General features: G+C 71.3%; 43 protein-coding genes, 1 other RNA gene and 1 pseudogene (1 of these 45 only partly in view). 21 read left to right on the forward strand and 24 right to left on the reverse strand.

The features are described 5' to 3' along the window. Nucleotides 1-219: 219 nt before the first annotated feature. The 6 genes from ABZ725_RS27805 to ftsE all read right to left on the reverse strand — a co-directional run bounded on the left by ABZ725_RS27805 (nucleotide 220) and on the right by ftsE (nucleotide 4,663). Entirely contained in the window at nucleotides 220-579 is a 360-nt protein-coding gene (locus ABZ725_RS27805; RefSeq protein ID WP_358805266.1) for a hypothetical protein, read from the reverse strand. Between the two features lie 69 nt (nucleotides 580-648). Continuing rightward, nucleotides 649-1,036, reverse strand: a transfer-messenger RNA (tmRNA) gene (gene ssrA, locus ABZ725_RS27810). Between the two features lie 122 nt (nucleotides 1,037-1,158). Next, nucleotides 1,159-1,707, reverse strand: a complete 549-nt coding sequence (smpB, locus tag ABZ725_RS27815; RefSeq protein ID WP_351917124.1) for an SsrA-binding protein SmpB — start codon at nucleotides 1,705-1,707, stop codon at nucleotides 1,159-1,161. 63 nt (nucleotides 1,708-1,770) lie between these two features. After that, nucleotides 1,771-2,958, reverse strand: coding sequence for a S41 family peptidase (locus ABZ725_RS27820; protein WP_358805267.1), 1,188 nt, complete (start codon nucleotides 2,956-2,958; stop codon nucleotides 1,771-1,773). A gap of 67 nt (nucleotides 2,959-3,025) precedes the next feature. Continuing rightward, nucleotides 3,026-3,943 (reverse strand): permease-like cell division protein FtsX, encoded by a 918-nt coding sequence (gene ftsX, locus ABZ725_RS27825; protein ID WP_351917128.1) that lies wholly within the window; start codon nucleotides 3,941-3,943, stop codon nucleotides 3,026-3,028. 30 nt (nucleotides 3,944-3,973) lie between these two features. Beyond that, nucleotides 3,974-4,663, reverse strand: coding sequence for a cell division ATP-binding protein FtsE (ftsE, locus tag ABZ725_RS27830; RefSeq protein ID WP_351917130.1), 690 nt, complete (start codon nucleotides 4,661-4,663; stop codon nucleotides 3,974-3,976). 280 nt (nucleotides 4,664-4,943) lie between these two features. Here ftsE and ABZ725_RS27835 point away from each other — a divergent pair, with 280 nt between their 5' ends. Continuing rightward, entirely contained in the window at nucleotides 4,944-5,135 is a 192-nt protein-coding gene (locus ABZ725_RS27835; protein ID WP_351917132.1) for a hypothetical protein, read from the forward strand. Nucleotides 5,136-5,222: 87 nt separating this feature from the next. Here ABZ725_RS27835 and ABZ725_RS27840 read toward each other — a convergent pair whose 3' ends face one another. Beyond that, complete coding sequence (locus ABZ725_RS27840; protein WP_358805268.1) at nucleotides 5,223-5,417, reverse strand: LPXTG cell wall anchor domain-containing protein; 195 nt, start codon at nucleotides 5,415-5,417, stop codon at nucleotides 5,223-5,225. 73 nt (nucleotides 5,418-5,490) lie between these two features. Between ABZ725_RS27840 and ABZ725_RS27845 the strand changes: the two genes are divergently transcribed. Then, on the forward strand, nucleotides 5,491-6,237 hold the full coding sequence (locus tag ABZ725_RS27845) for a hypothetical protein (RefSeq protein WP_358805269.1): 747 nt from the start codon (nucleotides 5,491-5,493) through the stop codon (nucleotides 6,235-6,237). A 193-nt stretch (nucleotides 6,238-6,430) separates the two neighbouring features. Here the strand turns inward: ABZ725_RS27845 and prfB are convergent, their stop codons facing one another. The 3 genes from prfB to ABZ725_RS27860 all read right to left on the reverse strand — a co-directional run bounded on the left by prfB (nucleotide 6,431) and on the right by ABZ725_RS27860 (nucleotide 10,716). Then, nucleotides 6,431-7,537: a peptide chain release factor 2 gene (prfB, locus tag ABZ725_RS27850; protein ID WP_351917135.1), complete on the reverse strand. Its 1,107-nt coding sequence runs from the start codon at nucleotides 7,535-7,537 to the stop codon at nucleotides 6,431-6,433. Nucleotides 7,538-7,615: 78 nt separating this feature from the next. Continuing rightward, the gene (locus ABZ725_RS27855; protein WP_358805270.1) at nucleotides 7,616-8,857 is read right to left on the reverse strand and encodes a serine/threonine-protein kinase; all 1,242 of its coding nucleotides are present in this window, start codon (nucleotides 8,855-8,857) and stop codon (nucleotides 7,616-7,618) included. Between the two features lie 155 nt (nucleotides 8,858-9,012). Continuing rightward, the gene (locus ABZ725_RS27860) at nucleotides 9,013-10,716 is read right to left on the reverse strand and encodes a serine/threonine-protein kinase (RefSeq protein WP_358805271.1); all 1,704 of its coding nucleotides are present in this window, start codon (nucleotides 10,714-10,716) and stop codon (nucleotides 9,013-9,015) included. A 338-nt stretch (nucleotides 10,717-11,054) separates the two neighbouring features. Between ABZ725_RS27860 and ABZ725_RS27865 the strand changes: the two genes are divergently transcribed. From ABZ725_RS27865 to ABZ725_RS27900, 8 genes are all read left to right on the forward strand, one after another. Next, nucleotides 11,055-14,528 (forward strand): FHA domain-containing protein, encoded by a 3,474-nt coding sequence (locus ABZ725_RS27865; protein WP_358805319.1) that lies wholly within the window; start codon nucleotides 11,055-11,057, stop codon nucleotides 14,526-14,528. A gap of 246 nt (nucleotides 14,529-14,774) precedes the next feature. After that, on the forward strand, nucleotides 14,775-16,157 hold the full coding sequence (locus ABZ725_RS27870) for an ABC transporter substrate-binding protein (RefSeq protein WP_358805272.1): 1,383 nt from the start codon (nucleotides 14,775-14,777) through the stop codon (nucleotides 16,155-16,157). A 70-nt stretch (nucleotides 16,158-16,227) separates the two neighbouring features. After that, a complete protein-coding gene (locus ABZ725_RS27875; RefSeq protein ID WP_358805273.1) occupies nucleotides 16,228-17,517 on the forward strand; it encodes a sugar ABC transporter permease in 1,290 nt (429 codons plus the stop codon). Beyond that, the gene (locus tag ABZ725_RS27880; protein ID WP_358805274.1) at nucleotides 17,514-18,365 is read left to right on the forward strand and encodes a carbohydrate ABC transporter permease; all 852 of its coding nucleotides are present in this window, start codon (nucleotides 17,514-17,516) and stop codon (nucleotides 18,363-18,365) included. The genes ABZ725_RS27875 and ABZ725_RS27880 overlap by 4 nt, the downstream gene beginning before the upstream one ends. 173 nt (nucleotides 18,366-18,538) lie before the next feature. Beyond that, a complete protein-coding gene (locus tag ABZ725_RS27885) occupies nucleotides 18,539-20,821 on the forward strand; it encodes a bifunctional glycosyltransferase family 2 protein/CDP-glycerol:glycerophosphate glycerophosphotransferase (RefSeq protein ID WP_358805275.1) in 2,283 nt (760 codons plus the stop codon). Nucleotides 20,822-20,898: 77 nt separating this feature from the next. Next, nucleotides 20,899-23,082, forward strand: coding sequence for a CDP-glycerol glycerophosphotransferase family protein (locus ABZ725_RS27890; RefSeq protein WP_358805276.1), 2,184 nt, complete (start codon nucleotides 20,899-20,901; stop codon nucleotides 23,080-23,082). 5 nt (nucleotides 23,083-23,087) lie between these two features. Further along, nucleotides 23,088-25,343, forward strand: a complete 2,256-nt coding sequence (locus ABZ725_RS27895; RefSeq protein ID WP_358805277.1) for a bifunctional glycosyltransferase family 2 protein/CDP-glycerol:glycerophosphate glycerophosphotransferase — start codon at nucleotides 23,088-23,090, stop codon at nucleotides 25,341-25,343. Between the two features lie 54 nt (nucleotides 25,344-25,397). Next, on the forward strand, nucleotides 25,398-26,090 hold the full coding sequence (locus ABZ725_RS27900; protein WP_358805278.1) for a hypothetical protein: 693 nt from the start codon (nucleotides 25,398-25,400) through the stop codon (nucleotides 26,088-26,090). 114 nt (nucleotides 26,091-26,204) lie between these two features. On the opposite strand, the gene ABZ725_RS27905 is transcribed toward ABZ725_RS27900, so the two are convergent. After that, nucleotides 26,205-26,618 carry an organic hydroperoxide resistance protein gene (locus ABZ725_RS27905; RefSeq protein WP_351917154.1) on the reverse strand — a complete coding sequence of 138 codons (414 nt, stop codon included), beginning with the start codon at nucleotides 26,616-26,618 and terminating at the stop codon, nucleotides 26,205-26,207. A gap of 118 nt (nucleotides 26,619-26,736) precedes the next feature. Between ABZ725_RS27905 and ABZ725_RS27910 the strand changes: the two genes are divergently transcribed. The 3 genes and pseudogenes from ABZ725_RS27910 to ABZ725_RS27920 form a co-directional block, all read left to right on the forward strand. Continuing rightward, nucleotides 26,737-27,234 carry a MarR family transcriptional regulator gene (locus ABZ725_RS27910; RefSeq protein WP_351917156.1) on the forward strand — a complete coding sequence of 166 codons (498 nt, stop codon included), beginning with the start codon at nucleotides 26,737-26,739 and terminating at the stop codon, nucleotides 27,232-27,234. 115 nt (nucleotides 27,235-27,349) lie between these two features. Next, nucleotides 27,350-28,330 (forward strand): UDP-glucose 4-epimerase GalE, encoded by a 981-nt coding sequence (gene galE, locus ABZ725_RS27915; RefSeq protein WP_358805279.1) that lies wholly within the window; start codon nucleotides 27,350-27,352, stop codon nucleotides 28,328-28,330. Nucleotides 28,331-28,369: 39 nt separating this feature from the next. Next, nucleotides 28,370-28,567, forward strand: a pseudogene (locus tag ABZ725_RS27920) (hypothetical protein); the annotation flags it as partial. On the opposite strand, the gene ABZ725_RS27925 reads toward ABZ725_RS27920, so the two are convergent. Together ABZ725_RS27925 and ABZ725_RS27930 are read right to left on the reverse strand one after the other, a co-directional pair. Next, the gene (locus ABZ725_RS27925) at nucleotides 28,549-29,193 is read right to left on the reverse strand and encodes a response regulator transcription factor (protein WP_351917171.1); all 645 of its coding nucleotides are present in this window, start codon (nucleotides 29,191-29,193) and stop codon (nucleotides 28,549-28,551) included. The pseudogene ABZ725_RS27920 and the gene ABZ725_RS27925 overlap by 19 nt on opposite strands. Before the next feature lie 17 nt (nucleotides 29,194-29,210). Beyond that, nucleotides 29,211-29,858, reverse strand: coding sequence for a TetR/AcrR family transcriptional regulator (locus tag ABZ725_RS27930; RefSeq protein ID WP_358805280.1), 648 nt, complete (start codon nucleotides 29,856-29,858; stop codon nucleotides 29,211-29,213). A gap of 173 nt (nucleotides 29,859-30,031) precedes the next feature. On the opposite strand from ABZ725_RS27930, the gene ABZ725_RS27935 reads away from it, so the two are divergent. Together ABZ725_RS27935 and ABZ725_RS27940 are read left to right on the forward strand one after the other, a co-directional pair. Next, nucleotides 30,032-30,952: an ABC transporter permease gene (locus ABZ725_RS27935; protein WP_351917175.1), complete on the forward strand. Its 921-nt coding sequence runs from the start codon at nucleotides 30,032-30,034 to the stop codon at nucleotides 30,950-30,952. A gap of 28 nt (nucleotides 30,953-30,980) precedes the next feature. After that, the gene (locus tag ABZ725_RS27940) at nucleotides 30,981-31,799 is read left to right on the forward strand and encodes an ABC transporter ATP-binding protein (RefSeq protein ID WP_358805320.1); all 819 of its coding nucleotides are present in this window, start codon (nucleotides 30,981-30,983) and stop codon (nucleotides 31,797-31,799) included. A 172-nt stretch (nucleotides 31,800-31,971) separates the two neighbouring features. Here the strand turns inward: ABZ725_RS27940 and ABZ725_RS27945 are convergent, their stop codons facing one another. Next, the gene (locus tag ABZ725_RS27945; protein WP_358805281.1) at nucleotides 31,972-36,948 is read right to left on the reverse strand and encodes an NAD-glutamate dehydrogenase; all 4,977 of its coding nucleotides are present in this window, start codon (nucleotides 36,946-36,948) and stop codon (nucleotides 31,972-31,974) included. Nucleotides 36,949-38,026: 1,078 nt separating this feature from the next. On the opposite strand from ABZ725_RS27945, the gene ABZ725_RS27950 reads away from it, so the two are divergent. After that, the gene (locus ABZ725_RS27950; RefSeq protein WP_351919158.1) at nucleotides 38,027-38,593 is read left to right on the forward strand and encodes a DJ-1/PfpI family protein; all 567 of its coding nucleotides are present in this window, start codon (nucleotides 38,027-38,029) and stop codon (nucleotides 38,591-38,593) included. A 147-nt stretch (nucleotides 38,594-38,740) separates the two neighbouring features. Here ABZ725_RS27950 and ABZ725_RS27955 read toward each other — a convergent pair whose 3' ends face one another. Then, nucleotides 38,741-39,409 (reverse strand): HAD family hydrolase, encoded by a 669-nt coding sequence (locus tag ABZ725_RS27955; RefSeq protein WP_358805282.1) that lies wholly within the window; start codon nucleotides 39,407-39,409, stop codon nucleotides 38,741-38,743. A gap of 89 nt (nucleotides 39,410-39,498) precedes the next feature. After that, on the reverse strand, nucleotides 39,499-40,020 hold the full coding sequence (locus tag ABZ725_RS27960) for a hypothetical protein (protein WP_351919161.1): 522 nt from the start codon (nucleotides 40,018-40,020) through the stop codon (nucleotides 39,499-39,501). A gap of 341 nt (nucleotides 40,021-40,361) precedes the next feature. Here ABZ725_RS27960 and ABZ725_RS27965 point away from each other — a divergent pair, with 341 nt between their 5' ends. Continuing rightward, complete coding sequence (locus ABZ725_RS27965; RefSeq protein ID WP_358805283.1) at nucleotides 40,362-40,967, forward strand: Rv3235 family protein; 606 nt, start codon at nucleotides 40,362-40,364, stop codon at nucleotides 40,965-40,967. A gap of 150 nt (nucleotides 40,968-41,117) precedes the next feature. Here ABZ725_RS27965 and secA read toward each other — a convergent pair whose 3' ends face one another. Then, the gene (gene secA, locus ABZ725_RS27970; protein ID WP_351919165.1) at nucleotides 41,118-43,934 is read right to left on the reverse strand and encodes a preprotein translocase subunit SecA; all 2,817 of its coding nucleotides are present in this window, start codon (nucleotides 43,932-43,934) and stop codon (nucleotides 41,118-41,120) included. Between the two features lie 281 nt (nucleotides 43,935-44,215). On the opposite strand from secA, the gene ABZ725_RS27975 reads away from it, so the two are divergent. Next, nucleotides 44,216-44,797 (forward strand): GNAT family N-acetyltransferase, encoded by a 582-nt coding sequence (locus ABZ725_RS27975; RefSeq protein ID WP_351919167.1) that lies wholly within the window; start codon nucleotides 44,216-44,218, stop codon nucleotides 44,795-44,797. A 79-nt stretch (nucleotides 44,798-44,876) separates the two neighbouring features. Continuing rightward, nucleotides 44,877-46,049 (forward strand): crosslink repair DNA glycosylase YcaQ family protein, encoded by a 1,173-nt coding sequence (locus ABZ725_RS27980; protein ID WP_358805284.1) that lies wholly within the window; start codon nucleotides 44,877-44,879, stop codon nucleotides 46,047-46,049. Nucleotides 46,050-46,067: 18 nt separating this feature from the next. Here the strand turns inward: ABZ725_RS27980 and ABZ725_RS27985 are convergent, their stop codons facing one another. From ABZ725_RS27985 to mtrA, 6 genes are all read right to left on the reverse strand, one after another. Continuing rightward, on the reverse strand, nucleotides 46,068-46,814 hold the full coding sequence (locus tag ABZ725_RS27985) for a response regulator transcription factor (RefSeq protein WP_358805285.1): 747 nt from the start codon (nucleotides 46,812-46,814) through the stop codon (nucleotides 46,068-46,070). Nucleotides 46,815-47,042: 228 nt separating this feature from the next. Further along, complete coding sequence (gene raiA, locus ABZ725_RS27990) at nucleotides 47,043-47,735, reverse strand: ribosome-associated translation inhibitor RaiA (RefSeq protein WP_351919172.1); 693 nt, start codon at nucleotides 47,733-47,735, stop codon at nucleotides 47,043-47,045. A gap of 314 nt (nucleotides 47,736-48,049) precedes the next feature. Further along, complete coding sequence (locus ABZ725_RS27995; protein ID WP_358805321.1) at nucleotides 48,050-49,018, reverse strand: ComF family protein; 969 nt, start codon at nucleotides 49,016-49,018, stop codon at nucleotides 48,050-48,052. A 205-nt stretch (nucleotides 49,019-49,223) separates the two neighbouring features. Then, nucleotides 49,224-51,065 carry an LpqB family beta-propeller domain-containing protein gene (locus tag ABZ725_RS28000; RefSeq protein ID WP_358805286.1) on the reverse strand — a complete coding sequence of 614 codons (1,842 nt, stop codon included), beginning with the start codon at nucleotides 51,063-51,065 and terminating at the stop codon, nucleotides 49,224-49,226. Then, nucleotides 51,055-53,247, reverse strand: a complete 2,193-nt coding sequence (mtrB, locus tag ABZ725_RS28005) for an MtrAB system histidine kinase MtrB (protein ID WP_358805287.1) — start codon at nucleotides 53,245-53,247, stop codon at nucleotides 51,055-51,057. Before mtrB ends, ABZ725_RS28000 begins: the two co-directional genes overlap by 11 nt. Before the next feature lies 1 nt (nucleotide 53,248). Beyond that, a complete protein-coding gene (gene mtrA / locus ABZ725_RS28010; RefSeq protein WP_187283109.1) occupies nucleotides 53,249-53,938 on the reverse strand; it encodes a two-component system response regulator MtrA in 690 nt (229 codons plus the stop codon). A 182-nt stretch (nucleotides 53,939-54,120) separates the two neighbouring features. On the opposite strand from mtrA, the gene ABZ725_RS28015 reads away from it, so the two are divergent. Continuing rightward, nucleotides 54,121-54,981 carry a GNAT family N-acetyltransferase gene (locus tag ABZ725_RS28015; RefSeq protein WP_358805288.1) on the forward strand — a complete coding sequence of 287 codons (861 nt, stop codon included), beginning with the start codon at nucleotides 54,121-54,123 and terminating at the stop codon, nucleotides 54,979-54,981. A 37-nt stretch (nucleotides 54,982-55,018) separates the two neighbouring features. On the opposite strand, the gene mtnA is transcribed toward ABZ725_RS28015, so the two are convergent. Further along, nucleotides 55,019-56,164, reverse strand: a complete 1,146-nt coding sequence (mtnA, locus tag ABZ725_RS28020) for an S-methyl-5-thioribose-1-phosphate isomerase (protein WP_358805289.1) — start codon at nucleotides 56,162-56,164, stop codon at nucleotides 55,019-55,021. A gap of 140 nt (nucleotides 56,165-56,304) precedes the next feature. Between mtnA and ABZ725_RS28025 the strand changes: the two genes are divergently transcribed. Further along, on the forward strand, nucleotides 56,305-57,671 hold the 5' portion of the coding sequence (locus ABZ725_RS28025) for a glycerophosphoryl diester phosphodiesterase membrane domain-containing protein (protein ID WP_358805290.1). 1 nt of this gene lie beyond the right edge of the window; the window shows 1,367 of its 1,368 coding nt (coding positions 1-1,367); the start codon lies at nucleotides 56,305-56,307; its stop codon straddles the right edge of the window (only 2 of its three bases are visible, at nucleotides 57,670-57,671).

Consider the following 57,671-nt stretch of genomic DNA (forward strand, 5'->3'; position numbering starts at 1 on the left):
CGGGCGGCGGGGCAGAGGGGCACGAGGGCGGCGGGGCAGAGGGGCACGAGGGCGGCGGGTCAGAGGGGCACGAGGGCGGCGGGTCAGAGGGGCACGAGGGCGGCGGGGCAGAGGGGCACGAGGGCGGCGGGGCAGAGGGGCACGAGGGCGGCGGGTCAGAGGGGCACGAGGGCGGCGGGTCAGAGGGGCACGGGGTCACGGGGTCACGGGGTCACGGGGTCACGGGGTCACCGGATTGGTGAGCCGGGTCCCGAAGACCGCGCAGGACACGCCCTGGACGCCCTCGTAGGTCACGGTCCGACCGGGGGCGAGTTCGCCGGCGAGGCGTTCGGCCAGCGTCTCGCCCGCCTCGTGGAGACGCCGGAACGCGATGTCCTGGCGGACGTCGTCACGGTCGCGCAGCCAGGCGTCCATCGCCGCGTCGATGTCCCTCGCCCAGGCGGAGAGGTCGGCGACCAGGACGTCGGACAGCCCGAGGGCGGCCGCGGGGTCGTCCGGGGCGAAGTCGTCATGGGCGCCCTGGCGGAGCGGGTGGGCGCGGTACTCGCCGAGGAGGGTGATGTGCAGCGGGTGGTTCATGAAAACCCTCCGAAACGGCAGAGAACCCCACCCCTCGAAAGGGGCGGGGTTCTCTGTCACATGGGATATGAGTGGAGATGGCGGGAATCGAACCCGCGTCCAACGGTGCAGAATCAGGGCTTCTCCGTGTGCAGTTCGCTGTGATTTTCTCGGCCCCGGTGATCACGCGAACAAGTCGCCGACGGGCCCAGTCACTGTTTGTTTTCCCTCTTCACCCCGTGACCGGGATCAAGGTTTAGTTCCCTAGATTATGCCAGGATCCGGATCGGGAACACTCCCGGGCTGACACCCAATAAGGGTCCTACACTCACTGCTTATTAGGCAGCGAGGGCGTAGGACTGGGAATCGCTCTTGGTATTGGCGATTATTTTTTGCGACATATGGTTTACGAGATCATTGCCGCTTCCTCGACACGCTTCCCCTGCTTCGACAGCCGCTGTCGAAACCGATCATCCCCATGTTGATTTTTCAATGCGCACACCGGTCGCCCGGTGCTGATGCCATCGTACGTGACCAACGCCCGACGATGCCACCGTATTCCCCGCGGCCACACGCGCGTGGGCAGTTACGGGTGGGCGGCTACGCGTGCCGCTGCTTCCGCTTGGCCGCCGCGATCGCCCGGTCCGTCTCCCGGCGGTCCTGCTGCTCGCGCAGGGTCTGCCGCTTGTCGTACTCCTTCTTGCCGCGCGCCAGCGCGATCTCGGCCTTCGCCCGGCCGTCCTTGAAGTACAGGGCGAGGGGCACGATGGTGTGACCCGTCTCCTCCGACTTCACCGCCAGCTTGTCGATCTCCTCCCGGTGCAGCAGCAGCTTGCGCTTGCGGCGCGCCGAGTGGTTGGTCCAGCTGCCCTGGCTGTACTCGGGGATGTGCGCGGCGTGCAGCCACGCCTCGTTCCCCTCGATCTGGACGAAGCCGTCGGTCAGCGAGGCGCGGCCCTGGCGCAGCGACTTCACCTCGGTGCCGGTGAGCACGAGGCCCGCCTCGTAGACGTCGATGATCGCGTAGTCGTGCCGGGCCTTCTTGTTCTGCGCGACGATCTTTCGCTTGCCGTCCTTGGCCTTGGCCGTGGCGGCCGCCCCGCCCTGCTTCGGCTGGGACTCCTTCGGTACGTACATTCCCTTGCTCATAGTCCCGCCATTTTCGCACCTTGAGGGTCCCGGAGGGAAAGCCGATTACCGAGCGGACCGTTCCTACTCGGCCGACGCGTCCCCGAGTCCGCTCAGTACGGTCTCGGCCCGCTCCAGCGCTCCCTCGTCGGCCTCCAGGTCGGGGGTGATGCCCCGGCCGTCGACGCTGTGGCCGGAGGGGGTGCGGTAGTGGCCGACGGTCAGTTCGGCGACGGAGCCGTCGGGCAGCCGACTCGGCATCTGGACCGATCCCTTGCCGAAGGTGCGCGAGCCCACGACGACCGCGCGACCGCGGTCCTGGAGGGCGCCGGTGAGCAGCTCGGCCGCGCTCATCGTGCCGCCGTCGACGAGCGCGACCAGGGGTCTGGCGGTGTCGCCGCCGGCCTCGGCGTGCAGGGCGTGCTGCGCGCCCTCGACGTCGTAGGTGGCGACGAGACCGCCGTCGAGGAAGGCGGAGGCGGCCGCGACGGCCTCGGTGACCAGTCCGCCGGAGTTGCCGCGCAGGTCCAGGACGATCCCCGCGCCGACCGGCGCCTGCCGGACGGCGGTCCGCACGCTGTCGCCGACGCCCTTGGTGAACGCGGCGACGGCGATGACGGTGATGCCGTCGGGGAGGCTGCGGGCGGTGACGGAGTCCGTGGAGAGGAGGGCCCGGTGCATGGTCTCGGTCCACGCGCGCGTGCCGCGCTCCAGGCCGAGCCGGACGGTGGTGCCGGCGGACGCGTCCTCGCCCTCGCCGTCACCGCGCAGTAAGGAGACGACCTCGGTGACCGGGAGCCCGTCGACGCTACGGCCGTCGACCGTGCGCAGCAGGTCGCCGGAGCGAATCCCCGCGGCGGCCGCGGGCGATCCCGACTGCACCTTGGTCACCTCGATCCGGCCGTCCCGCTCGCTGCGGGCCTCCAGGCCGACGCCGGTGTAGCGGCCGTCCAGGGAGTCCGCGAACTCCTGGTACTCGCCCTCGGAGTAGACGGCCGCCCAGCGGTCCCCGCTGCGGCTGACGGCGCGCTCGGCGGCCTCCATCGGGGACTTGCCGCTCGCTGCGGCCTCCTCGGCGGCCCGGGTGACGTCCTCGGAGTGACCGGCGGGGGCGGCGGGAGCGGCGCCCGAGGCGCTGCCACGCCCCTCGCCCGGCTCACGCGGCAGCGCTCCGGTCGCCGCACCGGCGACGAGCACGCTCGCGAACACCAATGTCAGGGCGGCCCCGCGGCCGAAACGGCGGGGCTGACAGAACAGGTCACGGCCTGACATGGCGGTGAGTCTAGGGGAACGCGAAGGGCCGCACGGTCGGTTGACCGTACGGCCCTCGGGGCGTGCGTCACACCTTGAGGTACTTGCGCAGCGCGAAGAAAGCGGCCAGCGCGGGCATCAGCAGACTGGTGGCGAGGATGAGCGGAAGCTTCGTCAACACGGCGTCCCAGCCGATGAAGTTGATCAGATTCAGCTTCTCGGACAGGGCCAGTCCGTGGTCGATGATGAAGTAGCGGGCGATCACCAGGAATCCGCAGGCGACCGTGCCGCCGATGAGCCCGGCGACCGCGGCCTCGGCGATGAACGGCGCCTGGATGTAGAAGCCGGAGGCGCCGACGAGCCGCATGATCCCGGTCTCCCGCCGACGGCTGAAGGCCGATACGCGCACGGTGTTGACGATCAGCATCAGCGCGACGACGAGCATCAGCGCCATCACCGCCCGCGCCGCCCAGTTCATGCCGTTGAGCAGTCCGAAGAGGTTGTCCAGGATGCCCTTCTGGTCCTGTACGGACTGCACGCCGTCCCGTCCGTCGAAGGCGGTCGCGATGACCTGGTACTTCTCCGGGTCCTTCAGCTTGATGCGGTACGACTCCTGCATCTGGTCCGGCGTGAGGGAGCTGGCCAGCGGGGAGTCGCCGAACTGCTCCTTGTAGTGCTTGTACGCGTCGTCCTGCGACTCGTACGTCACCGAGTCGACGACCCCCATCTTGTCGAGGTCGGACTTGATCTGCTTCTTCTGGTCCGCGGTGACCGCGCCCTTGGCGCAGTTCGGGTCGGACTCGGCGTCGCTCTTGTTGCAGAGGAAGACCGAGACGTTGACCTTGTCGTACCAGTAGCCCTTCATCGTGGTGACCTGGTCGCTCATCAGGAGCGACCCGCCGAAGAGCGCCAGGGACAGGGCGACGGAGACGATGACGGCGAAGGTCATCGTCAGGTTGCGGCGGAGACCGACGCCGATCTCCGACAGTACGAACTGGGCGCGCATGGCGTGTTGTTCAGGCCTTTCCGGGGACGGTCAGTGCTGGTAGCCGTAGACGCCGCGCGCCTGGTCGCGGACGAGCCGGCCCTGCTCCAGCTCGATGACGCGCTTGCGCATCTGGTCCACGATGTTCTGGTCGTGCGTCGCCATCACGACGGTCGTGCCGGTCCGGTTGATCCGGTCCAGCAGCTTCATGATGCCGACGGAGGTCTGCGGGTCGAGGTTGCCGGTGGGCTCGTCCGCGATCAGCAGCTTGGGCCGGTTCACGAAGGCCCGCGCGATGGCCACGCGCTGCTGCTCACCGCCGGAGAGCTCGCCCGGTCTGCGGTCCTCCTTGCCGCCGAGCCCGACGAGGTCGAGCACCTGCGGCACGGACTTGCGGATCTCGCCCTTGGACTTGCCGATGACCTCCTGCGCGAAGGCCACGTTCTCCGCGACCGTCTTGTTCGGCAGCAGTCGGAAGTCCTGGAAGACCGTCCCCAACTGGCGGCGCATCTGCGGCACCTTCCAGTTGGAGATGCGCGCGAGGTCCTTGCCCAGAACGTGCACCTGGCCGTGACTGCACCGCTCCTCGCGGAGGATCAGCCGCAGGAAGGTGGACTTTCCGGAGCCGGAGGACCCGACGAGGAACACGAACTCGCCCTTCTCCACCTCGAGGGAGACATCCCTGAGTGCGGGGCGGGTCTGCTTGGGGTAGACCTTGGAGACGTTGTCGAATCGGATCACGGATGCACCACGGGTCGCCGGGGGTAGATGAGCGTGACCATACGCGAACCGGGGAGGGCGGCGCAGGCGTCGGGAGGGGTTGGGTGGGGCTTGTGCGTTTTTGTACGCGACTTTGTACGACACCCGCTCCCCGCTCGCGCTCCGGTCGCTCTCCAGGTGCGCTCCGGTCGCTCTCCGGGGGAGCCGCGCACCCTCCGGAGGAACCTGGCACAGTGGAGGGGGAACGTTCCCGTTCCCGTAGGCGTTGTGTACGTGGAACCGGTGCAAGGAGGGCGAGCGCATGACGTACGACCGGCTGGTGTGCGCTAACTGCGCGGCGCCCGTGAGCGAGGGCCGGTGCCATGTGTGCCGCGCCAACCGCGAGCGGCTGCAGCAGGAGAACTTCTTCGCGGGCCTGAACCCCATGACGCTGATCGCGCTGCTGGTGGTACTGGTGGCAGCGGTGGCGCTGCTCGCCCACCAGACCGCGTAACCGCGAGGCACGTACGACGAGGGGCCCGGAGCGAACAGCTCCGGGCCCCTGTCTGTGTACGTCATGTACAGCTGCGACTACCTACCGTCAGGCAGCGGCTCCGCCACGGCCCGCGACGAGACGCGGCAGCACACGGAAGCCGACGCCGCCGGCGATCATCGTGGCGGCGCCGATGACCAGGAACACGGTCTGACCGGCACCGGTCTCGGCCAGCTCCTTGCCGCCGCCCTGGGCGACCGCGTCGGCGTTGTCCGAGGTGTCGGTCAGCGCGGAGCTGCCCACCTCCTGGGTGGAGGTCCCGTCGGTGTCGGTACCGGTACCGGCAGAGCTGCTGCCGGACGAGGACGAACCGGCCGTGGTGCTGCCCGACGAGGTGTTGCCCTCGGAGGACGAGCCGGAGGACGTGCTGCCCTCCGAGGAACCCGAAGAGGTGTTGCCGGACGAGGTGCCGGCGGACGTACCGGTCGAGGTACCCGTGGACGTGCCCGCCGAGGTACCGGTGGACGTACCGGTCGAGGTACCCGTGGACGTGCCCGCCGAAGTACCGGTGGACGTGCCCGTCGAGGTACCGGTCGAGGTACCCGTGGACGTGCCCGCCGAGGTGCCGGTGGACGTGCCCTCGGAAGCACCCGTCGAAGTACCCGTGGACGTGCCCGTCGAGGTGCCGGTGGACGTGCCTTCCGAAGTACCCGTCGAGGTACCGGCGGACGTACCGGTCGAGGTACCCGTGGACGTGCCTTCCGACGTGCCCGTCGAGGTACCGGTGGACGTGCCTTCCGAAGTACCCGTCGAGGTACCGGCGGACGTACCCGTCGAAGTACCGGCGGAGGTGCAGACCCCGACCGGGCAGGGCTCCTCGCCCGTCTGTACCGTGACTTCGCCCTCGGTGGACACCAGGCCGCTCAGGCCACCCTCGTCACCGGCGGCCGAGGCGACGCCGGCGACCGTCAGCGAGGCACCCGCGGCGATCACGGCGCCGGCGGCTATACGCGCGATCCGGATCCGCGTCTTCTTGGTCATATGGTTGCTACCCCCAGTAGCTGATCGTCGATGTGGCCGCGCTCGGGACTGTGATCGACGGAGGCAGCTGAGATGTAGCTGAAGCCAAGTCCCCCGGTTCACATGCGTCCCAGAGATACGCATGCCACACTGCACCCTCCCCATTTTTCAAAGCAACGTCAAGGTCGTTGCGGGCGCAATGTCCAGGTCGGGGGGCTTTGCGAGACAGTGGTGCTGTGAATGTGATGTAAAAAGCAACCGCCCCCGATTCGAGGGCGGTTGCCTTGTCGACAAACCTACTTCTCCTGCTGCTTGCGCCAGCGAATTCCGGCTTCGAGGAAACCGTCGATCTCGCCGTTGAACACGGCCTCGGGGTTGCCCACTTCGAACTCGGTGCGCAGGTCCTTCACCATCTGGTACGGGTGCAGGACGTACGAACGCATCTGGTTGCCCCAGGAGTTGCCGCCGTCGCCCTTGAGGGCGTCCATCTTGGCCTGCTCCTCCTGCCGGCGCCGGTCGAGGAGCTTCGCCTGCAGCACGTTCATCGCGGACGCCTTGTTCTGGATCTGCGACCGCTCGTTCTGGCAGGAGACGACGATGCCGGTGGGGAGGTGGGTGAGGCGCACCGCGGAGTCGGTGGTGTTGACGCCCTGACCGCCGGGCCCGGAGGACCGGTAGACGTCCACCCGCAGCTCGGACTCGTCGATCTCGATGTGGTCGGTCTGCTCGACCACGGGAAGGATCTCGACGCCCGCGAACGAGGTCTGCCGACGCCCCTGGTTGTCGAAGGGCGAGATACGCACGAGACGGTGTGTGCCCTGCTCCACGGAGAGGGTGCCGTAGGCGTACGGGACCTGCACGGAGAAGGTGGTCGACTTGATGCCGGCCTCTTCGGCGTACGACGTCTCGTAGATCTCGGTCTTGTAGCCCTTCTGCTCCGCCCACCGCAGGTACATCCGCTGGAGCTTCTCCGCGAAGTCGGCGGCGTCGACGCCACCGGCCTCGGCGCGGATGTTCACGAGCGCCTCGCGGGAGTCGTACTCACCGCTGAGGAGCGTGCGGACCTCCATCTCGTCCAGCGCCTTCCGGACGGAGGTGAGCTCGGACTCGGCCTCCGCGAGGGTGTCCGGGTCGTCCTCCTCCTCGGCCATCTCGAACAGCACGGAGAGATCGTCGATCCGGCCGCGCAGCGCGTCGGCCTTCCTGACCTCGGCCTGGAGGTGGGACAGCTTGCTGGTGATCTTCTGCGCCTCGTCCGGGTTGTCCCACAGGGACGGCGCGGCCGCCTGCTCCTCGAGCACGGCGATGTCTGCCCTCAGCTTGTCGAGGTCCAGAACGGCCTCGATCGACTCCATGGTCGAGGAGAGGGACTTGAGCTCTTCGGATACATCGACGACTGCCACGCCTCCAGCGTAACGGCTCCGCCAACCGGGGAGTGCCGGAGACCGCTCCTTGCCTGCTCACCGGCCTCGCCAGGGGGGTCAGGGCGTCGCCGGCGTCGAGTTCTTCGTGTCCTGCGGGGACGCGTCGTCGCCCGACGTGGCCGCCCATGTCCCGGCGCCCACCGCGGCGACCAGTGCCACCGCCGCCACGCCCAGCGTGATGCGGCGGCGCCGGGTGGCGGAACGGTTCCGTGCCGAGCCGGGGCGCGGGGCGCCGGCCGCGCGGGGGACCCGCGCCGTGCCGTGCGCGCCGCCCGCGAGCTCGTCCGGCGCGGGCACCCGCATCGACGTGTGGGTGTCCCGGTTGGAGTCCGGTTTGGCGCCCGGCACCAGCGGGACCGAGCCCCGCCGCACCCGCCCGGAGGGGGCCGTCGGGGCGGACGTGGCGGGCGCGGCCTCGGTCGGCTCGCCTCCGTCCTCCTCGGTGTCGGGCTCGTCCACGTCCAGCGGCGGCATCCCCGCGAGCGTCGGCAGCTGCTCGCGCAGCCGGGCCGCCAGCTCGGAGGCCCGCAGCCGGGAGGCCGGGGCCTTCGCCAGGCATTGCACGATCAGCTGCCACAGCTCGTCCGGGATGCCGGGCAGCGGCGCGACGGACTCCGTGACATGGCGGCGCAGCACCGCGCCCGGGTGGCCGCCGCCGAACGGCGTGAAGCCCGCGAGCAGCTCGTAGAGCACCGTCGCCAGGGCGTAGATGTCGACCGAGGCGCGCGGCGGCAGGCCCTCCACGATCTCCGGCGCCAGATAGTCGGGGGTGCCGATGATCTTCGTGGCGCGGGTCCGCTTGGGGGTGTCGATCAGTTTCGCGATGCCGAAGTCGGTCAGCAGGGCGCGGTGCGAGCCGCCGGGGCCGAGCGGGCCCTGCATGTCGAGGAGCACGTTCTCCGGCTTGACGTCGCGGTGCACGACCCCGGCCGCGTGCGCGGCGGCCAGTCCCTCGGCGATGTCCGCGACGATCGCCACGGCGGCCTCGGGCGCGAGCCGCCGGTCCCGTTCGAGCCGGGTGCGCAGGTCCGTGCCACGGACCAGGTCCATGACCAGCGCCAGGTCGTTGCCGTCCACCACCAGGTCCCGGACGGACACCACATGCGGGTGCTCCAGGCCGAGCAGTGCCGTGCGCTCCTGCACGAAGCGGCCCACCAGCTCCTCGTCGGAGGCGAGGTCCTCGCGCAGCAGCTTGACGGCGACGGGCCCGTCCGGTCCCTCGCCCAGCCACACCGTGCCGGCGCTGCCCCGTCCCAGGATCTGGTGGGCGGTGTACCGGCTGCCGATCTTCCGTGCCAAGACTGCTCCTACAGACGCGTGTTGCCCATCAAAGTACGCGTCCGAAGAGCCAACCTTCACCGCGGAGACGGAAATCACCCGCCAGATGTCGACAAGTCCATAAACTCGCGGTCGTCCGGGCCGGTCTGCCTGCCTCTCGGCGGGCCGTCGGCGGGTCAGTTCCCGGGGCCGCCGGAGCCGCTGCCCGAGTCGCCGCCGAGGTCGCCGATCCAGCCGGTGACGTCCCCGATCCAGCCGGTGACCAGGTCCCAGTAGCTCTTGCCCGTGCCGATCCACCCCTGCAGCGGGCTGAACTCCCAGATCAGCCACCCGGCCACGAACAGGATGACGATCGTGAACAGGCAGCCCTTCAGACAGCCGAGACCGGGGATCCGCATCGGGTTGGCGGTGCGCTGCCTCGGCTCGCGCGGCTGCCTGGGCTCCGGCGCGGGCCGCTGGCTCGGCGGCTGCTGCTGGGGCGGCGGCGTGTACCGCTGAGGCTGCTGGGGCTGCGGAGGCGCGTACTGCTGTTGCTGCGGCGGTGGCGGCCCCTGATACCCGTATCCGGGCTGCTGCTGGGGCTGCGGACGCTGCTGAGGCCGCTGCTGGTGCTGCGGCGGGTACGGCTGCTGTTGCTGCGGCGGCTGCTGCTGCGGGCGGGCGACCTGCCGCTGGGGGCGGCGGCGCAGCGGGTCCTCGCCGGGGTCCAGGTACTGCTGGACCTGGGTCTGCTCGTTGCGGTCGCGGGCGCCCTGCATCTGGGTCTGCCAGGGGTGCGGCTGCTCGGGCTGCTGCCCCGGCTGGTGCGGCGGCACCGGCGGCAGGACGGCCGTCGCGTCGGCCGCGCCCGGAGCGCCCGTGTGGGGCAGGACGGCGGTGGGGTCGGCGGCGCCCACCGGGCCGGACGTGTGCGGCAGGACGCTGGTCGCGGCGTTCGGGTCGAAGGCGCCGCCGGGCACGGTCGCGGGCGTCGGGTCGGGCGCGAGCACATGGCCGACGCCCTCCGCGGCGGCGATCTGCATCGAGTTCGCGTGCACCCCGATGCCCTCGGCGACGATCCGCAGCCCGCGCGCGAGGTTCTCGGCGCTGGGCCGGTCGTCGGGGCTCTTGCGCAGGCAGCGCTCGATGACCGTCCACAGCGGGTCGGGGACCGTGGACGGGCGGCGCGGCTCGGCGCTGAGGTGCTGGTGGAGGACCTCCAGGGCGGAGCCGCCGGAGAACGGCGGTCGGCCGGTGACCAGCTCGTAGAGCAGGATGCCGGCCCCGTAGATGTCCACGGCGGAGGTCTGCGGGCGACCCTCGGCGGACTCCGGGGCGATGTACGCGGGCGTGCCGACGAATTCGCTGGTCCGGGTCAGGCCCGGGGAGTCGGCAAGGCGCGCGATGCCGAAGTCGGTGAGCAGCGGGTGCATCTGACCGTCGTTCTGCATCAGCAGGACGTTGGCCGGCTTCAGGTCGCGGTGCACGACGCCGTCGGCGTGGCTGGCGGCCAGCGCGTCGGCGATCTGCGCGGTGAGCAGGGAGGCGGCGACGGGCGTCAGGGGGCCGTTCTCGCGCAGGTAGCGATGCAGGTCGGGGCCCTCGACGAGGTCCATGACCAGCGCCAGCAGATCGCCCTCGACGACCAGGTCGCGGACCCGGACGATGTTCGGGTGGGTCAGGCGCAGCAGCACGGACCGCTCGCGCAGGAAGCGCATGACGACGTCGGGGTCGCCCGCGAGCTCTTCCTTGAGGACCTTGATCGCGACGGTCTCTCCGGGCTGACCCGGCACGGCCGCCTCGGCGCCCGCGGTCTCGCGCTGGCGGGCTCGCCAGACGGTGCCCGTGGCGCCGCGTCCGAGCGGCTCCTCGAGCAGGTACTTGCTGCCGACTGGCCGCACGTCACGCGCTCCCTGCTGCTTGCTTGCCTGTGCCTGTCCGATGTTCCGACCCACTGTAGTGCCGCTGTGCGGACACCGGGCTGTCGTCTTTATTCGAAGGAAAGACGCTTCGCGCTGTCTTCTTGGTTGCCGGAGCCGGACGTGACCGATCTCAACTGATCACCGGCGACGCACTTGTCCGGCACTTTTGCGGGCAGAGCCGACCAATCAAGATCACTTGTCACCCGGTGTGGGGCGCGTTGTCAGTGACAGGTGCGAGGATGCCTTCAGTACTGGCCGCTGTACTCGTGTGGGGTGGGGGGAAGTCCGCGCCCGTGCAGAAGGGACCGCTGACGGCGATGCAGATCCGGCTGACCGTCGTAGACCCGCAGGGTGCGCACCCCGATGCGCGGACCCGCGCCGCGGCTTGCGACGTGCTGGTCACGGCACCCGCCGGCACCGCCCTGGCCGCGGTGGCCTCCGCGCTGGCCGCGGCGGTCTCCGGGGAGGGCGCCCCGTCGTCCTCGTCCGCGGCGGCGATCGTGCTCTACGCGGGCGTGGAGCGGCTCGACTCCCAGCGCTGCACCCTCGGCGAACCCCCGCTGATCGACGGCGCGGTGCTGTCCCTCGGCGCCCCGGCCGACCCCGAGCCGCACCCGGAGGTCGACGAGGCCCCGGCCCGGCTGCACGTGGTGGCCGGACCCGACGCGGGCGGGGTCCACCTGCTGCACGGCGGCCAGGTCCGCGTCGGCCGCTCCGCCGACGCCGACGTGCCCCTCGACGATCCGGACGTCTCCCGGCTGCACTGCGCGGTGACGCTCTCCCCCGAGGGCCGCGTCACGGTCGCCGACCTCGGCTCCACCAACGGCACCACGCTGGACGGCACGCGCGTGCAGACGCGCCCCGTCCGTCTCGCCCCCGGCGCCCTCCTGCGCGTCGGCGAGTCGGCCCTGCGGCTGGCCCCACCCGGCGGCCCGGGCCCCCGGGTGCCGACGACCCCGGACGGCGAGGGCCATGTGCGGGTGCCCTGCGGGGGGACGACGGCGCATGACCCGGAGTCGGAATCCGCCGCGGGCTCGGCCCCGGCGAAGGACACGGACCACGCGCGCGTGACGGGCGCCGGGCCGAACGGCCCCACCGGCCACGCCTACGGCACCGTGGACTGGAGCGGCTCGGCCGAGACCCGGGGCGAGCGGTTGCGCGGATCCAGGGAGATTCCGCTGCCGCCGCCCGTGGTCCCCGGCCAGGGCACGGCACCGCGCATCGAGAGCACGCCCGGCCCCGGAGCGGGAACGCGTGCGGGTGCGGGCTCCATGAACACCCATGCCGGGAACACCCATGCCGGCCGCTCGGGCCTCGGCTCGTTCACCGCGCCGCACGACGAGGACGAGGACGTCCGCGGCCCGCACACCTCGCACACCTCGCACACCTCGCAGGACGACTCCCCCTACGAGTCGTCCGCCCGCCGCAAAGGCACCCCGCTGCGCGGCACCGACGTACCCCCGGGCGTGCGCAAGCGCGGAGGGCTGTCCGCGTGGGCGCGGCGGCTGGCCGGCGGGCGCGGCGGCGCCGAGGACATGGTCGTCCCCGGGACCCACGACGAAGAGGCCGTCGGAGCCGAGGCGCAGCCGATCGCCGGCCCGCCCGCCGCACCCGAGACCTGGCCGGACCCGGCGGCGCTGCTGCTCACGGCGCTGGGCCCGGGCCCGCGGCTGTGGGAGCGCGCCCCCGGACACCCGGAGGCGCTCACCGTGCGGCTCGGCACGGCCGACCGGGCGGCGCCCGACGGCTCGGGTCTGCTGCCCGCCGTACCGGTGACGGCGGGGCTGCGCGAGGTCGGCGCGCTCGGCCTGGCCGGGCCGCGCCCCCGGCTGGCCGGGCTGGCGCGCGCGGTGCTGGCCCAACTCGCCGCGCTGCACTCCCCCGACGCCCTGGAAGTCGTCCTGATCAGCACGGACCGTGCGCGTTCCGAGGAGGAGCGGACCGCCGAGTGGTCCTGGCTGGGCTGGCTCCCCCATCTGCGCCCGGGACACGGCCAGGACTGCCGGCTCCTGCTGGCCTACGACCGCGACCAGGCCGCCGCCCGCGCGGACGAACTCCTGCGCCGGCTGGAGGACCATCTGACCGACAGCGCGGGCGGTACGGACGACACGACCGGTCCGGCACCGATCCCGGCCCCCCGAGGCTCCGCCCACCGGCCCTCCTGGGCGGTGGCCGATGACACGGCGGACGGCGGTTTCCCCGGCCCGTACACGGTGGTCGTCGTGGACGGCGACCCCGGCGGCGCCGATCTGCGCACAGCGGTGGCCCGGCTGGCGGTGGCCGGTCCACGGGCCGGCATACATGTCGTCTGCCTGGCCGAGACGCCCGCTGCCTCCCCCTCCTCGCCGGTGACGGAGACATACGAGGCGGCCTGTGCGGCGGTGCCCACGTTCCGCGCGTGCGGGGCGGTCGCGCTGCTCAGCGGGGACGTGGCGACGGCGCTGCGGCTGGTGCGGGTCGCGTCGGCCGGGGCGCAGCAGGAGCGGCCCGGCCCGGTGGGACCGGGCACGCTGGGCGCGGTGGACGCCGTCTCGCTCGCCTGGGCGGAACGCTTCGCGCGGGCGCTCGCCCCCCTGCGGCCGGACGGCGCGGGCGGCGGGGAGCGGCACACACGCGTGTCCGCGCCGCTGCCCCAGTCGGCCCGGCTGCTGGACGAACTGGGCCTGGCCCGGGCCACGCCCGCCTCCCTGCTGGCCCGCTGGGCGGACGCGGCCGACGACGCCGAGGCGCTCGGCGGACGGGCGTGGGCCGTGCTGGGCGCGGGGCCACGCGGCCCGGTCGGCGTGGACCTCGTCGCCGAGGGCCCCCATCTGCTGATCGAGGGCCCGACCGGCAGCGGGCGTTCGGAGCTGCTGCGGGCGGTCGTCGCCTCGCTGGCCGCCGCCGAACGACCGGACCGGCTGAGCATCATCCTGCTGGACGGCCGCGACACCGTCGGCAAGAGCGGCGGCCACGGCGACGGACTGCGGGTCTGTACGGACGTACCGCATGTCACCACCCATCTCACCGCCAACGACCCGGTCCGCATGCGGGAGTTCGCGCAGTCGCTGAGCGCCGAGCTGAAGCGGCGGGCCGAACTGCTGGGCCGCGCCGGCTTCGCGGAGTGGCACACACACCGCGCGGTGTCGGGCCGCATAGTCCCGCAGCGGACGCCGAGCACCCCGCCCACGCCGGGAGCGGGCGCCGCCGACCTCGACGCCCCGCCCAGCACCACCCTCCGGCTGCGGCCGGGGGCGGCCGCCCGTCAGCGGGCCGAGGCCGAGCCCCCGCTGCCCCGCCTGGTCGTGGTGGTCGACGACCTGGACGCCCTCGTCTCCCCCGCCCTCGGCTCCCCGGGCCGGCCCGCCGCCGGCTCGGTCATGCGCGCGCTGGAGGCGGTGGCCCGCGAGGGCGAGCGGCTCGGCGTGCACCTGGTGGCGGCGGCCGGTCCGGGAGGCCGTACGGCGGAGTCGGAGCCGGCCCGGATGTCCACCGTTCGGGTCAGCCTCGACCCTCCGGGTTCCGGCACGGACGAACCGGCGCCGGGCCGTGGCCGCCTCCGGGGCGCGGACGGCCGTCTCACCCCCTTCCAGGGCGGCCGCGTCACCGGCCGCATCCCCCGCACGGCGACCCAGCGCCCCACGGTGGTCCCCCTGGAATGGCACCGCATGGGCGACCCCCCGACCCGCCGCCCGGTACGAGAACTGGGCAACGGCCCCACAGACCTGGCCCTCCTGGCCAGCGCCCTGGACCGAGCCTCCGCGTCCACCGACAAGCACCGGTCAGGGAATTCCAGCCCGTCCGGCGTTTGAGGACAAGCACCGGTCAGGCCAATCCAGCCCGTCCGGCGTTTGAGGACAAGGCCCTTTCGTGGCCGATGGGGGGTCTGGGGGCACAGCCCCCAGCGACGCCCACACCAACCCCCTCACCCATCACGACGCGATCACGATCCCCCTCTTGACAGCGCGGGCGCTCTTGCCGAGCTGTGGCACCCGGCGTAGACCAGTGCCACGGGACAGCGCTCGAACGTTCGACGAGGAACGAAGAACGGGGCAGTGATGCGTAGCACAAGCAACACCATCCGGACACGCAGGACCGTGAAAGCAGCCGCCGCACTCCTGGCGGGAGCCCTCGCGCTCTTACTCACCGCGTGCGGCAGCGACGACGACAAGAGCAGCGGCACCGGGAGCGGAACCGGGACCAAGGACTCCGGCAGCACCCTCACCCTCCCGAAGCTCGACGGCACCACTCTCGAAGTGGCCGCCGTATGGACCGGCACCGAACAGGCGAACTTCAAGAAGGTCCTCGCCGAGTTCGAGAAACGCACCGGCGCGAAGATCACCTTCGTGCCCGCACAGGACCCGATCATCAACTTCCTCGGCTCGAAGATCGCGGGCGGCTCACCGCCGGACGTCGCGATGCTGCCGCAGCCCGGCGCCATCAAACAGGCCGCCGACAAGGGCTGGGCCAAACCGCTGGGCGCCGAGGCCCAGGCGGAGCTCGCGAAGAACTACTCGCAGGGCTGGCAGGACATCGGGAAGGTGGGCGACAAGCAGTACGGCGTCTATTACAAGGCCGCCAACAAGTCGCTGATCTGGTACAACGCCAAGGTCTTCGAGAACGCGGGCGCCACCGCCCCCGCGACGTGGAAGGATCTGCTGACCACCGCGCAGACGGTGTACGACTCCGGCGTCACCCCGTTCTCGATCGGCGGTGCCGACGGCTGGACCCTCACCGACTGGTTCGAGAACGTCTACCTCTCCCAGGCGGGCCCGGAGAAGTACGACCAGCTCGCCCAGCACAAGATCAAGTGGACGGACCCCTCCGTGAAGGAGGCCCTGACCACCTTGGCCCAGATCTGGGGCAAGAAGGACTGGGTGGCGGGCGGCGCGAGCGGCGCGCTCCAGACCGAGTTCCCCGCCTCGGTGACCCAGACCTTCACCGGCGGCGACCAGCCGAAGGCGGCCATGGTCTACGAGGGCGACTTCGTACAGGTCAACATCGCCGACACCAAGTCGAAGGTCGGCACGGACGCCAAGGTGTTCCCGTTCCCGAAGGTCGGCGACACCGCGCCGGTGGTCTCCGGCGGTGACGCGGCCGTCATCCTGAAGGACTCCGAGGGCGCGCAGGCGCTGGCGACCTTCCTGGCCTCGCCGGACGCGGCGGAGATCCAGGCGAAGCTCGGCGGCTATCTCTCGCCGAACAAGAACGTCGATGTCTCCGTGTACCCGAACGAGGTCCAGCAGACGATCGCCAAGGCGCTGATCGCGGCCGGCGACGACTTCCGCTTCGACATGTCCGACCAGGCCCCGCAGGCGTTCGGCGGCACGCCGGGCAAGGGCGAGTGGAAGGACCTGCAGGACTTCCTGAAGAACCCGACGGACGTGGCCGGCATCCAGCAGAAACTGGAGTCGGACGCGGCGACGGCGTACGGGAACTGATCCGGCGATGACTTCGCCAGCGGCGGCGGGGGCTTCCGAAGCCCCCGCCCCTCCCCGTTCGCGCAAGAGCGTGACCGGCACCCGAAGGACCGTGGCGGCGCTGTTCCTGCTGCCCGCCCTGGTGCTGCTCGGCGCGCTCGTGGTCTACCCCATCGGGTACTCGCTCGTGCGCAGTTTCTACGACCAGTCCGGCGACGGATTCGCCGGCGTCGACAACTACAAGGCCCTCTTCACGGACGACGGCATCCGCACCGCGCTGAAGAACAACGTGATCTGGGTGGTCTTCGCGCCGACGATCGCGACCGCGCTCGGTCTGATCTTCGCGGTGCTGACCGAACGGGTGCGCTGGGGCACCGCGTTCAAGCTGGTGGTCTTCATGCCGATGGCGATCTCGATGCTCGCCGCCGGCATCATCTTCCGGCTGGTCTACGACCAGGACCCGGACAAGGGCGTCGCGAACGCGGTGTGGGTGGGCGTGCACGACACGTTCGCCGAGGCGTCCGCGTTCCCGAAGGCGCACCCGGGCCGCGACTCGCCGCTGAAGCCCGATCCGGACGACCGGGGCGGCTTCATCACCGAGTCCCCCGTGCACGTGGGCGGCAGCGTCGCCCTCCCGCTGGTCGGCGTCGCCCCCGACCAACTGCCCGACAGCGCGAAGCGGGCCGTGCAGGCGCAACCCGAGCTCGGGAAGGTCACCGGCACCGCCTGGCAGGACTTCACCCGCGGCAAGGGCGTCGGCATCCTCGGTTCCCCCGACGCGACCGAACTCGGGTACGCGGGGATGAAGATCGAGGCGGTCAAGGGCGGCAAGGTCGTCGCGTCGACGAAAGCCGCCGACGACGGCACGTTCACGCTGCCCGAATCGGCCGACGGGGCTCAACTCCGGCTCCCCGCGAGCAACTTCAAGGAGGCGTACAACGGGCTGGACTGGCTGGGCCCGTCGCTGGTCACGCCGTCGATCATCGGCTCGTACATCTGGATGTGGGCGGGCTTCGCGATGGTGCTGATCGCGGCCGGTCTCGCCGGGGTCCCGAGGGAGCTCCTCGAAGCGGCGCGCGTCGACGGCGCCAACGAGTGGCAGGTGTTCCGCAGAGTCACCGTGCCGCTGCTCGCGCCGGTCCTCGCGGTCGTCGCCGTCACCCTGATGATCAACGTGCTGAAGGTCTTCGACCTGGTCTTCATCATCGCCCCGGGGTCCTCGCAGGACGACGCGAACGTGCTCGCCCTGGAGCTGTACCGCAAGGGCTTCTCCGAGGACCAGCCGGGCGTCGCCAGCGCGATCGCGGTGTTCCTGCTGCTCCTGGTGATCCCGGTGATGTGGTTCAACGTGCGTCGGCTGAGGCGGGAGGTGCGGCGATGACGACGGCGGGCAAGTGGTTGATCGAGAAGCTCAACGGCGGTCTGGTGCGCGCGTTCCTCATCGTCGTCGGACTGTTCTGGCTGGTGCCGACCATCGGTCTGCTCGTCTCCTCGCTCCGCTCCCCCGAGGACATGAGCGCCAGCGGCTGGTGGGAGGTGTTCGGCAAGCCCTCCCAACTCACCTTCGACAGCTACCAGAAGCTGCTGGAGAACAGCGACATCACCAACTCCCTCGTCAACACCGTGCTGATCACGGTGCCGGCGACGGTGCTGGTCGTCGTCATCGGCTCGCTCGCGGGCTACGCGTTCGCGTGGATGGAGTTCCCGGGCCGGGACTGGTGGTTCCTCGGCGTCGTGGGGCTGCTGGTCGTGCCCGTGCAGGTGGCGCTGATCCCGATCGCCGAACTGTTCGGCAAGGTCGGCCTGTTCGGGAACATCCTGGGCGTGATCCTGTTCCACGTCGGGTTCGGACTGCCCTTCGCGGTGTTCCTGCTGCGGAACTTCTTCGCGGAGATCCCCCGCGAACTGCTGGAGGCGGCCCGGCTCGACGGGGCCGGTGAACTGCGGCTGTTCGCCCAGGTCGTGATGCCGCTGGGCGGCCCGGCGATCGCGTCCCTGGGCATCTTCCAGTTCCTGTGGGTGTGGAACGACATGCTGGTCGCGCTGGTGTTCACCAACGCCGACAGCCAGCCGATCACGGTCGCCCTGCAGACCCAGGTACGGCAGTTCGGCAACAACATCGACGTGCTCGCGCCCGGCGCGTTCATCTCGATGGTGATCCCGCTGGCCGTGTTCTTCGCGTTCCAGCGGCAGTTCGTGTCCGGGGTGATGGCGGGCGCGGTCAAGTAACCCGCACCGCGGCGCCGAAGCACGGGGGCGGGCCGAGTCATCGGCCCGCCCCTTCACGTTCACCGGAAATCCCCCGTATGCCTCGAAAACCGTAACCGATTCACTCCATCGGCCGTTCCCGGGCAAGGCCCTGTACACCGCCGCTACCGCCCGCGCCGACCCATGGATGTCCCTTGCCCAGGTTCAGTGTCATCGTCCCCGCGTACAAGGTTCAGGCGTACCTGCACGAGTGCCTCGAATCGGTGCTGTCCCAGTCGTACGGCGATCTCGAGGTGATCGCCGTCGACGACCGTTCGCCGGACTTCTGCGGCGAGATCATCGACGAGTTCGCGGCCCGGGACGCGCGGGTGCGCGCCGTGCACCTGCCGGAGAACGTCGGCCTGGGGCGGGCCCGCAACGCAGGGATGGAGGAGGCGACCGGCGACTACCTGCTGTTCCTCGACTCCGACGACACGCTCACCCCGGACGCGCTGCGCACGATCGCCGACCGGCTGCGGGAGACGGGCGAGCCGGACGTCCTGGTCTACGACTACGCGCGGACGTACTGGACGGGCCAGACCGTGCCCAACAAGTTCGCGGCGCAGCTCAGCGAGGACGGCCCGGCGCCGTTCCGGCTCAAGGACCGTCCGGGGCTGCTCAGGGTGCTGATGGTGGCCTGGAACAAGGCCTACCGGCGGGAGTTCGTCGAGCGCGAGGGCCTGCGCTTCCCGCCCGGCTACTACGAGGACACGCCGTGGACGTACCCGGCGCTGATGGCAGCCAAGACCCTCGCGACGCTGGACCGGGTCTGTGTGCACTACCGCCAGCGCCGCCGGGGCAACATCCTGTCCACCACCAGCCGCGGTCACTTCGACGTCTTCGAGCAGTACGACCGGGTCTTCGAGTTCGTCGAGCGGCGGCCCGAACTCGCCGAGTGGCGGCCGGTGCTGTTCCGTCGCATGGTCGACCACCTGTCGACGGTGTTCACCAAGCGCGACCGGCTCCCGCGCGGCACGCGCGCCGAGTTCCTGCGCATGGCCCGCGCCCACTACCGCCGTTACCGCACCCCGGGCGCCTCGGTCTCGCTGCGCTGCCATCTGCGGCACACGCTGGTCCACTTCGGCGTGCACCGCACCTACCGGACGCTGCAGGGGTTCATCACCCTGCTCCGGCGCACGCACAAGGCGGCCTCGAAGCTCACCCGGGCCCTGCGGGCGGGCGTCCTGCAGGCCCACTACCGGATCCAGCTGCGGCTGCCGCTGCGCGCGGACCGGGCCGTGTTCGCCGCGTACTGGGGCCGCGGGCACGGCTGCAACCCGGGCGCACTGGAGGCCGCGTTCCGCACCTTCGCGCCGCAGGTGCGCACGGCGTGGATCGCCCGCCCCGAGCACCGGCCGGCCGTCCCGCCGGGACCGCGCCATGTGCGCCCGGGCACGGCCGCCTACTGGACGGCGCTGGCCCGCTCCAAGTACCTGGTGAACAACGTCAACTTCGACCGGCGGCTGGTCAAGCGCCCCGGTCAGGTCTTCGTGCAGACCCAGCACGGCACCCCCCTCAAGCACATGGGCCTCGACCTCCAGGAACGCCCGGCGGCCGCCCGCGACATGGACTTCGCCAGGCTGCTGGGCGGCGTCGACAAGTGGGACTACGTGCTGTCCGCGAACCGCCACACCACGCTCACCTGGGAGCGCGTCTACCCGGGCCGCTACGAGACCCTCGAGTACGGCTACCCGCGCAATGACGTGTTCCAGCAGGCGACCTCGGCGGACGTGGCCCGGCTGCGCGAGTCGCTCGGCATCCCCCGCGACACGATCGCCGTCCTCTACGCGCCCACCCACCGCGACTACCGCCGCGTCCAGCGCTCCCACCTCGACCTGGAGCGGCTGCTGCGCCGGCTGGGCCCGCGCTTCGTGATCCTGGCCCGCGCCCACTACTGGCAGGAGGCCCCGCCCGTCCGGGAGGTGCCGGGGGTCATCGACGTCAGCGACCACCCGAGCGTGGAGTCCCTGTGCCTGGCCTCGGACGCGCTGGTCACCGACTACTCGTCCCTCATGTTCGACTACGCCAACCTGGACCGGCCGATCGTGATCCACGCCGACGACTGGGAGGCGTACGAGGCGGCCCGCGGCACCTACTTCGACCTGCGGGCCTTTCCGCCCGGCGCGGTCGCGCGCAGCGAGGACGAGCTGATCGACATCTTCGCGACCGGCCACTGGCGCGGCTCCCGCTCGGCCCAGCTGCGCGCCGCGTTCCGGGAGCGGTTCTGCCCCCACGACGACGGCCGCGCCGCCGAGCGGGTCGTCCGGCGGGTGGTGCTGGGCGAGACGGAGCCGCCCGCGATCGTGCCGCTCGCCGAGCGCCGCCCGGTGCCGTCGGCGGCGCAGACGGCGGCCTCGGCGCAGCCGGGGCGCGCGCCGAGCGCCATCGTGCCGCGGCCCTCCGCCGAATCCCAGCCCGTCGCCGACACCGCCCTCTGAAACATCTGAGATATCCGAGACGTCAGAGACATCCGAAACAGAAGCAGAAACAGAAGCAGCGAGAGAGAAAGAGCAGCATGCCCCGCTTCAGCATCATCGTCCCGTCGGCGCCCCGGCGGGGCACGCTGGACTCCGTCCTCGCCCAGTCCTTCGGCGACTTCGAGCTGATCCCGGTCGGCGACGCGCCCGATGCGTGCGCCGTGCGGGACTCCCGGGTGGTCCCGGTGCAGTCGCCGCCGTCGTCGGGCCCCGCCGGGGCGCGCAACGCCGGGCTGCGGGCGGCGACCGGCGCGTATCTGCTGTTCCTCGACGGCGACGACTCGCTGGCCCCGGGCGCGCTCGCGGCGCTGGACGCCCGGCTGGCCGAGACCGGCGACGTGGACGTCCTGTACGCCGAGCACGAGCGCGTCCCCTGGTGGGAGGGCGAGCCGGCCAACCCGGCGGCGGCGCTGCTGGCGACGACCCCGCAGGACGCCTTCTCGCCCGCCGAGGCCCCGCAGCTGACCGGGGTGCGGCTGCCCGCGTGGGGCACGCTCTACCGGCGCTCCTTCCTCGCCGAGCACCGGCTCGCCTTCCCCGACGGGCACTTCACGGACGTCGGCTTCGGCGGGCTGGCCACCGTGCACGCCGAACGGGTCGCGGTGCTGCGCTCGGTCGTCGTACGGCATCTCCTGCGGCGGCAGGGCGACCCGGAGAACGGGCCGGGCGGGCATCACACGGAGCTCCTGGACCGGGCCGAGCTGGTGCTGGACCGGGCGGCCGAGCTCGGGCTGTCCGAGGACCGGTCGGGGCCGCTCTTCGAGCAGCTCTTCGCGGCCGTCCTGAAGACCGCCGCGCATCCGACCCGGCTGCCGCGCCTGCGCCGCCGGGCCTTCTTCCGGCGCGCGGGACGGCTGTACCGGCGCCACCGCCCGGCCGGTTTCCGCAGGCCGGGCGGGAGCCTGGGGGTGCAGCACCGGCTGCTGGCGGCCGGCGCGTACACGGCGTTCCACGCGCTGCACAGCGCCCACCGGAAGGCGTCGGCGGCCGGTCGGCGCGTCCCGCGCGCCGAGGGAGCGCGCACCCGCCTGCACTACCGGCGTCAGCTGCGCCGCCGGATCGATCCCGACCTGGCGGTGTACTGCGCCTACTGGGGCCGCGGCTACGCGTGCAACCCGGCCGCGATCCACGCCAAGGCGGCCGAGCTCGCCCCGCACATCCGCTCGGTGTTCCTCGTGACGGCCGACCAGGTGCACGCGCTGCCGGAGGGGATCGACCACGCCGTCATCGGCAGCCGCCGCTACTGGCAGGTCCTGGCCCGCGCCAAGTACCTCGTCAACAACGCCAACTTCGAGGGGGCCGTCGTCAAACGCCCCGGCAGCGTGCATCTGTCCACGCAGCACGGCACCCCGCTGAAGAAGATGGGCGTCGAGCAGGCCGCGTACCCGGTGGTCGCCGCCGCCACCGGAAGCTTCGACCGGCTGCTCGGCCGGGTCGACCGCTGGGACTACAACCTCAGCTCGAACCGGCTCTCCACCGAGGTGTGGGAGCGGTCCTTCCCCGCCCACTACGAGATGCTCGAATACGGGTATCCGCGCAACGACGTCTACTACACGGCGACCGCGGACGACGTCCGTCGCGTCCGCGAGCAGCTCGGCGTCCCCGAGGGCCGTACCGCGCTGCTGTACGCGCCGACGCACCGCGACCACGACTCGGGGTTCGACGCCCGGCTCGACATGGAGGCGCTGTGCGAGGCCCTCGGGGACGACTTCGTGGTCCTGCTGCGCGCCCACTACTTCTACGACGACGAGCGCGCCCGTCCGCGCGACGAGCGGATCATCGACGTCACCGGGCACCGCTCGTCCGAGGACGTGTGCCTCGCCGCGGACGCCCTCATCACCGACTACTCGTCGATCGTCTTCGACTACGCCAACCTCGACCGGCCCATCGTCGTGTACGCCGACGACTGGGACGTCTACCGCGAGACGCGCGGAGTCACCTTCGACTTCCTGGGCGCGCCGCCCGGCCCGGTCGCCCGTACCCCCGACGAGCTGGCCGCCGTCTTCCGCTCCGGCCGCTGGGCGGACGCGGAGGCGGCCGAGCTGCGCGCCCGGTTCCGGGCCCGGTTCTGCGAGTTCGACGACGGACGCGCCGCCGAGCGCGTCGTACGCCGGGTGCTGCTCGGGGAACCGGCCGAGCGGATCGAGCCCGCCGTGCCGCTCGCCCGCCGCACGCCCGCGCCCGCCGCCGTGCCGACCGCCGCCGCCGCTACGAGGAGCTGACCTTCGTGCCCCGCTTCAGCGTCATCGTCCCTGTCTTCAAGGTGCAGGGCTTCCTGCGCGAATGCCTCGACTCCGTCCTCGAGCAGTCGTTCGACGACCTCGAGGTGATCGCCGTCGACGACTGCTCGCCCGACGGCTGCGGAGCGATCCTCGACGAGTACGCGGCCCGCGACCCGCGGCTGAAGGCCGTCCATCTGCCCGAGAACGTGGGCCTGGGCCGCGCCCGCAACGCCGGCCTGCCGCACGCCACCGGCGACTACGTCCTCTTCCTCGACAGCGACGACCGGTACACGCCCGGGCTGCTGCGGGCGGTCGCCGACCGGCTCGACGCGACCCGCGATCCCGACATCCTGGTCTTCGACCACGTCCGCACCCACTGGTGGGGCCGCGCGGGCCGCAGCGACGCCGCCGACCTCCTCGAACAGGCCGGCGCCGACACGTTCGCGCTGCGCGAGCGCCCCGAGTACCTGCACCTGTTCCTGGTCGCCTGGAACAAGGCGTACCGCCGGGACTTCTTCCTGGACCACGGCTTCCAGTACCGGCCGGGGCTGTACGAGGACGCGCCCGTCACCTACCAGACGATGGTCACGGCGGAGCGGATCGCCTGTCTGGACCGGGTGGGCGTCGAGTACCGGCAGCGGCGGCAGGGCGCGATCACCCGCACCCCCGGGCGCAAGCACTTCGACATCTTCGAGCAGTACGAGGGGCTCTTCGCCTTCCTCGCCGAGCGGCCCGGCCTCGACTGGGCCCGACCGCTGCTGTTCGAACGGGCGCTGGACCACATGCTGTTCGCCGTGGCCCGCCCGGAACGAGTCCTGCGCGGCGACCGCAGAGCGTTCTACCGGCAGATCCGGGCCTTCTACCGCAGGCACGTTCCGCCGGGTTTCGTCGCGCCCCGGGAGGCCCGCCGTACGGAGATCCGGCTGCTGGCCGCCGCCCCCTACAGCGCCCACCTCGCCCTCGGCGCGGCACGACGCGGCCGCCGGACGGTCGGGCGGAAGGCGCGGCGGATGCGCGACCTGGTCGTGCGGCGCCTCAAGCGGTCCTGGTACCGGCTGCAGCTGCGGCGGCCCCTCGACCCGGATCTCGCCGTGTACTCCGCCGGACACAGCCGCGCCGTGAACGGCGATCCCCACGCGATCCGCCTGCGGGCCGCCGAACTGGCGCCGCAGCTGCGGGGCGTGTGGGTGGTGCGGCCCGAGGCGGCGGCGCTGGTGCCCCCGGGCACGGAGTACGTGACGACGGGCTCCTGGCGCTACTACCGGGTGATGGCGCGTGCGAAGCACTGGGTCAACGACTGCAACTGGGCCGGTGACCTGGTGAAACGGCCCGGTTCGGTGCATGTGCAGACGCACCGGGGCACGCCGCTCAAGTACATGGCGCTGGACCTCCGGAGCCGTCCGGGGGCCCGGCACGGCACCGACCTCCGGGGCATGCTGCGGCGCAGCGACCGATGGGACGTCAGCCTGGTGGCCAACCGGCACTCGGAGGAGGTCTGGCAGCAGGCCTACCCCTGTCACTTCACCTCGCTGCGCAGCGGGAGTCCCCGCAACGACGTCCTGGTCGGGGGCGGGGCCGGGCGCGGCGCGGAGCTGCGCGAGCGGCTGGGCGTCGGGCCGGCCGAGACGGCGGTGCTGTACGCGCCGACGCTGCGCGACTACCGCAAGGGCCGCCATGTGTGGCGGGTCGACCTGGAGGCGCTGGCCGGTTCGCTCGGCCCCGGGTTCCGGCTGCTGGTCCGGCTCCATCCGAGCCTGGCCCGTCATCACGACCGGGCGCTGCTGCTGCGTGATCTGCACCGGCGCGGTGCGCTGACCGACGTCACGGACGAGCCGCACGTCGAGGATGTCCTGCTGGCCTGCGACGCCCTGATCACCGACTATTCGGCGCTGATGTTCGACTACGCCAACCTGGACCGGCCGATCGTCGTGCACGCCGACGACTGGGCCGCCTACCGGGCGAGTCGGGGCGCGTACTTCGACATCACCGCCGAGCCGCCGGGGCATGTGACGCGCTCCGACGCGGAACTGGCGGAGGCGTTCCGCTCCGACGCATGGCAGGACGCCGAGTCGACCCGGCTGCGGGCGGCGTTCCGGGAGCGCTTCTGCGCGTACGACGACGGACGGGCCGCGGAACGCGTCGTGCGACGGATCCTGCTGGGCGAGGCACAGGACGCGCAGGACGCGCAGGCCGGTGAGGGTCGTGCCGTCCGCATCCCCGCACCCGTCGACCGCTCGGCGCGGCTTCCCGAGTACCGCTGACCCGTGCGGCCTAGCTTTCGGGAGCGCGGCGCCGCGACAGGGAAAGCGTGACGAATGCGCCCCTGTGCCCGTACCTCCTGGCAGCCGACGCCGTACCGGTTCTGCGGAACTCTGGTCTGGCTGGCGATGTCGCTCGTGTACTGGATCGACCCGCTCGGCCGCGCCGCGGTGGCCGATCCGGTCGGCCTGCTGGTGCTGCTGACCGGGATCGGCCGCTTCACGCGCGTGCTGACGGACCGCCGGTGGGCGCCGGTCCTGGGCTGTCTGTCCGCCGTGGCGCTGCTCTGGGCCGGCGACCCGGGTCAGCGGTCGGCGTTCGCCGTCGGGCTGACCTTCTGGGCGTGGGCGTCGACGGGCACGCGCGCGGGGGCGGTCCGCCGCACGGTCCGCCATGTCGGCCCGAGCGGGCTCGAGAGCTGCTGGGGGTACGCGTGGCTCGGCGCGCTGTACGGGCTGATCCTGCTCGTGGACGCGGTCGCGTTCGGCGTGGCGGCGGTCGGGGCGGTGGTGTTCGTCGCGGTCTGGGAACGCGACCGGCGGGCCGCCGTGCTGGGCCGGTGGGCGCTCACCGCGGCGGTGCCGCTGGCGGTCCTGTACCTGCGTCCGCACCTGGCCGGCCGCGCCCTGAGCCTGCCCGGGTACTTCTGGCTGGTGCTGCTCGGGGTGCCCGCGCTGTGGCTGCGGGCCCGGCGGACGAGACGGGCGGCGGCTCGGCCGGCTCCCGCCGAGACCCACTCGATGCGATGAAGGCAGGGGACAGAGGGCCGGGGACCGAGGACCGGCAGGTCACTCGGTCCCCGGGGAACCGCTCATCGAAGTCCGCGCGCTGACGACTGCGCGCCGGCCACTGCTCGCTGACGACTACTCGACGACGAGGTCGACCTCGATGTTGCCGCGGGTGGCGTTGGAGTAGGGGCAGACCTGGTGGGCCTGCTCGACGAGCTTGCGGCCGGTCGCCTCGTCCACCGCGTCGGGCAGCTCCACGCGCAGGGTCACCTTCAGGGCGAAGCCCTCGCCCTGCTTGCCGATGCCGACCTCGGCGGTCACCGCGGCGTCGCTGACGTCGACCTTCGCCGCGCGGCCGACGAGGCCCAGGGCGCTGCCGAAACAGGCGGCGTAACCGGCGGCGAACAGCTGCTCGGGGTTGGTGCCCTCGCCGTTGCCGCCCATCTCCACCGGGAAGCCCAGTGCGAGGTCGATCTTGCCGTCGGAGGAGACGGCGCGTCCTTCGCGGCCGTGGGTGGCGGTGGCGACAGCGGTGTAGAGCGCGTCCATGGAAAACCATCCCTCTCAGGTCGTTCCGGCGGCCCGGTCCGGCCGCCTCACGGAGATAAGTAGAGCACACAATTCAATTGGGCACAATCAAATGGCGCGTAAGGGCTACCCTGGAGTCATGAACGCCCCGCTGCCCTCCGTCGGCCAGGAGAACGCCACCGAGAACTGGCTCCGCCTGGACCGCCAGATCTGTTTCTCCCTGCACGCCGCGTCGCGCGCCTTCAACGGCGTCTACCGCGTGATCCTCAAGGACCTCGGGCTCACCTATCCCCAGTACCTGGTGATGCTGGTCCTCTGGGAGGAGGGCCCGCTGCCCGTCAAGAGCCTGGGCGAACACCTGCGCCTGGACTCCGGCACGCTCTCGCCGCTGCTCAAGCGCCTGGAGGCGGCCGGCCTGGTCCGACGCGAGCGCAGCGCCCGCGACGAGCGCTCGGTGGAGGTACGGCTGACCGAGGAGGGCGCGGCGATGCGCGATCGGGCCCTGGAGGTGCCGCGCAGGATCGTCGGCGCCACCGGCTTCGAACTCGGCGAGATCGGCGACCTGCGCGAGCGCCTGGACCAGCTCACCGCGGCACTGGACGCGGCGGTGACGGAGGAGACGCCGGGGAGCCGGTAGCGGGAAGCCCCCTCCGCGAAGGCATCAACCATCAAAATGCATCAACACACCCCATGGCGTGCAATGGGGTGCTAAGACATGCCATCACGGGCAATCGACGAGGGGGCGGTCTCGAATGACCTGGTTGATCACGGGCGGCGCCGGCTACATCGGGGCGCACATCGCACGGGCGATGACCGAGGCGGGCCAGCGGGCGGTGGTCTACGACGACCTGTCCACGGGCATCGCCGAGCGCGTGCCGGACGACGTGCCGCTGGTGGTGGGCTCGACGCTGGACGGGGAGCGGGTCGCGCGCACCCTGGCCGAGCACTCCGTCACCGGTGTCGTGCACCTCGCGGCGAAGAAGCAGGTCGGGGAGTCGGTGCAGCGGCCGCTGCACTACTACCGGGAGAACATGGAGGGCCTCAGAGTCCTCCTGGAGGCGGTGACCGCCGCCGGCGTGCCGTCCTTCGTGTTCTCGTCCTCGGCCGCGGTGTACGGCATGCCGGACGTGGACCTGGTCACCGAGGACACCCCGTGCGTCCCGATGTCGCCGTACGGCGAGACGAAGCTGGCCGGCGAGTGGCTGGTGCGGGCGACCGGCCGGGCCACGGGCCTGTCCACGGCCGCGCTGCGCTACTTCAACGTGGCCGGGGCGGCACGCGCGGACCTCGCGGACGTGGGCGTGTCCAATCTCGTCCCCATGATTTTCGAGAGGCTCACCGAGAACGCGCCGCCGCGCATCTTCGGCGACGACTACCCGACCCCCGACGGCACCTGCGTCCGCGACTACATCCACGTCGTCGACCTGGCGGAGGCCCATGTCGCCACGGCCCGCGCGCTGGCGGCCGACCCCGGCCGTGAGCTGATCCTCAACATCGGGCGCGGACAGGGCGTCTCGGTACGGGAGATGATCGACCGCGTCAACGCGGTCACCGGCCACGACCGGCCGCCGACGGTCACCCCGCGCCGCCCCGGCGACCCCGCCCGCGTCGTCGCCGCCGCCGACCGCATCGCCGCCGAACTGGACTGGAAGGCCACACACGACATCCAGGACATGATCACCTCGGCATGGGCGGGCTGGGTACGCCTGCATCCACAGGCGGCTCGGACGTAGGAAGACCCGAGCGGCCTCGCAGGCTGCCCGCGTGATCGCCCGGAGATCCTCGCCGAGGTCCACCCCGACCACCGGGAGCGCTACGCGGTCGTCCTGGCCCCGGACCGGCGTCCCGACCTTGCCGCACTGCACGTGCCGCTGCCCGGGTCCGGCGACCGGGTGCTGCGGTTGCCCGAACTCACCGAGCCGGCCGGGCGGTTGGCGGAGGCGGAGGCGGGTCAGGCGTTGTTGAGGTAGGCCAGCACGGCCAGCACCCGCCGGTGTCCGGTGTCGCTCGCCGGGAGGCCCAGCTTCAGGAACACATTGCCGATGTGCTTGCTGACGGACCGCTCGGTGATGACGAGGGCGCCGGCGATGGTCGTGTTGTCGCGGCCCTCCGCCATCAGCTTCAGCACCTCGCGCTCGCGCGGGGTGAGCGAGTCCAGCGGCGAGTCGCGGCGGCGGGTCATCAGCTCGGTGACGACCTCGGGGTCGAGAGCCGTGCCGCCGGAGGCGACCCGCTCCAGCGCGTCGAGGAACTCGTCCACCCGGCCCACGCGGTCCTTCAGCAGATAGCCGACCCCGCTCGCGCCCCCGCCCAGCAACTCGGCGGCGTAGGACTCCTCGACGTACTGGGAGAGCACCAGCACCGGCAGGCCGGGGATCTTCTCGCGGGCCTCCAGCGCGGCCCGCAGGCCCTCGTCGCGAAAGCCCGGCGGCATCCGCACATCGAGCACCGCCACGTCCGGCCGGTGTTCGAGCAGTGCCGGAAGGACCTCGGGGCCGGAGCCGGCGACGGCTGCCACCTCGTGCCCGGCCGACGTCAACAACAGGACGAGGCCCTCCCTCAGCAGGGCGTTGTCCTCGGCCAGGACGACTCTCATAACCGGCTCGACTCCCCTCACAGCGCCTTGATGGCCGCGGCGGTCGCCCGCGCCAGCGCGCCCAGGTATCCCTTGGGCAGCTTCGGGCTGCGGATCACCACCGAACGCCAGTAAAGCGGACCGGAGATCAGATCGAGCGCCAGCTCCTGATTCAGCCCCTCGCGGATCTCGCCGCGCTCGGCCGCCGCCGCCACGATCTTCAGGGCGACGCCCTCCTGCCCCTCCTTCAGCACCTTCTGCAGGGCCTCGGCGATCTCGGGGTTGCGGGCCGCCTCGGCCTGCAGGTCCGGGATGATCTGCGAGGCCACCGGGTGCCGCAACGCCCGCGAGGTCACCTCGTAGAGCATCCGCAGATCACCCTCCAGGCTGCCCGTCTCCGGGGCCGGCAGCCCCTGCACGGCGATCACCGAGACGATGTCGAGGACGAGGTGCAGCTTGGAGCGCCAGCGCCGGTACACCGCGGTCTTGCCCACGCCGGCCCGACGGGCGATGCCCTCGATGGACATCCGGGCGTAGCCGACGGTCGCGAGCTCCTCGAACACGGCGGCCCGGATGGCCTCCGTCACATCCTCGCGGAGCACGGCCGCGCCCGCGGGCGCCCGGCGGCGCGGGCGCACCTGGGGTCCATCGGCGTTCGTCGCGTTCGTCGTCATGCCGACCAGCATAGGGCGTTACGACGAAACGGTTGCGTTCCGGCGTCAACTCGGCCTACTCTCACGTTGCGACGATACGGTCCCGTCCCGACGTAAGAAAACGTAAAGAAAAGCGTAAGGAAAACGTCGGGGAGCACGGGGTGCCGGACGCCCGCACCCCCTCCCCCCGAGTGAAAGCAGCGGATGTGAGTCAGGTCCTCCACACACCGCCCCGGACAACGGACGCCGTGCCCGACGGCGACCTCGCGGCCCTCGCCGCCCGTCACGGCCTCACGGTCAGCGGTGCCCGCCCCTCCCTGCCGGAGTACATCGGCCAGCTCTGGGCGCGCCGCCACTTCATCACCGCCTTCGCCACCGCCAAGCTCACCACGACGTACAGCCAGGCGAAGCTGGGCCAGGTCTGGCAGGTGATGACCCCCCTGCTGAACGCGGCGGTCTACTACTTCATCTTCGGCGTCCTGCTGGACACCAAGCGTGGCGTGGCGGACTTCATCCCGTTCCTGGTCACGGGCGTGTTCGTGTGGACCTTCACGCAGACCTCGATCATGACGGGCACCCGGGCCATCTCCGGCAACATCGGCCTGGTCCGGGCCCTGCACTTCCCGCGGGCCGCGCTGCCGATCTCGTTCTGTCTGCAGCAGCTGCAGCAACTGCTGTTCTCGATGGCCGCCCTGGTGTTCATCCTGCTCGCCGTCGGCGTGCCGCCGTCCCCCTCCTGGATCCTCGTGATCCCGGCGCTGACGCTACAGTTCGTCTTCAACGCGGGCGTCTCGATGATCATGGCCCGGCTGGGCGCCAAGACGCCGGACATCGCCCAGCTGATGCCGTTCCTCCTGCGCACCTGGATGTACATCTCGGGAGTGATGTGGAGCATCGACAACCTGATCGACAAGCACGCCGGCATGCCGCCCTGGGTCGCCGACCTGCTGAGGGCCAACCCCGCCGCCGTCTACATCGACCTGATGCGCTTCGCCCTGATCGACACGTTCCACGCGAGCCAGCTGCCGCCCCACGTGTGGCTGGTCGCGACCGGCTGGGCGGTGCTCGCCGGCGTCGGCGGGTTCATCTACTTCTGGAAGGCTGAGGAGACGTACGGCCGTGGCTGACAACGCAAACCGCACCGCCCCGCAGGACATCGCCGACATCACCGCCGAGCGTGCCCCCACCGTCATCGCCGACAGCGTCGACATCGTCTACCGCGTCAACGGCACCGTCGGCGGCAAGGGCAGCGCGACCGCCGCCCTCAACCGGATCGTGCGCCGCAAGCAGGCCGACAAGGTGTCCGGCGTCCGCACCGTGCACGCCGTCAAGAACGTCTCCTTCGTCGCCTACAAGGGCGAGGCGATCGGCCTGATCGGCACCAACGGCTCCGGCAAGTCGACCCTGCTCAAGGCGATCGCCGGGCTGCTCCCGGTGGAGCGCGGCAGGATCTACACCGACGGGCAGCCCTCCCTCCTCGGCGTCAACGCCGCCCTGATGAGCGACCTGACGGGCGAGCGCAACGTCTACCTCGGCGGTCTGGCCATGGGCATGACCCGGGAGCAGATCAAGGAGCGCTACCAGGAGATCGTCGACTTCTCCGGCATCAACGAGAAGGGCGACTTCATCTCCCTGCCGATGCGCACGTATTCCTCCGGCATGGGCTCCCGGCTGCGCTTCTCCATCGCCGCCGCCAAGGACCACGACGTCCTGCTCATCGACGAGGCCCTGGCCACCGGCGACGCCAAGTTCCGCAACCGCTCCGCGGAGCGCATCCGTCAGATGCGCGAACACGCGGGCACGGTGTTCCTCGTCAGCCACAGCAACAGCTCGATCCTCGACACCTGCGAGCGGGCGCTGTGGCTGGAGCGCGGCGAACTGATGATGGACGGGACCGCGGAAGACGTCATCAAGGCGTACGAGGCCTTCACCGACCCCAAGGCCAAGAAGAAGCCCGCGGCCGCGGCCAAGTAGCCCGGACGGACGAACCTGTTCGACCGCTCGACACGCGAGTAGGGCGCCCCCCGACGGATCGGGGGGCGCCCTTCTGCTGTCAGCGGTCCGGCCCACGGCCTACACCTGGCGGCCTATGCGTGACGGCCTGCGCGTGACGGCCTGCGCGTGACGGCCGCCTGGGCAGGACGGCCTACGAGTGCGACCGCAGCAGCGTGCGCATCGTCCGCATGGCCACCGACAGGTTGGCCAGGTCGAACGTCTCCGAGCCCTGGATCTCGTCCAGCGTGGCCCGCGCGCGGCCCAGGATCGCCGCGTTCTTCTCCTCCCACGTCTTGAAGCGCTGCTCGGGCGTCGAGCTGCCGTTGCCGACGGCCAGGACGTCCGCGGTCACCGCCGAGTGCGCCGCGTACAGGTCCTCGCGGATGGAGGCGCGGGCCATGGACTGCCAGCGGTCCGCCCGCGGCAGCTCGATGATGCGGTCCATCAGCTGGGTGATGTGCAGCCGGTCGGCGAGGTCGTAGTAGACCTCGGCGACCTCCAGCGGATCGCGGCCCATGCGGTCGGCCACCGAGACGATGTCCAGCGCCGGGAACGCCGAGGAGAACCCGGCCACCCGGGTGGCCAGCTCGTCCGGGACCCCGGCGGCGGTCAGCTCGTCGTAGATCCGCTGCCACCACTCCAGGTCCGCGCCGCGCAGCAGCTTCGTCAGCTGCGACCACACCTGCTCGACGCGCTCGGCGAAGAAGTCGACCGTCTCGGCGAGCTGCAACGGCTGCGGCCGGTTGTTCAGCAGCCAGCGCGTGCCGCGTTCGACGAGCCGCCGCGAGTGCAGCCGGATCCGGGTCTGGACGGCGGCCTCGACCCGGTTGTCCAGGCCTTCCACCCCGTCCCACACCGGGGCCGCGCGGAAGATCGCCCGGGCCGCGGTCTGGGCCCGCACGATCTCCTCCAGCGACGCGCCGGTCTCCTCGCGCAGCCGGTGCAGATACGTCGTGCCGCCCGTGTTGACGGTGTCGTTGACCAGCACGGTCGTGGTGATCTCGCGGCGCAGCGGGTGCGCGTCGATGCCCTCGGGGAACCGCTCGCGCAGCGCCGTCGGGAAGTACGCGTGCAGCAGGCTGCGCAGGTAGTCGTCGTCGGGCAGCGAGGTCTGCAGCAGCTCGTCCGAGACCGTGATCTTCGTGTAGGCGAGCAGGACGGCCGTCTCCGGGCTGGTCAGGCCCTGGCCGGAGCCGAGGCGCTCACGGATCTGCCGGTCGGTGGGCAGGAACTCCAGCGCCCGGTCCAGATGGCCCGCCCGCACCAGGTGGCGCATGAAGCGCTGCTGGGCGTGGAGCATGTCCTTGGACTGGGCGAGCGCGTTGGCGATCGCCGTGTTCTGCGCGTAGTTGTTGCGCAGGACGAGCGCGCCGACCTCGTCGGTCATCTCCGCGAGCAGCTTGTTGCGCTGCTTGACGGTCATGTCGCCCTCGGCGACCAGCCCGTTGAGCAGGATCTTGATGTTCACCTCGTGGTCGGAGGTGTCCACGCCCGCGCTGTTGTCGATGGCGTCCGAGTTGATCCCGCCGCCGCGCAGCGCGAACTCGATCCGGCCGAGCTGGGTCAGGCCCAGGTTGCCGCCCTCGCCGACGACCTTGACGCGCAGGTCGGCGCCGTCCACCCGGATCGGGTCGTTGGCCTTGTCGCCGACGTCGGCGTTCGACTCCGTGCCGGACTTCACGTACGTGCCGATGCCGCCGTTCCACAGCAGGTCCACCGGCGCCCGCAGGATCGCCTTCATCAGGTCGGCCGGGGTCAGCTTGGCGACGCCCGCCTCGATGCCGAGGGCCTCCCGGATGTGCCCGTTGACCGGGATCGACTTCGCCGTGCGCGGGAAGACGCCGCCGCCCGTCGACAGCAGGCCGGTGTCGTAGTCGGCCCAGCTGGAGCGGGGCAGCTCGAACAGCCGGCGGCGCTCGGCGTAGGAGGTCGCCGCGTCCGGGGTCGGGTCGAGGAAGATGTGCCGGTGGTCGAAGGCGGCGACCAGACGGATGTGCTCGGAGAGCAGCATGCCGTTGCCGAACACGTCACCGGACATGTCGCCGATGCCGACGACCGTGAAGTCCTCGGCCTGCGTGTTCACGCCCAGCTCCTTGAAGTGCCGCTTCACGGACTCCCAGGCGCCGCGGGCGGTGATGCCCATGCCCTTGTGGTCGTAGCCGGCCGAGCCGCCGGAGGCGAAGGCGTCCCCGAGCCAGAAGTTGTACGACTCGGCGACCTGGTTGGCGATGTCGGAGAACGTCGCCGTGCCCTTGTCGGCCGCGACCACCAGGTAGGTGTCGTCCTCGTCGTGCCGCACGACGTCGGCCGGCGGCACGACCTCCCCGGCCACCATGTTGTCGGTGATGTCGAGCAGCGCCGAGATGAACGTCTTGTAGCTGGCGATGCCCTCGGCCAGCCACGCGTCACGGTCCACGGCCGGGTCGGGCAGCTGCTTGGCGACGAAGCCGCCCTTCGCGCCGACCGGCACGATGACGGTGTTCTTCACCATCTGCGCCTTGACCAGGCCGAGGACCTCGGTCCGGAAGTCCTCCCGCCGGTCCGACCAGCGCAGACCACCGCGCGCGACCTTCCCGAAGCGCAGGTGCACGCCCTCCACCTGCGGCGAGTACACCCAGATCTCGAACGCGGGCCGGGGCGCCGGCAGGTCCGGGATGGCCTGCGGGTCGAACTTCATCGACACGTAGTCGTGCGGCAGGCCGCCCGCGCGCTCCTGGAAGAAGTTCGTGCGCAGCGTCGCCTTGATGACCGTCAGGAACGACCGCAGGATCCGGTCCTCGTCGAGCGAGGCCACCTGGTCGAGCGCGGCGTCGAGCTCCTCCAGCAGGGCGTCGACGATCTCGTGCCCGGCGCGCTGCCGGTCCGGCGACATCCGCGCCTCGAACAACGACACCAGCAGCCGTGTCGTGTGCACGTTCGTCCGGAGGGTGTCCTCCATGTAGTCCTGGCTGAACGTGGACCCGGCCTGCCGCAGGTACTTGGCGTACGCGCGCAGCACCATCGCCTGCCGCCAGTGCAGCCCGGCGCCCAGCACCAGCGCGTTGAACCCGTCGTTCTCCGCCTTGCCGGTCCAGGTCGCGGAGAACGCCTCCTGGAACCGCTCGCGCCCGTCGTCGCCGAGGAAGTCCCCGCCGGGACCGGCGAGCGACTTGGGGATGCGCAGACCGAAGTCGTAGATCCAGGAGTTGCTGCGGTCCGCGCAGCGCAGCTCGTACGGCCGCTCGTCGATCACCTCGACGCCGAGCCGGCTCAGCACCGGCAGCACCGCCGACAGGGAGATCGCGTCGCCCTTGCGGTAGATCTTGAAGCGGCGCTCGTCGGGCGCGGCGCCCACCGGCTCGTACAGGCTGAGCGAGAAGTTCCGCTCCCCGGTGAGCCGCTCCAGATGGACCAGGTCGGCGACCGCCGCGCGCGGGGTGTGGTCGGCCTTGTAGCCCTCGGGGAAGGCGTTGTTGTAGCGCCGCAGCAGCTCGGCGGCCCGCTCCTCGCCGCACTCGGCGTTCATCGCCTCGCCGAAGGCGTCGGCCCAGGACCGGGCGGCCGCGACGAGCCGCGCCTCGATGCGGTCCTTGTCGGCGTCGGACAGCTCGGGCAGCTCGGTGCCCTGCGGGACCCGGACGACGAAGTGCAGCCTGGACAGGATCGACTCGGTGTTCCAGGCGCTGAAGTCGACGCTGGTCCCGCCGAGCTCCTCCTTCAGGATGTCGATGATCCGCAGCCGCACACCGGTCGTGTACCGGTCGCGGGGCAGGTAGACGAGCGCGGAGTAGTAGCGCCCGTACTCGTCCTGCCGCAGGTAGAGCCGCAGCCGCCGCCGCTCCTGCAGGTACAGCACGGAGGTGACGATGGCCCGCAGCTCGTCCACCGGAGTCTGGAACAGCTCGTCGCGCGGGTAGGTCTCCATGATCTGGAGCAGATCGCGCCCGTCGTGGCTGTTGGGCGAGAAGCCGGCGCCCTTCAGCACGGCCTGGACCTTGCGCCGCACGACCGGCACCCGCACCACGGACTCGGTGTAGGCGGCGGAGGAGAACAGCCCGAGGAAGCGGCGCTCGCCGACGACGTTCCCGTCGGCGTCGAACTTCTTCACCCCGACGTAGTCGAGATACGACGGCCGGTGCACGGTGGCCCGGCTGTTGGCCTTGGTCAGCACCAGCAGCTTGTGCTCGCGCGCCTTGGCCCGCGCATCGGCCGGAAGCCGCTCGAAGGACGGGCTGACGGGGTGACCGTCCCCCTCGGAGTGGTGCGGGTCGGACCGCAGGATGCCGAGCCCGGTCCCGGGGACGGCGGCGAGGCAGTCGTCGCCCCGCAGCTCGTACTCGCGGTAGCCGAGGAAGGTGAAGTGGTCGGCGGCCAGCCAGCGCAGCAGCTCACCGGCCTCGTCGATGTCGGGCCGCGCCAGATCGCCGGGCGCGGGCTCCTCCTGGAGGTGATCGGCGACCCGCAGCGCGGTGTCCCGCATCTTCTCCCAGTCCTCGACGGCCTCCCGGACGTCGGAGAGCACGCGCAGCAGGTCGTTGGTGATCTGCTTGAGGTCGGCGCGGTCGGTCTCCCGGTCGATCTCGACGTGGATCCAGGACTCGACATGCCCGTCGTGCGGAAGCTCCGCGCCGGCGGGCGGAGCATTGAGCACCTCGACGAGCTTGCCGGTCACATCGCGCCGCACGACGACCTGCGGATGGATGACGAGGTGGATCCCCCGCCCCTGCCGGGTCAGCTCGTTGGTGACGGAGTCGACGAGGAACGGCATGTCATCGGTGACGACCTCGACGACGGAATGACTGCAGGTCCACCCGTTCTCTTCGACGGTGGGCGTGTGAACCCGGACATTGGCGGTGCCCTGCGGCCGGTTCTCGGCGAGCCGGTAGTGCGAAAGCGCTGCTCCGAAGACGTCGACCGGGTCGCGGTCGCTCAGGTCCTCCTGGGCGGTGTGCAGGTAGTAGCGCTGGAGGAACGCGAGAAGGGCGTCATGGTCCGGAGCACCGGGCGTACCCGCCGCCGTACCCGGAGTGCCTGACGTGCCCTCGCCCGTCGTCCCAGTCGGTAGGTGCCCCCCGACCGGACTGTTCTCAGCGACCCGGGCCGCCCTCTCGAGCAGCTCGGCCTTGGCTTCGTCCAGCTTGGTCTGCATTGTCCTCTGACTCCTGTCGCGCGCCGTTGCGTGACGTAGAAGGAAGTACGGTCTCTTCCCCTGCGGCTCGACGCCACGGCCCGGGGTCTCCGGTCTGCTCCGACGCTATGCCGCAAGGTGAGATGAGCGGGGGCTTATCAGCCATTCTCGACACCACCAGGAGGTGTGACGCTGCTCTCCGCGTCGCTCTCTTCCCGGGTGTGTACGGCGTCCTGGGGCCCCTTGCGCCCCGGCCCCGCCCGCGCCGACCAGCGTCCGCCGCCCGGCCGCGGAGATGGTCCGCAAGCACCGGGCGCAGGGCGGAGGCGGCAACGCCCCCGCGAGATATCGCGCTGATCACGCCACTAAGGCTATCTCCCCGTACGGCTCCGCCGTCATGAGCCGTATGTGTACAAAACATGGCCACAAAGTTTGACGTTCTGCACAGGAGTGGTGCGGGGCGGGCGGGTGACGCGCGGGGGCTTCTGGGGGGGGAGGGGCAGGGCGGGGCGTGGGAGCCCTCGCCGGGGGGCCAGGGGGCAGGGGGCAGGGGGGAGCCTCCGCCGGGGGGGCGGAGCCCCGGGGGTGCAGGGGCGGAGCCCCGGGGGCTGCAGGGGACACAGTCCCCGCCCGGGTGCAGGGGCGGAGCCCCGGGAGGAGCAGGGAACGCGGTGCCCGCCGAGGTTCAGCCGCAGAGCCACCGCCGGGGTTCGGGGCGGAGCCCAGGGAGGGACAGGGGAGACGGTGCCCGTCGGGGTTCAAGGGCGGAGCCCCCGCCGGGGTGCAGGGGCGGAGCCCCGGAAGGGGTGCAGGGGACGCAGTCCCTGCACGGGTGCAGGGGCGGAGCCCCGGAAGGGGTGCAGGGGACGCAGTCCCCGCCCGGGTCCAGGGGCGGAGCCCCTGCGGGGTCGAAGGGGCGGAGCCCCTGCGGGTCGAAGGGGCGGAGCCCCTGGGATGGGACGGGTAGGGGCGGCGGGGGCGAGAAAAGTCGACGCCGACCCCCCACCGCGGGACGCTGAAAGAGCGCTCCCTCTTGGCAACCGCACCCCCAAGAGGCACGTTGCAAACGACAGCGCCCGCCCGAGAGGAGCCGCCCACCATGCCCACGAAAATCCTCATCGTCACCGGCGACGCAGCAGAGTCCCTCGAAGTCCTCTACCCCTACCAACGCCTCCACGAGGAAGGCTACGAGGTCCACATCGCCGCCCCCACCCGCAAAAAGCTTCAGTTCGTCGTCCACGACTTCGAACCCGGCTTCGACACCTACACCGAGAAGCCCGGCTACACCTGGCCCGCCGACCTCGCCTTCTCCGAGGTCGACCCCGGTCAGTACGCAGCGATCGTCATCCCCGGCGGCCGCGCCCCCGAGTACCTCCGCAACGACCCCGAACTCCGCAAGATCCTCAAGTCGTTCTTCGACGCCGACAAGCCCGTCGCCCAGATCTGCCACGGCCCCCTGCTGACCGCGGCCGCCGACGCCCTCCGCGGCCGACGCGTCACCGCGTACCCGGCCCTGGAGCTCGACATGCAGTCGGCCGGCGCCACCTTCCAGGACGCCGAGGCAGTCGTCGACGGCACCCTGGTCTCCGCCCGCGCCTGGCCCGACCACTCCGCCTGGATGCGCGAGTTCCTGACGGTGCTCCGCGCAAAGGCACCGGCAACCTGACCCGCACGAACCTGACCCGCAGTCCCCGACAGGTGCGGCGCCCGCAAGACGCCGCACCACACCGACCCACACCAGGAGCCTGAGAAACCCAGGAAACCCGAGCGAGCCCAGAAAAACCCGAGCGAACCCGACCGAACCGACGGAGTCCTACGCCGCGGCCAACCGCCCCGCGACCTCGACCGCCTCCCCCAGCGTGTCCACCACCGGCACCCCCACCCCCTCCAGGCTGGCCCGACTGTGCGACCCGCCGGTGTACAACACGGCCCGCGCCCCCACATGCAGCGCGGCGACCGCGTCGTCCGCGGCGTCCCCGATCACCACCGTGCGCCCCGGCTCGACCTCGTTCAGCGCCCGCAGGTGCCGCACCATGTGCTCGGCCTTGCTGCCCCCGGAGGGCCCGGTCCGCCCGTCGACCCGTACGAAGTGCGGCTCGATCCCGAACCCCCGGACCAGCGGCACGAGTTCCTCGTGCACGTACATGCTCAGCAGGGACTGACTGTGCCCCGCCGACCGCCACCCCGCGAGCAGCTCCACCGCGCCCTCGGTGAGCCCGCACCGCACCCGGTGCTGGGCGTAGTACCGGTGGAAGATCTCGTCCATGACCTCCCACTCGGCGTCCGTCGGCAGCCGCCCCATCAGCCGCTCGTAGAACTTCGGCACCGGCACGCAGTACAGCGCCCGGTACCGCTCCAGTGTGAGCGGCTCCAGCCCCAGCTCGGCGAATGCCGCGTTCGTCGCCCCGATGATCGCGTCGTTGTCGTTGAGCAGCGTCCCGTTCCAGTCCCAGACGATGTGCGCCGCTTCGTGCTTCCCCATGCCTGCAAACGTACCCGCCGCCACTGACAATCAAGTGAGCGAGCTCGACGCGCACTCCGCACAAGCCCGGCGCGAGCCGGACGCGAGCTTCAGTCCCCCGAACCCACCAGGCCCGGAATCTCCTGCGTGGCGAACCACAGCAGCTCGTGGTCCTCGGCCCCGTCCACGACGAACTGCGCGTCGTCGTCCCCGCCGTCCGCCGCCGCGAGCGCCTGCGCGGCCGCGCGCACGTCCGCCGCCACCTCCGCCTCCCCGGCGTCGACGTGCACCGCCGCCGCCTTGGCCAGCGTCACGACGCCGCTCACCCGCACCTCGCCCAGCGCCGCCGGATCCAGCCCGCGGTCGGGGTCCACGGCGGCCGCGCGGTCGGGTACGTCCACGGCGACCACGACCCGCCGCCGAGGGGCGCCGGGGTCCGCCGCCAGCAGTCGCAGCGAGGCGAGCGCGGCCCTGCTGAGCGCCGCGTACTCCAGCTCCTCCAGGTCCTCGGAGAGATACCACTCGCGCAACGCGGGCGTGACGGCGTACGCGACGAGCGGCCCGGACCCCAGCTCACCCGTCTTGTGCGCCTCGGCGAGACCGGGGAGGGTCAGGGGGACGTAGACACGCATGGGTGGCCGCTCTCTTCGTGGTCGCAAGGCTCGGACTCGGTGCCCCCGGGAGGGCGGTTCCGCACCTCCCTGAGGGGCTTCAGGATACGTGCGGACGTCCCCTTTCGGGTCCCTGCCCACACCCCCGCAGACGTCAACCTCGCCCCCCGGAACTCACCCGGCCGACCCCGGCAGCCCCGGGCTTTCCATACCCCGGACCACCCCTGATAGGTGAACTTCCCGGACCCCCACCACAGGCGCACCGCCCGCTTGCCGCCACGGTCGGCGACCCCGTACAAGATCCGCAACGGCAAAGTTACCGACCGGTAGACGCCGAAGCCGCCCACCGAACGGGGACCCCCATGAACAAGGTCATGACGAGGACGCAGGCCCACCCCGGCACCCGCCCTCCCGGCCGCCGCGACACCCGCCGCCCCGCAGGCGCCCCACCCCGCAACGCCAACAACGGCACCACGCCGCGCACGCCCCCGAACGGCGGCCGCCCACCCGGCACCGCCTCCCCCACCCGCGCCCGCCCCGCCGACAACCGCCCCACCACCCCCCAGCCCCTCGCCCACGCCCCCACCGTCCCCGCACAGACCCCTCGCCGCCCCCTCACCCAGCCCCGCCCCACCGACCTCTTCGCCGACCGTCTCCTGGCGGTCCTGACCGGCCAACGCCCCGTCCACTTCATGCTCCGGCACACCCTCGGCCGCGCCTACGACGACCTGGCACACCTCGCCGAACGCGGCCCGCTGCGCGCCACCGCCCACGGCGCCCGCCCCGTCGTCCGCGACATCGGCTACTACGTCCCCCGCCCCGGCGCCATCGAGGCCTTCGCCCGCATCGGGGCCGGCGACCGCCTCCGGGCGATGGCCTTCCGCCTGGAACTCGGCACGGACCGCCGCTGGCGCTGCACCGCCGTCGAACTCGACGGCCCCCGCAGGCCCCACACCCAGGACGACTGAGGCAGCCACCGCCACCTGCCACGCAGAAGGCCGGGCCACCCAAAGGTGACCCGGCCCCTCGACCCTCAAGCCGCTACACAGCCCACAGCCCCGCGGTCCACAGCGCCGCAGGCAACCGTGACCACGACCATGACGGCGACCGCGACGCCGCTACTTCTTACGACGCCGCCCGGCCTTCGCCTGCTTGCGGCGCTCCGCGCGCGTGAGACCGTCGGCCTCCGAGCGGACGGGCTCGTCGTCGTCACTCTCGAAGTCGCCCTCGATCGTGCCGCCCTCCCCGTCCACCGTCGGCGCCGAGAAGTGCAGCTGACGGCGCTGCGGAGCGTCCAGCCCCTTCGCACGGATCTCCGGACGCGAACCCGCCTGCGCCGGCACCACGTCCTGCTTCTCCATGTCGACCGGCTCGCGGTCCTCGACCTCGACCTCCTCGACCTGCTGCTCGACCTGGACCTCCAGGTTGAACAGGTAGCCGACGGACTCCTCCTTGATGCCGTCCATCATCGCGGAGAACATGTCGAAGCCCTCGCGCTGGTACTCGACCAGCGGGTCCTTCTGCGCCATCGCCCGCAGGCCGATGCCCTCCTGGAGATAGTCCATCTCGTAGAGGTGCTCACGCCACTTGCGGTCCAGCACCGACAGCACGACCCGGCGCTCCAGCTCACGCATGATCTCGGAGCCGAGGTGCGACTCCCGCGACTCGTACTGCTCGCGGATGTCGTCCTTGATGGACTCGGAGATGAACTCGGCGGTCAGACCGGCCCGGTCACCGGCCGCCTCCTCCAGCTCCTCGACGGTCACCTTCACCGGGTAGAGCTGCTTGAACGCGCCCCACAGCCGATCCAGGTCCCAGTCCTCCGGGAAGCCCTCGGCGGTCTCCGCGCCGACATACGCGTCGATCGTGTCGTCCATGAAGTGCTGGATCTGCTCCTGCAGGTCCTCACCCTCCAGGACGCGGCGCCGCTCACCGTAGATGACCTCACGCTGACGGTTGAGCACCTCGTCGTACTTCAGGACGTTCTTACGCGTCTCGAAGTTCTGCTGCTCCACCTGCGACTGCGCCGACGCGATCGCGCGCGTGACCATCTTGTTCTCGATCGGCACGTCGTCCGGCACGTTCGCCATCGACATCACGCGCTCGACCATCTGCGCCTTGAACAGCCGCATCAGGTCGTCACCCAGCGACAGGTAGAAACGGGACTCGCCCGGGTCGCCCTGACGGCCGGAACGACCGCGCAGCTGGTTGTCGATACGACGCGACTCGTGCCGCTCGGTACCGAGGACGTAGAGCCCGCCGAGGTCCTTGACCTCCTCGAACTCCGCCTTGACGGCCTTCTCGGCCTTCTCCAGAGCGGCGGGCAGCGCGGCGGCCCACTCCTCGATGTGCTCCTCGGGGTCGAGGCCGCGCTGCCGCAGCTCCGCCTCGGCGAGGTCGTCGGGATTGCCGCCGAGCTTGATGTCCGTACCACGACCGGCCATGTTGGTCGCGACCGTCACAGCGCCCTTGCGGCCGGCCTGGGCGACGATCGTCGCCTCACGGTCGTGCTGCTTCGCGTTCAGCACCTCGTGCTGGATGCCCCGCTTGGAGAGCTGCTGCGACAGGTACTCGGACTTCTCGACCGACGTCGTGCCGACGAGGATCGGCTGGCCCTTCTCGTGCTTCTCGGCGATGTCGTCGACGACCGCCTCGAACTTCGCGACCTCGGTGCGGTAGATCAGGTCCGACTGGTCCTTGCGGATCATCGCCCGGTTCGTGGGGATCGGGACCACGCCGAGCTTGTAGATCTGGTGGAACTCGGCGGCCTCGGTCATCGCCGTACCGGTCATGCCCGAGAGCTTGCTGTACAGGCGGAAGAAGTTCTGCAGGGTGATCGTGGCGAGCGTCTGGTTCTCGTCCTTGATGTCCACCCCTTCCTTCGCCTCGATCGCCTGGTGCATGCCCTCGTTGTAGCGGCGGCCCGCGAGGATACGACCCGTGTGCTCGTCGACGATCATGACCTCGCCGTCGATGACGACGTAGTCCTTGTCCTTCTTGAACAACTCCTTCGCCTTGATGGCGTTGTTCAGGTAGCCGACGAGCGGCGTGTTCACCGACTCGTAGAGGTTGTCGATCCCCAGCCAGTCCTCGACCTTGGAGACACCGGCCTCATGGATGGCGACCGTGCGCTTCTTCTCGTCGACGTCGTAGTCGCCCGTCTCCTCAAGACCCTTGAGGGGGTTGCCCACCTCGCCCTTCTTGAGGCGCGTGACCAGCTTGGCGAAGTCGCCGTACCACTTGGTGGCCTGGTCCGCCGGGCCGGAGATGATCAGCGGCGTACGGGCCTCGTCCACCAGGATCGAGTCGACCTCGTCGACGATGGCGAAGTTGTGGCCGCGCTGGACCAGCTCGTCCTGCGCCCACGCCATGTTGTCGCGCAGATAGTCGAAGCCGAACTCGTTGTTCGTGCCGTACGTGATGTCGCACAGGTACTGCTCGCGGCGCTGGGCCGGCGTCATGTTGGCCAGGATGCAGCCGACTTCCAGACCCAGGAACTTGTGGACGCGACCCATCATCTCGGAGTCGCGCTCGGCCAGATAGTCGTTGACGGTGATCAGGTGCACACCATCGCCGGACAGGGCGTTGAGATACGCCGGCAGCGTGCCGACCAGGGTCTTGCCCTCACCGGTCTTCATCTCGGCCACATAGCCGAGGTGCAGAGCGGCGCCGCCCATCATCTGGACGTCGTAGTGGCGCTGTCCGAGGACGCGCTTGGCAGCCTCGCGCACAGTGGCGAAGGCCTCGGGAAGCAGGTCGTCCAGACTCTCACCGTCGGCGTACCGCTGCTTGTACTCATCGGTGAGGGCCCGCAGCTCGGCGTCGGAGAGGTCGACGAAGTCCTCTTCGATGGAGTTGACCTGGTCCGCGATGCGGTGCAGCTTGCGCAGGATCTTGCCTTCGCCTGCACGCATGATCTTCGAGAGGACGGACACGGGGGTTGGTCTCCTTGCCGGTCGGGCCTGGGACGGTCGATTTCCATGTGACTTAACTGAGCAACGGCCATCGTATGCGAGGACCCCACCACGCCGGGAGGCCTGCCGTGACGAGGACCGCACACTGCTGCGCACGTGCTCCAAAAATCTCTTCAAACGGGACAACGGCCGGGCCCCGCCGATGGTGCCGCGCCCGCCGGACGAATTGCGCGAATTGTGATCACACGCTCACGCACCGCAAAACGATGGCGCCCACCGGACACCCGAAGCAGAATCGGCCGATGGAGCCCGAGCCCGTCACCCTCACCACCGCACGCCTCGTCCTGCGCCCCCTCGGCCCCCAGGACGCCGACGCCGTGTACACCGCCGCCCAGGACCCCGACATCCAGCGCTGGACCACGATCCCCTCCCCCTACCTCCCCGAACACGCCCAGAACTTCACCGAGCTGCTCGCCCCGGAGGGCTGGACGACCGGCTCGATGTTCACCTTCGGCGTCTTCCTCCCCGACGGAAGCCTCACCGGCCTCCTCAGCCTCACCATGCGCTCCCTGGGCACCGCCGAGGTCGGCTTCTGGACCGCCAAGGAACACCGAGGCCACGGCTACACCACCGAGGCCACCCGCACCGCCTCCCGCTGGGCCTTCACCACCCTCCGCGTCGACCGCGTCGAATGGCGGGCGGAAATCGGCAACACGGCCTCCCGCGCGGTCGCCGAGAACGCCGGCTTCACCCTCGAAGGCACCCTGCGCTCGGCCATCAACAACAAGGGCGTACGAAGAGACTGCTGGCTGGCCTCCCTGCTCCCCTCGGACCTGGGACTCCCCTCGACCGCGCCCTACCTGCCGGCCCCCACCGGCCCCTGAGACCCGCCCCACCGGTCCCCGACCCCACAGACCCCCAGCTCAACCCCCGTTGTCAGACCCACCCCCTATCGTGCGAGCCATGACGACCCCGCGCCCCGCCACCGCGCTCTCCGCAGACGAAGCCCGCCGCATCGCCCTACGGGCGCAGGGCTTCCTCGGCACGCCCGACCGCAAAGCCGGCGTCCGCGGCGTCCTCCGCCACCTCGGCGCCGTCCAGCTCGACACCATCTCCGTCCTCGCCCGCTCCCACGAGCTGATCCCCTACGCCCGCCTGGGAGCCGTCGGCCGCAAGACCGTCGAGAACTCCTACTGGCAGGACACGCACGCCTTCGAGTACTGGTCGCACGCCGCGTGCATCCTCCCCATCGAGGAATGGCCCCACTTCGCCTTCCGCCGCCGCGCCTACCGCAACCGCCCGCACTGGAACCACGGCCTCCCCGAAGGCACCTACGACCAGGTCGTCAAACAGCTCCGCGCCGAAGGCCCCCTCACCGCCACCGACCTGGGCGGAGCCAAGAAGACCAGCGAATGGTGGGACTGGTCCGGCACCAAGGTCGCCGTGGAACGCGCGCTGATGTACGGCGAGGTGGTCTGCGTCGAGCGCCGCGGCTGGAAGCGCGTCTACGACCTCGCCGAACGCGCCGTACCCGCCGCCCTGCTGCACGACGAGCTGGACGACACCGAGTGCCTGCGCCGCCTCGTCCGCCTGGCCGGCCAGTCCCTCGGCGTGGGCACGCGCGCGGACATCGCCGACTACCACCGCCTCAAGGGCGAACAGGTCGACGCGGTGATCGCCGACTCGGGCCTGGTCCCGGTCACGGTCGAAGGCTGGGGCAAGCCCGCCTGGGCCGACCCGACGGCCCTGGAGACACCCCCGCGCGGCCGCCACCGCACCACGCTCCTGTCCCCCTTCGACTCCCTGGTCTGGGAACGAGCACGCACCGAGCGGATCTTCGGCTTCACCCACCGCCTGGAGGCCTACGTCCCCAAACCGAAGCGGGTGTACGGCTACTTCGCGATGCCGGTCCTGGCCGGCGGACGGCTAGTCGGCCGCGTGGACCCGGCCCGCGAGGGCCGCACCCTCGTCGCCAGACAGGTCACCCTGGACGGCCCCAAGGCGGTCCCGGCCGTGGCACAGGCCCTCATCGAGGCCGCGACCTGGGTGGACTGCACGGACGTACGCGTGGAGCGCGTGGACGCCCCCGACCTGCGCGAGCCCCTCACCAGAGAACTGGCCCGCGCACTGGCCTGACCAGGCCACCGCGGCAGGTCACTGGATCTCGAGGATCTTCTCCCGCATCGCGTACACCACCGCCTCCATCCTGGAGTGCAGCTGCAGCTTCTCCAGGATGTTGCGCACATGGTTCTTCACGGTGTTCTCGGAGATGAACAACTCCTTGGCGATGTCACGGTTGTTCATCCCCGTGGCCACCAGCTTGAGCACCTCCAGCTCCCGGTCCGTCAGCCGCGGCGCGGGCACGAGCCGACGCTCGTCCGTCCGCTGGATCATCGACTTGAACTCGGTGAGCAGCTTCGACGCCATGGACGGGCTGATCTGCGACTGCCCGTCGGCCACCGCGCGGATCGCGGTGGCGACCTCGTCCGTGGAGATCTCCTTGAGGAGATAGCCGGTCGCACCCGCCTTGATCGCCTCGTAGAGGTCGGCCTCCTCATCGCTGATCGTCAGCATGATGATCTTCGCGCTGGGGGCCACCTCCTTGATGGAGGTGCACGCCTCGATACCACCGCGCTTGGGCATCCGCACATCCATCAGCACGATGTCCGGCAGCAGGTCGGCCGCCTTGTCCACGGCCTCCGCGCCGTCCCCCGCCTCACCGACGACCTGGATGTCCTCCTCGGCCGCGAGCACGATCTCCAGTCCTCGGCGGAACAGGGCGTGGTCGTCCACGACAAGGACTCTGATCGGCTCCTTGCGCGCAGTGCCCTCGTCCGGGCCCATGCCGACGACGCCGTCGCCGGCCCCCTCGTCCCGCATCGGTCCGAAGCTGTCCGCCATCGTTCCTCCCCCTGAAGGCTGTGGCCGTGGTCCTGAGCCATCGCCAACCCAAGGCAACGGCCCACCGGTTGAGCCGCCCTGCCATGATTCCATGCCCGACCGACAACGCGATGACAGAGCGATGTCCCAAGGGGTCGCACGAGGGTGCCCCTGGGGGCGCACACGCGCTTCCAGGGGCACACCGCTCAGCTGTCACCAGGGCAAGGTCTCAGCTGTCACCGGGCGGCGTCAGCCGCCCAGAGCGCCACCCGCCTCGGGTGAATGCGCCTGAGCCACCATCGGGTCGGTGTCGAGGTAGATCACGCCGTAGTCGTAGGCGTGCCGCCGGTAGACGACGCTGGGCTGCTTCGTCTCGGAGTCGACGAACAGGTAGAAGTCGTGTCCGACCAGTTCCATCTCGTAGAGGGCCTGGTCAAGGGTCATCGGGGCAGCCACGTGCGTCTTCTCGCGGACCACGAGGGGGCCGTCGCCCTGCACCTCGAGCGAGCCGATCTTCCTGGTCGGCACGCTGTCCGACTCACCGGCCGGGACGGGACGGCCGTTGCCGTTGAGCGTCGCCACGCCCGGAACGTGGTCGGGAACCTCTGCCGCGGAGAGCCTGCGGGCGCCGCGGCGCGTGTATCGCTTGTCGTGCTGCTTGCGCAGCTGGGCGTCCAGCTTCTCCGCCGCCAGGTCGAGTGCCGCATACGGGTCGTTGGCCGCCGCCTCCGCCCGGATCACAGGACCGCGGGAACGCAGAGTGATCTCCACTCGGTCACACCGGTCGGCCTGTCGGGGGTTGGGCTCCTTGGACACCTCGACGTCGAGGCTGATCACCTTGCCGTCGAGCTTCTGGATCTTCTCCAGGTTCAGCTTCTCGGCCACGTGCTTGCGGAACCGCTCGGGCACCTCGGTCTTGCGGCCCTTGACGACGATGTCCACGCAGAACTCCGTTCCCGGATCACTCCGCTTCGACGGCGGAGCATCTCCCTTTTGCACCAGGCCCCGGTGAGCACCGGAACCTCTGACTCGGTGACTTCCACCTCCTCCTCCCCCATGGGCGAGATCTACACCCCAGATGCTGCGGAAGATTACGAAAACCGCAGCACGGCATTCGGATATGAGAGGTGTGGCCTGCGGCTTTCCCTCACAACCGAACATATCTCGCCCGGACGGATGTCGTCACCCTCTACTGCCGCGTACCTCCATCCAGGTGAATTGGCCCTCTCATTACCTGCAACGACGCAAGTTCTCACTCAGTTCCGGTTTAGTTCGAAAGACCCCGGCGACGCCGCGACCACGGCCGCGCAGAGCACGTCACCGCCACCGCCCACGCCCGCCGACACCCCGCCCACGCCTCCCTCACCTGCTCCGGACGGCTCCACCGCCCTGTCCGCACGACCAGCTCCGCCTTCTCCGTCTTCCCGAGTGACACCGCCGTACACAGCCGCTGCAGCACCTCCACCCTGCGCCGCTCCCTCCTCCACCCACTCCCCACCTTCCACCCGTCCCACCCGTTCCGCTCGCCCAGCCCGCCCAACCCGCTGAGCCCGCTCCACCGCCGTCGCCGACCGCACCGCGCGCGCCGCCTCCGCCAGCGAAGCACCCGTGGTGACCAGGTCGTCGACGAGCACCACCGGACCACCGCACAACACCCGCGCGCCCCCGGACACCACCCCCAGCGCGCCCACCAGGTTGTCCAGCCGCTGCCGGGAGTCGAGCCCCGCCTGATCGACCACGGCCCGCCGCTGCCGCAGCACCGCGGCCACCCGCGCAGGCACCCCGGCCCGCCGCAACTCACCGGCCGCCGCGAGCGCGATCCGCCGCGCCGGATCATGGCCACGCGCGCGTACGGCGGCGCGGGCGGACGGGACGGGGACGAGCAGTACGCCTTCGGGGGGCTGGGGCCCCTCCCCCACCCCCACCCCCTCCCCCGCCTCCCTCACCCCCGCCCGCACAGCCCCCGCCAGCGCCGCGCCCAGCGGTCGCGTGAGCGCCAGCGCGCCGCGTTCCTTGTGGGCCAGCAGCACCGCCCGTACCTCGTCCGCGTATCGGGCCGCCGCGTGCACGGCGGGCAGCCCCGGCGGTTCCAGCACGGGCCGCACCCGGAACGGCACGGCCCCGCCCAGCGCCGCTCGGCACTGCGGGCAGAGCACCGTACGTGCACTTCCGCAGCCTCCGCACGCGGCGGGCAGCACCAGGCCGGCGAGTTCCTGCCACCACATGCGAACGCCTTCCACGTCGATCACTCTGCCAACGTCCGAAGCGGCCTGCCAGCCCTGTGGAAAACCGTCCGGAACTCCGTCGACGCCCTGTGGAAAACTCGCGCGAAGGCAGGCAGAAAGGTTCAGGCGGAAAGCAGATCCAAAGGACTTCGCCCTGGAATGCCAGGAACAGCCGGGAGAGCCGGAACAGCCGGGAGGGAAAAGATCACCCCGGGTAAAACGCGACCGACGCGGTCTCCTTCAGCGTCCGCCAGCCGCTGCCGCCGGGCAGCCACAGCAGTCCGTCCTTGGAGGTCGCGAAGAGCGGGGTGTCGCTGTCCTCGGAAGCGGCGATGCTCGTGACCTCGGTGAGGCCGGGAAGCGTGGCCGCCTCGGGGATCGAGCCGTCGCACTGCACGTACTGCACCTGCTCCACGCCGCCGGACTCGCGCCCGACCACCACGAGCCGGCTGTCCCCGGCCCACGACATGGCCGTGACCTGTTCCAACTCCGGTGTCGCGGAGCGCAGTTCCTGGACCGACATGGACGGCGGCTCGCCGCTGCCCTGGCTGCGCTCGATCCGTCCGATGAGCAGGGACTGCTTGCCGCCCTTGTCCACGACGAGCGCGATCCGCACCCCGTCGGCGGCCACGCGCACGGCGTTGATACGGCCGTCCAGACCCGGCGTGAGCACCTCCAGCGGCTGGCCGCCGCCCTTCTCGAGCAGCAGCAGGCGGGGGTCCTCGGGGTCGCGGTCGGCCACCCACAGGTTGCCCTGGGCGTCCCAGCTGGGGGTGGTGAGCCGGTCGGCCTCCGTCTTGCCCTTGCTCTGCAGCACGGGGTCGCCGATGGAACTGCCCGACACGGTGGAGGTGACGTAGAGCGTCTTGCCGTCGAGGGCGACTCCGGCGGCGCTGTGTTCGTCGCGGGCCACGGCGACCGAGCTGAGCGCCTTGGCGCCGTCGCCGAGCGCTCCGGGTACGGGGACGGCCTTGGCGTTGTCGCTGCTGCTGCCGCTCGAAATGCGTTCGAGGCGGTGCTGGCCGTCGATGAAGTACAGGTAGTCGGGGTCGGTCTCCGAGCCGCGCGCGGCGACGGCCGTGGCCCGTTCCTCGGTGAGGGAGCACAGCTGTGTGCCGCCTGCGCGCAGTGCGATCTCGTCGACGGTGGGGGTCAGGCTCTGCAGGGAGAACAGCAGCTGGGCGGCCATCTCGTCGCACTTGCCCTGTCCGATGTCGGCGGCCTTGTCGTTCAGCGGCACGGTGAGCTTGTTCTGGTCGTCGGGCGTCAGCGAGGTGACGCCCTTGGGCAGCGTGGTTCCCGTCGGGAAGCCGGATCTGACGACGTGGCGCAGCCAGCTGGTGGGTCCGTTGAGCACGGACCGCACCACCTGCGTCATGGGGTCGACCCGTTCACGCACGTAGACGGGGTCGGCGACGGCCATGGGCTGGCCGGAGCTGTCGGCCGCGGTGTTGGAGGCGAAGTAGTACTTGTTGACGGACACGTAGTTGCGCTGGAAGTCCGACTTGCCCATGACGACGCCCGGGGGGAGGGCGTCGATGCGCCACTGCCCGGTCTTCTTGTCGCGGGTGAGGTGGACCGTCTGCCCGTATCGGCCCGAGGCGGGCGTGTAGGACTGTTGGGCGTCGACGGTGGCGACTCTCGTGCCGGTCAGGACGAACGAGTAGTCGTCGCCGTCCTCCCGGCCTCCGGCGGGTCCGGCCTCGGTCGCCGGGCCGTCCGCCAGGACCGTCGTGGACCGTTCCGGCTCCCACTTCTGGGCGACTTTCTCGGTCAGGTACTGCCGTGCCGTCGAGTAGCCCGGGTCGTCGCTGGTGAGCGCTTCGAGGAAGCCCTGGACGATCTCCGAGGGCGGTGCGTCGTCGCGGGGCGGCATCGCGAACACCCGTACCTGGGTGTCCTGGCGCTGGGTGGCTTCGACGTCGCGCAGATCCCCGCTGTCGGGCATCGAGGCGCACCCCGCCAGCAGTACGACGCCGCCGGCGGCGTAGGCCACCACGCGCCCCGGCGTGCGCCGGGTTCCCCCCTCGCGCTGCTCAGCGCCCACGAAATGCCTCCCCATGCTCGTCCGCGCCCCGCGCCCCGGCGCCTGGCCGGTCCGCAGTCCCCCTCGGCGCCGCGTCACCGGCGTCGTCTGTGTCACCCGTGTCAGCGGTTCCCGCCCGCTCGGTTCGCTCCGGCCGCTCCGGCCGCTCCCGCTGCTGCGGGCCCTCGTCGCCTGCCGTCGTCCCGGCGGCGGGCGTCTCGTCCTGCCGTCGTCCGCCGTTCGTGCCCGAGGCGGGCCGCGGCACCACGCGCGCGCCGTTGCCGGGCAGCGCCGTCGGGTCGGCCGTGGGGGCGACGGAGGCGATCCTGGGCGTGAGCGGGGTCCGGGCGGCCGACAGCTGCTCGGCGGCGGGCTGCACCGGCACGGTCGCGCTCTTCTCGCCTCCGCCGCGCGGCAGACCGGCCTCGTCGAGTTCCCCGCGGTTGCGGCGGGAGTCCTTGGGCTCGAGCGGTATCGGTGAGCCCCGCAGCGGCTCGTCGGCGGTCCTGGGCAGCGTCAGCCGGAACTGTGAGCCGCCGCCGGGCTCTCCCCAGGCCTGCAGCCAGCCGCCGTGCAGTCGCGCGTCCTCCAGAGCGATGGACAGCCCCAGGCCGGTTCCGCCGGTGGTACGCGCGCGTGCCGGGTCGGCGCGCCAGAACCGGCTGAAGACGCGGGTGGCCTCGCCGGGTTTGAGCCCGACGCCGTAGTCGCGCACGGCGATGGCGACGGCCCCGCCCGCGGCGGCCAGTTTGACGATGACGTCCTTGCCCTCGCCGTGTTCCACGGCGTTGACCACGAGGTTGCGCAGCACCCGCTCCACCCGCCGGGCGTCGGCCTCGGCGACGACGGGCTGCTGGTCGCCGATGACGCGTACGTTCGTCCCCTTGCGTTCGGCGAGCGGCGCGGCCCCGCTGACGACCCGCCGCACGACCTCCCTGAGGTCGATCGGTTCGGCCTCCAGGGCGGCGGCGCCGGCGTCGAAGCGGCTGATCTCCAGCAGGTCGGCGAGGAGCGTCTCGAACCGGTCGAGCTGGTCGGCGAGCAGTTCCGCGGACCGTGCGGTGATGGGGTCGAAGTCGACCCGTGCGTCGTGGATGACGTCGGCGGCCATGCGGACGGTCGTCAGCGGGGTCCGCAGCTCGTGCGAGACGTCGGAGACGAACCGCCGTTGCATCCGCGACAGGTCCTCCAGTTGTTGGATCTTCAGCTGGAGGTTCTGCGCCATCTTGTTGAAGGCCTCGCCGAGGCGTGCGATGTCGTCCTCGCCGGTGACCTTCATGCGTTCCTGCAGCCGCCCGGCGGACAGCCGCTCGGCGATCCCGGCGGCCATCCGCACGGGCGTGACGACCTGCCGCACGACGAGCCAGGCGATGGCCCCGAGGAGTACGACGACGAAGAGCCCGGCGGTCGCCAGCGTCCCCTTGACCAGGCTCAGCGACTTCTCCTCCTGCGTGAGCGGGAAGAGGTAGTACAGCTCGTAGGTGTCGCCGTTGGGGTCGTTGACCTGCTTGCCGATGACGAGGGCCGGCTGGGAGTCCTTGTCGCTGAGGTAGATGATGCGGGAGTAGCTCTGGACCGCGCCGGTGCTGGTGTTGACCCGCGCGCGGAGGTTCTCCGGGACGCTCTTGTTGGGGTCGACGAAGCCGGAGGCGCGCGGCCCGCGGCCGCCGGCGGTGTCGTCGCCGGGGGGCAGGGTGACCACGTCGAAGGCGCCCTGGCCGCCGCTGGACAGCGACAGCACGAGTTCGCTCATCCATTCGATGACGTTCTGCGAGGCGCGGCCGTTCGCGGGGGTTCCGTCGTCGGCGACGGCGCTGGCGGCCTCGTCGGCCTTCTGCTTGGCCACGGCGAACCCGCCGGTGGCCTGGCTCTGGGACGCCTTGACCTTGGCGTCCAGCAGCCCGTTGCGGACCTGCCCGATGACGACGAAGCCGAGCAGCAGGACGACGCCCAGCGACATCAGCAGCGTGGTGGCGACGACCTTGAGCTGGATGTTGCGCCGCCACAGCCGCATGACGGGCAGCAGCGGCCGGCGCACCAAGCGCAGCAGCAGCCTCAGGACGGGGCTGCCCTGCACCCCGCCCTGCAGCAGTCCGCCTTCGAGGAGGCGGGCGAAGCGTGAACCCGGCGTCTTACGGCCGACAGGCCGCTGCGGACGGGCCCCGGACCGGCCGGGAGCCGAAGCGGCACTGTCCCCGGACATGTCAGCTGGGTCCTGCCTTGTATCCGACGCCACGTACGGTCACCACGATCTCGGGCCGCTCCGGGTCCTTCTCGACCTTGGAGCGCAGCCGCTGTACATGCACATTGACCAGGCGGGTGTCCGCCGCGTGCCGGTAGCCCCATACCTGCTCGAGGAGCACCTCGCGGGTGAACACCTGCCAGGGCTTGCGGGCGAGCGCGACCAGCAGGTCGAACTCCAACGGGGTCAGCGCGATCGACTGCCCGTCCCGCTTCACGGAGTGACCGGCCACGTCGATGACGAGGTCGCCTATGGCGAGCTGTTCCGGTGCGGGCTCCTCCGACCTCCGCAGCCGCGCCCGGATCCGGGCGACCAGCTCCTTCGGCTTGAACGGCTTCACGATGTAGTCGTCGGCGCCGGACTCCAGCCCGACGACCACGTCCACGGTGTCGCTCTTGGCCGTGAGCATCACGATCGGCACTCCGGACTCCGCCCTGATCAGGCGGCACACCTCGATGCCGTCCCGGCCGGGCAGCATCAGGTCCAGCAGCACCAGATCGGGCTTCGCCTCACGGAACGCAGCCAGCGCCTTGTCGCCGTCGGCTACGAAAGACGGCTCAAAACCTTCACCACGCAGCACAATGCCGAGCATCTCGGCCAGTGCGGTGTCGTCGTCGACGACAAGGACTCGTCCCTTCATAAACGACATCATCCCATTCTCATAACGGTGAAGGTTGTGCAGGTGAGCAGGGTCACCGACCAGTGACGATAGTCGTACGGGACCGTCACTGTCTGCCCCGGTCCCCCGACGTCGATGTCGGCACGGGTGTCAGCGGCGATCTCAGCGGCGCAACTCGCTGCTGTGCGGCCCCTTCCAGTGGTGGGATACGCCGTATGAGTGACCCGTTGCGCGACCGCATCCAGGAGTACTACGCCACCGTCCCCCTCCTCTTCGCCGACGCCGAGGACTTCGGCCCGCTGCGTCTGTTCGTCCGCAAGGAGCCGGGCGCTCCGTACTACGGCGGCCCGGGTCACGCCCAGCCCACCGCGGAGGGCGCGGCCTCCGTCGGCGCCGCCGACATCGCCAGGGTGCGGGCCCGGCAGCGTGAGCTCGGTGTGCCGGAGGCGTTCGAATGGCTGGCCGAGTCGGCACCGGAGCTTCGTCCCCTCATCGAGGCCGCGGGCCTGAAGGTGCTGCGCCGCCCGCTGATGGCCCTCCCGCCGCACCACACCCTCCTTCCACAACCCGTGCCGGACGGCGTGACGCTGCGCGCGCTGACCGCGGACGACCCCGTCCTGCCCGCCGCCCTCGCCCTCCCCCGCCTGGCCTTCGCCCAGGAGCCCCGCCCCGCGACGGGCCCGACGGACCACCTGCCGGACCGCACGAAGCTGTCGCGGCTGGCCGCGGAGCTGACCGAGGACGGCACGGTGGCCACCGTGCGCCCCACGCTCCGAGCCAGGCACAAGACGCTCCTCGCCGCCCTCGCCCCGGACGGCACCCCCCTGGCCACCGGCCACTACCACCCGGCGACCGGCACCACCGAGATCGGCGGCATCGGCACTCTCCCCTCCGCCCGCCGTCAGGGCCTGGCCGCCGCCGTGACAGCGGCCCTGGTCACCCACGCCCGCGCCCACGGCGTCGACACGGTCTTCCTCGCCTACGCCGAGGACACCGTCGCCCGCATCTACGCCCGCCTGGGCTTCCGCCCCACAGGCACCACCCTCCTGATCGCCGGCCAACCCGCACGCTCATGAGCCGGACCTCCGGCCCGGGCCGCCGACCGACGGGCGGTCAGATCCGGCCCGAGTCCTGGCGCGCCCTGCCGCACAGCTCGGCAAGCGCGGCAGCCGTCACGGGCGAGACCGCGCCTTCCTCCGTGACGATCGCCGTCACCAACTCGGGCGGCGTCACGTCGAACGCCGGGTTGTACGCCTGAGTCCCCAACGGTGCCACCGCCGTCCCTCCTCCCGCTCCCGTCACCGGCGCCTGGGGCGACATGACCTCCGTGACCTCGTACCCGGGACGCTGCTCCACCTCGATCGACGCGCCGTCCGGCGTCTGCGGATCCACCGTCGTCACCGGCGCCACCACGATGAACGGCACATGGTGGTACCGGGCGAGCACCGCGAGCGGATAACTCCCCACCTTGTTCGCCACCGATCCGTCGGCCGCGATCCGGTCCGCCCCGATCAGCACCGCGTCCACCTCTCCCGCCGCGAAGAGCGAGCCCGCCGCGTTGTCCGTCAGCAAGGTGTACGCCATGCCGTTGCGCGCCGCCTCGTACGCCGTGAGCCGGGCTCCCTGCAACAGCGGACGCGTCTCGTCCACCCACAGCCGCCGAAGCCGCCCCGCCCGGTGCGCGGCGAGCGCCACCGCGAACGCCGTCCCCTCCCCGCCCGACACCAGCGACCCGGTGTTGCAGTGCGTGAGGACCCGGTGCCCGCCGCCCGGCAGCAGCTCGTCGAGCAGCGCCAGCCCGTGCCCGGCCATCCGGACACTGGCCTCGGCGTCCTCCCGGTGCAGCCGCCGCGCCGCGGCCAACGCGGCCCGCGCCCCCTGCCCCGGATCACCGCCCTCGGCGAGCGCCGCCCGGTACGCGGCCCGGGCCCGGCGCACCCCGACGGACAGATTCACCGCGGTGGGCCGGGCGCCCGCCAGCGCGTTCGCGGCCTCGTCCACGTCGAATCCGCGCGCGGCGGCGAGCGCGACGCCGTACGCCCCGGCGATCCCGAGCAGCGGCGCCCCGCGTACAGCCAGCGAGCGGATCGCCTCCACCAGCACAGACGCGTCCGTACACACCAGTTCGACTTCCTCGACCGGCAGTCTCGTCTGGTCGAGAAGAACCAGTACAGGACCCTCGGGCGGTTCCTCCCAACGGATCGCGGGTATCCCGGTCGGCCGCTTGTCCTCGCCGGATTGCGCGTACTGATCAGCCATGTCGTCAGTCTGCCCCCGATCCGGCGGACAATTGAAGGAGTGCAGCCCAGACCGCGGCCGATCCACCGGTGAGCACCCCATGGCACGATGGCTCCCAACCTGCCGCCGCGACCGCGGACGGGCACCGTGAAGGAGCGACGATGAAAGACACTCCGGGCTGGGCCTCGCCCGGATCCGCCCCGTCCGACGGACAGGAGCCCGGCGCGTCCCACCCCGCCGAGCCCGTCGACCGGCCCTCCGGCGGTCAGCCCGAGGACCAGCCGGGCGCGAACCCACAGAGCCCCGGCACGAAGTGGTCCAAGGAACAGCCGCCACCCGGCCAGTGGTCCGCGCCCGCAGGCCCCCAGAACCCGGGCCAGACCCCGCCGCCCCCTCCGCCGCCGGCGCCCGCCCAGGGCTGGGGCGCCTACCCGCCCGCAGGCCCGGGCGGCGGACACCCCGGCGGCCCCGCAGGCCCCGGGGGCTACGGCCCTCCCGGCGGCTACGGAGCCCCCGGCGGCTGGGGCGCCGGCTGGGGCGGCCCCCCGCCCGCGGCCAAGCCCGGCGTGATCCCGCTGCGTCCGCTCGGCGTGGGCGAGATCCTCGACGGCGCCGTCGCCACCATGCGCACCTACTGGCGCACGGTCCTGGGCATCTCGCTGACCGTCGCGGTCGTCACCGAGATCCTCGTCGTCCTGCTCCAGGGCCTGATCCTGAACGGCACCACGGACACCACCGCCCTCGGTGACCCGAGCGCCACCGTCGACGAGCAGCTCAGCGCCATGGGCGACGCCATGCGCGCCTCCGGCCCCGTCCTCCTCATCACCCTCCTCGGCACCATCACGGCGACCGCCCTCCTCACCGCCGTCACCAGCCGGGCGGTGCTCGGCAAACCGGTCACCCTCGGGGAGGCCTGGCGCGACGCCCGCCCCCAGGTGCCCAAGCTGTTCGGCCTGATCTTCCTGCTGGTGCTCATCGCCGCCGGCGTCGCGCTCGCGTGTCTGCTGCCGGGCATCCTGGTGAGCGCCGCCGGAAACGCCGACGCGGGATCCGCCCTCAAGGCCTTCGGCATCCTGGGCTCGGTCGTCCTGGTGCTGTGGCTGCTGGTCCGCTTCTCCCTCGCCTCGCCCGCGCTGATGCTGGAGAAGCAGAGCATCAAGAAGGCGCTCGGCCGCTCCGCGAAGCTCACCCGCAGCTCCTGGTGGCGCGTCTTCGGCATCCAACTGCTCGCCCTGCTCATCTCGAACATCATCGCGATGATCATCGTCGTGCCGTTCGCCCTCCTCGGCGCCTCCCTCAGCGACGGAGGCGTCAGCAACATGGTCGAAGCCGGCGGCGACTACGGCTGGACCTACCTGATCGTCAGCGGCATCGGCTCCATGATCACCTTCCCGATCGCGGCAGGCGTCATCGTGCTCCTCTACATCGACCAGCGCATCCGCCGCGAGGCCCTCGACCTCGACCTGGCCCGCGCCGCAGGCCTCCAGGACTACGGCTCCCCCGCACCCGGCACGACTCCGGGGAGCTG

The sequence above is a fragment of the Streptomyces sp. NPDC006872 genome, from assembly GCF_040635845.1.
Classification (GTDB): Bacteria; Actinomycetota; Actinomycetes; order Streptomycetales; family Streptomycetaceae; genus Streptomyces.

Bases quoted from the DNA above. Each gene is read 5' to 3' on its own strand.
- ABZ725_RS27805 (WP_358805266.1), bottom strand. From the start codon at position 579: ATGAACCACCCGCTGCACATCACCCTCCTCGGCGAGTACCGCGCCCAC.
- smpB (WP_351917124.1), bottom strand. From the start codon at position 1,707: ATGAGCAAGGGAATGTACGTACCGAAGGAGTCCCAGCCGAAGCAGGGC.
- ABZ725_RS27820 (WP_358805267.1), bottom strand. From the start codon at position 2,958: ATGTCAGGCCGTGACCTGTTCTGTCAGCCCCGCCGTTTCGGCCGCGGG.
- ftsX (WP_351917128.1), bottom strand. From the start codon at position 3,943: ATGCGCGCCCAGTTCGTACTGTCGGAGATCGGCGTCGGTCTCCGCCGC.
- ABZ725_RS27835 (WP_351917132.1), top strand. From the start codon at position 4,944: ATGACGTACGACCGGCTGGTGTGCGCTAACTGCGCGGCGCCCGTGAGC.
- ABZ725_RS27865 (WP_358805319.1), top strand. From the start codon at position 11,055: ATGCAGATCCGGCTGACCGTCGTAGACCCGCAGGGTGCGCACCCCGAT.
- ABZ725_RS27870 (WP_358805272.1), top strand. From the start codon at position 14,775: ATGCGTAGCACAAGCAACACCATCCGGACACGCAGGACCGTGAAAGCA.
- ABZ725_RS27880 (WP_358805274.1), top strand. From the start codon at position 17,514: ATGACGACGGCGGGCAAGTGGTTGATCGAGAAGCTCAACGGCGGTCTG.
- ABZ725_RS27890 (WP_358805276.1), top strand. From the start codon at position 20,899: ATGCCCCGCTTCAGCATCATCGTCCCGTCGGCGCCCCGGCGGGGCACG.
- ABZ725_RS27900 (WP_358805278.1), top strand. From the start codon at position 25,398: ATGCGCCCCTGTGCCCGTACCTCCTGGCAGCCGACGCCGTACCGGTTC.
- ABZ725_RS27905 (WP_351917154.1), bottom strand. From the start codon at position 26,618: ATGGACGCGCTCTACACCGCTGTCGCCACCGCCACCCACGGCCGCGAA.
- ABZ725_RS27910 (WP_351917156.1), top strand. From the start codon at position 26,737: ATGAACGCCCCGCTGCCCTCCGTCGGCCAGGAGAACGCCACCGAGAAC.
- galE (WP_358805279.1), top strand. From the start codon at position 27,350: ATGACCTGGTTGATCACGGGCGGCGCCGGCTACATCGGGGCGCACATC.
- ABZ725_RS27925 (WP_351917171.1), bottom strand. From the start codon at position 29,193: ATGAGAGTCGTCCTGGCCGAGGACAACGCCCTGCTGAGGGAGGGCCTC.
- ABZ725_RS27930 (WP_358805280.1), bottom strand. From the start codon at position 29,858: ATGCTGGTCGGCATGACGACGAACGCGACGAACGCCGATGGACCCCAG.
- ABZ725_RS27945 (WP_358805281.1), bottom strand. From the start codon at position 36,948: ATGCAGACCAAGCTGGACGAAGCCAAGGCCGAGCTGCTCGAGAGGGCG.
- ABZ725_RS27950 (WP_351919158.1), top strand. From the start codon at position 38,027: ATGCCCACGAAAATCCTCATCGTCACCGGCGACGCAGCAGAGTCCCTC.
- ABZ725_RS27955 (WP_358805282.1), bottom strand. From the start codon at position 39,409: ATGGGGAAGCACGAAGCGGCGCACATCGTCTGGGACTGGAACGGGACG.
- ABZ725_RS27960 (WP_351919161.1), bottom strand. From the start codon at position 40,020: ATGCGTGTCTACGTCCCCCTGACCCTCCCCGGTCTCGCCGAGGCGCAC.
- ABZ725_RS27965 (WP_358805283.1), top strand. From the start codon at position 40,362: ATGAACAAGGTCATGACGAGGACGCAGGCCCACCCCGGCACCCGCCCT.
- ABZ725_RS27975 (WP_351919167.1), top strand. From the start codon at position 44,216: ATGGAGCCCGAGCCCGTCACCCTCACCACCGCACGCCTCGTCCTGCGC.
- ABZ725_RS27980 (WP_358805284.1), top strand. From the start codon at position 44,877: ATGACGACCCCGCGCCCCGCCACCGCGCTCTCCGCAGACGAAGCCCGC.
- ABZ725_RS27985 (WP_358805285.1), bottom strand. From the start codon at position 46,814: ATGGCGGACAGCTTCGGACCGATGCGGGACGAGGGGGCCGGCGACGGC.
- ABZ725_RS27995 (WP_358805321.1), bottom strand. From the start codon at position 49,018: ATGTGGTGGCAGGAACTCGCCGGCCTGGTGCTGCCCGCCGCGTGCGGA.
- mtrB (WP_358805287.1), bottom strand. From the start codon at position 53,247: ATGTCCGGGGACAGTGCCGCTTCGGCTCCCGGCCGGTCCGGGGCCCGT.
- mtrA (WP_187283109.1), bottom strand. From the start codon at position 53,938: ATGATGTCGTTTATGAAGGGACGAGTCCTTGTCGTCGACGACGACACC.
- ABZ725_RS28015 (WP_358805288.1), top strand. From the start codon at position 54,121: ATGAGTGACCCGTTGCGCGACCGCATCCAGGAGTACTACGCCACCGTC.
- mtnA (WP_358805289.1), bottom strand. From the start codon at position 56,164: ATGGCTGATCAGTACGCGCAATCCGGCGAGGACAAGCGGCCGACCGGG.